Annotated in this window: 50 protein-coding genes (1 of these 50 running past the window's edge); 37 read left to right on the top strand and 13 right to left on the bottom strand. The window is 67.0% G+C overall.

The features are described 5' to 3' along the window. Nucleotides 1-391 carry the 3' portion of an MBL fold metallo-hydrolase gene (locus E1261_RS01090; RefSeq protein WP_202874237.1) on the top strand. It extends 560 nt beyond the left edge of the window, so the window shows 391 of its 951 coding nt (coding positions 561-951); the start codon falls outside the window, past its left edge; the stop codon is at nt 389-391. Between the two features lie 52 nt (nt 392-443). Here the strand turns inward: E1261_RS01090 and E1261_RS01085 are convergent, their stop codons facing one another. After that, nucleotides 444-824, bottom strand: a complete 381-nt coding sequence (locus E1261_RS01085) for a hypothetical protein (RefSeq protein WP_132400274.1) — start codon at nt 822-824, stop codon at nt 444-446. A gap of 108 nt (nt 825-932) precedes the next feature. Between E1261_RS01085 and E1261_RS01080 the strand changes: the two genes are divergently transcribed. Then, nucleotides 933-1,322, top strand: coding sequence for an ester cyclase (locus E1261_RS01080; protein WP_132400271.1), 390 nt, complete (start codon nt 933-935; stop codon nt 1,320-1,322). On the opposite strand, the gene E1261_RS01075 is transcribed toward E1261_RS01080, so the two are convergent. Further along, nucleotides 1,299-1,715 carry a hypothetical protein gene (locus E1261_RS01075; protein ID WP_132400268.1) on the bottom strand — a complete coding sequence of 139 codons (417 nt, stop codon included), beginning with the start codon at nt 1,713-1,715 and terminating at the stop codon, nt 1,299-1,301. The genes E1261_RS01080 and E1261_RS01075 overlap by 24 nt on opposite strands. Further along, nucleotides 1,712-2,434: an SDR family oxidoreductase gene (locus tag E1261_RS01070; protein WP_132400265.1), complete on the bottom strand. Its 723-nt coding sequence runs from the start codon at nt 2,432-2,434 to the stop codon at nt 1,712-1,714. Before E1261_RS01070 ends, E1261_RS01075 begins: the two co-directional genes overlap by 4 nt. A 341-nt stretch (nt 2,435-2,775) precedes the next feature. On the opposite strand from E1261_RS01070, the gene E1261_RS01065 reads away from it, so the two are divergent. From E1261_RS01065 to E1261_RS01035, 7 genes are all read left to right on the top strand, one after another. Then, on the top strand, nt 2,776-3,579 hold the full coding sequence (locus tag E1261_RS01065) for a methyltransferase domain-containing protein (RefSeq protein WP_165952297.1): 804 nt from the start codon (nt 2,776-2,778) through the stop codon (nt 3,577-3,579). A gap of 99 nt (nt 3,580-3,678) precedes the next feature. Further along, nucleotides 3,679-4,818 carry an NAD(P)/FAD-dependent oxidoreductase gene (locus tag E1261_RS01060; RefSeq protein WP_202874236.1) on the top strand — a complete coding sequence of 380 codons (1,140 nt, stop codon included), beginning with the start codon at nt 3,679-3,681 and terminating at the stop codon, nt 4,816-4,818. 24 nt (nt 4,819-4,842) lie between these two features. Next, nucleotides 4,843-6,054, top strand: a complete 1,212-nt coding sequence (locus E1261_RS01055) for a cytochrome P450 (protein ID WP_132400259.1) — start codon at nt 4,843-4,845, stop codon at nt 6,052-6,054. Nucleotides 6,055-6,075: 21 nt separating this feature from the next. Then, the gene (locus E1261_RS01050; protein WP_132400256.1) at nt 6,076-7,281 is read left to right on the top strand and encodes a cytochrome P450; all 1,206 of its coding nucleotides are present in this window, start codon (nt 6,076-6,078) and stop codon (nt 7,279-7,281) included. Nucleotides 7,282-7,307: 26 nt separating this feature from the next. Further along, nucleotides 7,308-7,502: a ferredoxin gene (locus E1261_RS01045; protein WP_132400253.1), complete on the top strand. Its 195-nt coding sequence runs from the start codon at nt 7,308-7,310 to the stop codon at nt 7,500-7,502. A 60-nt stretch (nt 7,503-7,562) separates the two neighbouring features. Beyond that, complete coding sequence (locus E1261_RS01040; RefSeq protein ID WP_165952296.1) at nt 7,563-8,843, top strand: FAD-dependent monooxygenase; 1,281 nt, start codon at nt 7,563-7,565, stop codon at nt 8,841-8,843. Next, a complete protein-coding gene (locus tag E1261_RS01035) occupies nt 8,812-9,516 on the top strand; it encodes a TetR/AcrR family transcriptional regulator (RefSeq protein ID WP_132400250.1) in 705 nt (234 codons plus the stop codon). The genes E1261_RS01040 and E1261_RS01035 overlap by 32 nt, the downstream gene beginning before the upstream one ends. A 13-nt stretch (nt 9,517-9,529) precedes the next feature. On the opposite strand, the gene E1261_RS01030 is transcribed toward E1261_RS01035, so the two are convergent. Beyond that, nucleotides 9,530-10,198 (bottom strand): FMN-dependent NADH-azoreductase, encoded by a 669-nt coding sequence (locus E1261_RS01030; protein WP_132400247.1) that lies wholly within the window; start codon nt 10,196-10,198, stop codon nt 9,530-9,532. Between the two features lie 194 nt (nt 10,199-10,392). Here E1261_RS01030 and E1261_RS01025 point away from each other — a divergent pair, with 194 nt between their 5' ends. Beyond that, nucleotides 10,393-12,645, top strand: a complete 2,253-nt coding sequence (locus tag E1261_RS01025) for an LLM class flavin-dependent oxidoreductase (protein WP_132400244.1) — start codon at nt 10,393-10,395, stop codon at nt 12,643-12,645. A 56-nt stretch (nt 12,646-12,701) separates the two neighbouring features. Here the strand turns inward: E1261_RS01025 and E1261_RS01020 are convergent, their stop codons facing one another. Continuing rightward, nucleotides 12,702-13,472 (bottom strand): NPP1 family protein, encoded by a 771-nt coding sequence (locus E1261_RS01020; RefSeq protein WP_132400241.1) that lies wholly within the window; start codon nt 13,470-13,472, stop codon nt 12,702-12,704. A 222-nt stretch (nt 13,473-13,694) separates the two neighbouring features. Here E1261_RS01020 and E1261_RS01015 point away from each other — a divergent pair, with 222 nt between their 5' ends. From E1261_RS01015 to E1261_RS01005, 3 genes are all read left to right on the top strand, one after another. After that, nucleotides 13,695-14,723 carry a methyltransferase gene (locus E1261_RS01015; protein WP_132400238.1) on the top strand — a complete coding sequence of 343 codons (1,029 nt, stop codon included), beginning with the start codon at nt 13,695-13,697 and terminating at the stop codon, nt 14,721-14,723. A 127-nt stretch (nt 14,724-14,850) separates the two neighbouring features. Beyond that, nucleotides 14,851-15,666, top strand: coding sequence for a helix-turn-helix domain-containing protein (locus E1261_RS01010; RefSeq protein WP_132400235.1), 816 nt, complete (start codon nt 14,851-14,853; stop codon nt 15,664-15,666). Between the two features lie 62 nt (nt 15,667-15,728). Next, the gene (locus E1261_RS01005; RefSeq protein ID WP_132400232.1) at nt 15,729-16,235 is read left to right on the top strand and encodes an MmyB family transcriptional regulator; all 507 of its coding nucleotides are present in this window, start codon (nt 15,729-15,731) and stop codon (nt 16,233-16,235) included. Nucleotides 16,236-16,240: 5 nt separating this feature from the next. On the opposite strand, the gene E1261_RS01000 is transcribed toward E1261_RS01005, so the two are convergent. After that, complete coding sequence (locus E1261_RS01000) at nt 16,241-17,137, bottom strand: alpha/beta fold hydrolase (RefSeq protein ID WP_202874235.1); 897 nt, start codon at nt 17,135-17,137, stop codon at nt 16,241-16,243. Between the two features lie 75 nt (nt 17,138-17,212). Further along, entirely contained in the window at nt 17,213-19,504 is a 2,292-nt protein-coding gene (locus E1261_RS00995) for a carbohydrate-binding protein (protein ID WP_132400226.1), read from the bottom strand. Nucleotides 19,505-19,620: 116 nt separating this feature from the next. Here E1261_RS00995 and E1261_RS00990 point away from each other — a divergent pair, with 116 nt between their 5' ends. The 9 genes from E1261_RS00990 (at nt 19,621) to E1261_RS00950 (ending at nt 29,472) form a co-directional block, all read left to right on the top strand. Next, entirely contained in the window at nt 19,621-20,274 is a 654-nt protein-coding gene (locus tag E1261_RS00990) for a GntR family transcriptional regulator (protein ID WP_165952295.1), read from the top strand. Between the two features lie 83 nt (nt 20,275-20,357). Next, complete coding sequence (locus E1261_RS00985) at nt 20,358-21,629, top strand: ABC transporter substrate-binding protein (protein ID WP_132400220.1); 1,272 nt, start codon at nt 20,358-20,360, stop codon at nt 21,627-21,629. After that, on the top strand, nt 21,619-22,515 hold the full coding sequence (locus E1261_RS00980; protein ID WP_132400217.1) for a carbohydrate ABC transporter permease: 897 nt from the start codon (nt 21,619-21,621) through the stop codon (nt 22,513-22,515). Before E1261_RS00985 ends, E1261_RS00980 begins: the two co-directional genes overlap by 11 nt. Further along, entirely contained in the window at nt 22,512-23,330 is an 819-nt protein-coding gene (locus E1261_RS00975) for a carbohydrate ABC transporter permease (protein ID WP_132400214.1), read from the top strand. The genes E1261_RS00980 and E1261_RS00975 overlap by 4 nt, the downstream gene beginning before the upstream one ends. Beyond that, nucleotides 23,327-25,264 (top strand): DUF8034 domain-containing protein, encoded by a 1,938-nt coding sequence (locus E1261_RS00970; protein WP_132400211.1) that lies wholly within the window; start codon nt 23,327-23,329, stop codon nt 25,262-25,264. The genes E1261_RS00975 and E1261_RS00970 overlap by 4 nt, the downstream gene beginning before the upstream one ends. Further along, the gene (locus E1261_RS00965) at nt 25,261-26,052 is read left to right on the top strand and encodes an RraA family protein (RefSeq protein ID WP_132400208.1); all 792 of its coding nucleotides are present in this window, start codon (nt 25,261-25,263) and stop codon (nt 26,050-26,052) included. Before E1261_RS00970 ends, E1261_RS00965 begins: the two co-directional genes overlap by 4 nt. Then, nucleotides 26,049-26,792 carry an SDR family oxidoreductase gene (locus E1261_RS00960; RefSeq protein WP_132400205.1) on the top strand — a complete coding sequence of 248 codons (744 nt, stop codon included), beginning with the start codon at nt 26,049-26,051 and terminating at the stop codon, nt 26,790-26,792. Before E1261_RS00965 ends, E1261_RS00960 begins: the two co-directional genes overlap by 4 nt. Nucleotides 26,793-26,870: 78 nt before the next feature. Further along, nucleotides 26,871-28,481: a thiamine pyrophosphate-binding protein gene (locus E1261_RS00955; RefSeq protein ID WP_132400202.1), complete on the top strand. Its 1,611-nt coding sequence runs from the start codon at nt 26,871-26,873 to the stop codon at nt 28,479-28,481. 88 nt (nt 28,482-28,569) lie between these two features. Continuing rightward, nucleotides 28,570-29,472, top strand: a complete 903-nt coding sequence (locus E1261_RS00950) for an MBL fold metallo-hydrolase (RefSeq protein WP_202874234.1) — start codon at nt 28,570-28,572, stop codon at nt 29,470-29,472. On the opposite strand, the gene E1261_RS00945 is transcribed toward E1261_RS00950, so the two are convergent. Next, nucleotides 29,466-30,215 carry a hypothetical protein gene (locus E1261_RS00945; protein ID WP_132400199.1) on the bottom strand — a complete coding sequence of 250 codons (750 nt, stop codon included), beginning with the start codon at nt 30,213-30,215 and terminating at the stop codon, nt 29,466-29,468. The genes E1261_RS00950 and E1261_RS00945 overlap by 7 nt on opposite strands. Before the next feature lie 159 nt (nt 30,216-30,374). On the opposite strand from E1261_RS00945, the gene E1261_RS00940 reads away from it, so the two are divergent. Continuing rightward, nucleotides 30,375-31,094, top strand: a complete 720-nt coding sequence (locus E1261_RS00940; protein ID WP_202874233.1) for an alpha/beta fold hydrolase — start codon at nt 30,375-30,377, stop codon at nt 31,092-31,094. Between the two features lie 50 nt (nt 31,095-31,144). Here E1261_RS00940 and E1261_RS00935 read toward each other — a convergent pair whose 3' ends face one another. Beyond that, nucleotides 31,145-31,429, bottom strand: coding sequence for a hypothetical protein (locus tag E1261_RS00935; RefSeq protein WP_132400193.1), 285 nt, complete (start codon nt 31,427-31,429; stop codon nt 31,145-31,147). A 181-nt stretch (nt 31,430-31,610) separates the two neighbouring features. Between E1261_RS00935 and E1261_RS00930 the strand changes: the two genes are divergently transcribed. The 5 genes from E1261_RS00930 (at nt 31,611) to E1261_RS00910 (ending at nt 36,200) form a co-directional block, all read left to right on the top strand. After that, nucleotides 31,611-33,071 (top strand): ketol-acid reductoisomerase, encoded by a 1,461-nt coding sequence (locus E1261_RS00930; protein ID WP_132400190.1) that lies wholly within the window; start codon nt 31,611-31,613, stop codon nt 33,069-33,071. 2 nt (nt 33,072-33,073) lie between these two features. Beyond that, nucleotides 33,074-33,697 carry a hemerythrin domain-containing protein gene (locus E1261_RS00925; protein WP_132400187.1) on the top strand — a complete coding sequence of 208 codons (624 nt, stop codon included), beginning with the start codon at nt 33,074-33,076 and terminating at the stop codon, nt 33,695-33,697. Nucleotides 33,698-33,740: 43 nt separating this feature from the next. Further along, nucleotides 33,741-34,469, top strand: a complete 729-nt coding sequence (locus E1261_RS00920) for a DUF427 domain-containing protein (protein WP_132400184.1) — start codon at nt 33,741-33,743, stop codon at nt 34,467-34,469. Between the two features lie 82 nt (nt 34,470-34,551). After that, on the top strand, nt 34,552-35,436 hold the full coding sequence (locus E1261_RS00915; RefSeq protein ID WP_238175935.1) for a sigma-70 family RNA polymerase sigma factor: 885 nt from the start codon (nt 34,552-34,554) through the stop codon (nt 35,434-35,436). Then, entirely contained in the window at nt 35,427-36,200 is a 774-nt protein-coding gene (locus E1261_RS00910; RefSeq protein ID WP_132400181.1) for an SDR family oxidoreductase, read from the top strand. The genes E1261_RS00915 and E1261_RS00910 overlap by 10 nt, the downstream gene beginning before the upstream one ends. A 1-nt stretch (nt 36,201) precedes the next feature. Here E1261_RS00910 and E1261_RS00905 read toward each other — a convergent pair whose 3' ends face one another. From E1261_RS00905 to E1261_RS00895, 3 genes are all read right to left on the bottom strand, one after another. Continuing rightward, on the bottom strand, nt 36,202-37,005 hold the full coding sequence (locus E1261_RS00905) for a helix-turn-helix domain-containing protein (protein WP_132400178.1): 804 nt from the start codon (nt 37,003-37,005) through the stop codon (nt 36,202-36,204). Between the two features lie 49 nt (nt 37,006-37,054). Beyond that, complete coding sequence (locus E1261_RS00900) at nt 37,055-37,474, bottom strand: hypothetical protein (RefSeq protein WP_132400175.1); 420 nt, start codon at nt 37,472-37,474, stop codon at nt 37,055-37,057. Between the two features lie 215 nt (nt 37,475-37,689). Further along, nucleotides 37,690-38,724 (bottom strand): hypothetical protein, encoded by a 1,035-nt coding sequence (locus E1261_RS00895; protein WP_132400172.1) that lies wholly within the window; start codon nt 38,722-38,724, stop codon nt 37,690-37,692. 161 nt (nt 38,725-38,885) lie between these two features. Between E1261_RS00895 and E1261_RS00890 the strand changes: the two genes are divergently transcribed. Continuing rightward, nucleotides 38,886-39,542 (top strand): TetR/AcrR family transcriptional regulator, encoded by a 657-nt coding sequence (locus tag E1261_RS00890; RefSeq protein ID WP_238175934.1) that lies wholly within the window; start codon nt 38,886-38,888, stop codon nt 39,540-39,542. Nucleotides 39,543-39,562: 20 nt separating this feature from the next. Here E1261_RS00890 and E1261_RS00885 read toward each other — a convergent pair whose 3' ends face one another. Next, nucleotides 39,563-40,207, bottom strand: coding sequence for a TetR/AcrR family transcriptional regulator (locus tag E1261_RS00885; protein WP_132400170.1), 645 nt, complete (start codon nt 40,205-40,207; stop codon nt 39,563-39,565). A 553-nt stretch (nt 40,208-40,760) separates the two neighbouring features. Here E1261_RS00885 and E1261_RS00880 point away from each other — a divergent pair. The 8 genes from E1261_RS00880 to E1261_RS00845 all read left to right on the top strand — a co-directional run bounded on the left by E1261_RS00880 (nt 40,761) and on the right by E1261_RS00845 (nt 57,338). Beyond that, the gene (locus E1261_RS00880) at nt 40,761-47,390 is read left to right on the top strand and encodes a type I polyketide synthase (protein WP_238175933.1); all 6,630 of its coding nucleotides are present in this window, start codon (nt 40,761-40,763) and stop codon (nt 47,388-47,390) included. Further along, entirely contained in the window at nt 47,387-51,805 is a 4,419-nt protein-coding gene (locus E1261_RS00875; RefSeq protein WP_132400164.1) for a beta-ketoacyl synthase N-terminal-like domain-containing protein, read from the top strand. Before E1261_RS00880 ends, E1261_RS00875 begins: the two co-directional genes overlap by 4 nt. Further along, the gene (locus E1261_RS00870) at nt 51,795-52,112 is read left to right on the top strand and encodes an acyl carrier protein (RefSeq protein ID WP_132400161.1); all 318 of its coding nucleotides are present in this window, start codon (nt 51,795-51,797) and stop codon (nt 52,110-52,112) included. The genes E1261_RS00875 and E1261_RS00870 overlap by 11 nt, the downstream gene beginning before the upstream one ends. Continuing rightward, nucleotides 52,105-52,899, top strand: a complete 795-nt coding sequence (locus E1261_RS00865) for an alpha/beta fold hydrolase (RefSeq protein WP_132400158.1) — start codon at nt 52,105-52,107, stop codon at nt 52,897-52,899. The genes E1261_RS00870 and E1261_RS00865 overlap by 8 nt, the downstream gene beginning before the upstream one ends. Further along, nucleotides 52,896-54,059, top strand: coding sequence for a glycosyltransferase (locus E1261_RS00860; protein ID WP_132400155.1), 1,164 nt, complete (start codon nt 52,896-52,898; stop codon nt 54,057-54,059). The genes E1261_RS00865 and E1261_RS00860 overlap by 4 nt, the downstream gene beginning before the upstream one ends. Nucleotides 54,060-54,067: 8 nt before the next feature. Then, a complete protein-coding gene (locus tag E1261_RS00855; RefSeq protein ID WP_202874232.1) occupies nt 54,068-55,705 on the top strand; it encodes a serine/threonine protein kinase in 1,638 nt (545 codons plus the stop codon). A 110-nt stretch (nt 55,706-55,815) separates the two neighbouring features. After that, nucleotides 55,816-56,424: a nuclear transport factor 2 family protein gene (locus E1261_RS00850; RefSeq protein ID WP_132400152.1), complete on the top strand. Its 609-nt coding sequence runs from the start codon at nt 55,816-55,818 to the stop codon at nt 56,422-56,424. A gap of 47 nt (nt 56,425-56,471) precedes the next feature. Further along, complete coding sequence (locus E1261_RS00845; RefSeq protein ID WP_132400149.1) at nt 56,472-57,338, top strand: LLM class flavin-dependent oxidoreductase; 867 nt, start codon at nt 56,472-56,474, stop codon at nt 57,336-57,338. Nucleotides 57,339-57,671 lie beyond the last annotated feature (333 nt).

The raw sequence follows: 57,671 nt of genomic DNA, 5'->3' as shown, positions 1-57,671 counted from the left end.
CAACGTCAACTCCGACGTTCCCGGCTCGATCGCCGCACCGGACAGGGCGCTCGACTTTCCCTGGAAGCACTTCATCGGCGGTCACCTCGGCCGGCTCGGCACCCGCGAAGACCTCGCTCTGCACCAGCAGTACCTGGCCGACATCGTCGCCAACGTCCGCATCGCCCTGGCCACAGTTGACCCGATGCCCTTCTACGCCAAGTACGGCAACAACACCTGGGCAGCAGTCAAGGGCTATCTCGACACCGCCTCCGCACAAGCCGCCGCTCCGGTGGTCGAGAAGTACGCCGGCGTCCTGGGCGCAGCCGATGTGTTCATCACCAGCACCGTCTTCGCCATCCTCGAATCCATGCGCCTCGACCTCGGCGAAGGTCTCTTCCTGCACCCGTAAGCAGATCCCGTACTTCGAGGCCCCCCGCGCAGCCTGGCTGCGCGGGGGTCGGCTATTTCGGCAACCACCACGAACCGCAGGCGTCGCCCCCCAGGGCATTCGGCCCACAGACCCGGAACCGGATCACCTTGCTGGTCAGCTCTTGCGAGTTGGAGCTGTCCGTCGGGGAGTAGATCTGACGCAGCTGGTCGTCCCCTTGCTGGTAATAGTCGGCATGTGCGCCCTTCCCCCCGACCCGGATCCAACTGCCGTTGATCGGGTACTGGTTGTCGACCTCAGCTTCGTACCGGTAGGCCGGATGAGTCACTTCATGGGCGATCCAGCAGACGTCAGCACAGTGCTTGAGCTCGCGAACGGGTGCCGCCTGGCTCACCGCGGCCACAGCTGCTCCAACGGCAACTGCCACCGTGCGGACGCGGCCAAGTCTCTTCATGCCGACCCTCCTCGTGAGCGCGTGCCGCAGATATATCGCACTCGAGCGGCACGATCCTGGGCATCCGACTCCTACCCGAAGCTCCGGAGGGTCACGCAGAGTAGGTAGATGCATCAGGAACTTCGTGACTTCTACCGGCTCTACCTGGAGATGGTGAACTCCCACGAATTCGCCCGGATCGGCGAGTTTTTTCACGACACGATCGATTTCAACGGCACGTCGCTCACTCGCGACGACATGGCCGCCTGGATGCGGGGAAACATCGCGGCTGTGCCGGACTTGTGGTTGACCGCCGACGAGCCAATCGTCGAGGGGAGCCGGCTGGCGGTACGCATCATCATCAGCGGCACGCCCCAGCAGGAGTGGCTCGGCCTCGCACCGAACGGAGCGACGGTCACCTTTAGTGAAACGGCCTTCTACGAGGTCGAGGAAGGCCGTTTCAGGAGCATCCGGAATTTGATGGACATGGATTCGCTACGCGCCCAACTGCTGGCCTGACGTCGTGAACGCCTTGCTGCGGGTCGCGATCAGGGCGGTCAGTGGCAGGAGCACGCTGAGGGAGAAGACGACCACCAGCTCGATCGACAGCCCGCGCTCGTGCGGGTGCAGATGTCCGAGGTGGAAGACGAGGTGGGTGAGCGCGTACGCCGTGTAGGCCAGCAGCGCGACTCTGGTCAGTAGAAGGTCGAAGGTGACGGCGGCCATCGTCAGCACGAGGCCGAGCCCGAGTTTCTCGCCACCGACGTCCTGCATCAGGTGCTCGCTGTACGGCGGCGTCCAGTCCAGGGTGGGGAGCGCGTAGAAGTTGGCCGGGAAGAACGTCATCCAGCCGGCCAGGATCAGATCGCCGACGCCGAACACCGCGAGGACGAGGCGCACATAGGCCCTCATGACTTCCCACCAAGATAGTCAGCGAACGTGATGTGCCCGTACGACGGTCCGTCGACGAGCGCAGCGCCGTCGTCGAAGGCGCGGAAAAGCTTGCCCGGGGCCCGTACCGGCAGCACCAGCCGCCGCGATCCGTGCGCAGCCTTCCAGGCCCGGGCGAGGTCCGTCACGGGCTGCCGCTCCGGTCCACCGATGTCCGGCACCCGACCAGCAGCCGGCCCGCCGGCGAGCTCGGTCAGCCGGACCGCGACATCCTGGACCGCGATCGGCTGCAGCGTGATCGACGGCGCCAGGATGAACGGGCCTTTCACACTGAAGAGACGGTCGAGCAGGCTGTGGAACTGGGTGGCCCGCAAGATCGTGTAGGCCTCCCGCTCCTCGACCAGCCGCTCGGCGGCGACCTTGTAGCGGTAGTAGGCCAGCGGAATCCGGTCAGCACCAGCGATCGACATGTAGACGATGTGCGTCGGCAGCGGCGTGACATCGAGCAGATTCTGGGTCTGCACAACGTCTTTCCGGCCCTGACCAGTGGCGAGATGGACGACGGTGTCGACGCCGGCGACCGCCGCATCGAGACCTTGCCCAGTCGTCAGATCACCGCTCACCAGGCCCTGCCCGGCCCGCCGGCTGAGGACCCGCACCGTGTGGCCGGCCGCACGAAGATGTTCGACCGTGGGCCGGCCAAGGGAGCCGGTGCCGCCAGTCACGAGGATGGTTGACATGTGCTGTCCTTTCGTCATCAGCCAGGACAGCACCAGCCCGCCATTTTGTGACAGCGCAACATTACATTTTCAGAACGGCTACAGGTGGGTGGCGTTGAACCAGTCCGGAGGGCAGGTACCGCACGGCCGGTAAGCGTCTGCTGTGGTTGGTGCTGATGGCAACAGGAGACCACCTGCGGCTACCGCGCCCACCACGGCGGCGAACAGGATTCTCTTCACAAGATTCATGACGAACTCCTCTCGGCTACGGATATCGAAAACACCGTAGGCACCTGGACGAGCTGCAGGGTATGAATCCGAGTCCTACGGAGGCTTGGGCACACCGGTGTTTCGTCGTACCCATGGAGCGCGCGACGATTCAGGTCGGCAGTTTCACACGCGCCGGGGAAGCGCACAGCGATGCTGCGGGTTTGGCGTTCGTCCTCGACCAGATGGCGCAGCGGCCCGCCGTACAGACCTTGAAGGCCTGGGCAGCTGAGCAGTTGGCGCCGATCACGGGAGAGACGGCGGTCGATGTCGGGTCGGGGACCGGCGAGGAGGTGGCCGCGTTCGCCGAGCTGGGGCTGCGCGCGATCGGGGTCGAGCCGAGCGCGGGACTGCGAGCCGAGGCGGTACGGCGATGGCCGGGCAGCCGGCTGCAGTTCGTGGACGGCGTCGCTGACCGGCTGCCGTTCGCCGACGACTCGGTCGACGTACTGCGCTGTGAACGTGTCCTCCAGCATGTCGAGGATCCGGCCGGAGCGGTGCGGGAGATGGCCCGGGTCCTCCGGCCCGGTGGCCGGATCGTGCTGATCGATACCGACTGGCAGACGTTGCTCGTCCATCCGGCCGATCCCGACGTTCTGCGGCGGATGGTCGATGCGGTCCGGTCCCAGTCGGCCACCCCGCACTCGGGCCGGCAACTGCGCGAGCAACTGGTCGGCGCCGGGCTCGAGATCACCGGGGAGACCGCTGCGACGTCGCTGGATCCGCAGGCGGATGCGCGCCAAGGGTTCGCGTCGCTGATGCGCGTCCAGGCGCAGCAGTCGGGCGCGATCACCGCGGCGGAGGGCGAAGCTTTCGCCACCCGCATCGCCGAGGCCGCGGACCGGGGTGCCTTCCACTTGTCGTTGACGATGTACGCCGTGAGCGCCGTCAAGGCCTGACAACCTAGGAGTCAAATTCCTAGGCTGACCGCGTCACAGCGGCGAGGTGGTGCGGGTCTACACAGTGTGAGTAGATCATCACTGAAAGTTTCGAGCGTATTGATCGTCGGTGCCTCGGCTGCCGGCCTGTCGACCGCGGAAGCCCTGCGCAGGCAGGGCTACCAGGACCCGATCACGATCCTCGGGGCCGAGGCGGACCCGCCGTACGATCGTCCGCCGTTGTCGAAGCAGTACCTGCGCGGCGACTGGGACGCCGACCGCACCAGGCTCCGGCCGGACTCGATGCTGGACGCGCTGGGTGCAAACTTCATCCTTGGCGACCCGGCGATCTCCCTCGACGTGGATCGCCGACTAGTCCGGAGCGCAGCCGGGCGCGAACTTGCGGCCGACGCCATCGTCATCGCCACCGGACTCCGACCGCGCGCCCTTCCCGACCAGGCCGGGCTGGCCGGTGTCCATGTCCTCCGCACCCTCGCCGATGCGGCCGCGCTGCGCGCCGACCTCAGCAACGCCCCCAAGGTGGTGGTGGTTGGCAACGGCGTACTCGGGGTGGAGCTCGCCGCCACTGCTCGTCAATTGGGGTGCGCCGTGACGCTGACAGGGCGACAAGCCGCTCCGATGGAGAGCCAGTTCGGGCCGATGGTCGCTGGACTGGTGGCACAACTGCACACGACTGAGGGCGTCGAGCTGCACTCGGGTACGGCGGTCACTGGCCTGACGCCAGCGGATGGGCGGGTGACCGGCGTACAGCTGGCCGGCGGCGACCACTTACCGGCCGAGGTCGTGATCGTTGCCATCGGCTCCGAACCTGTGACGGACTGGTTGGCCGGCAGCGGGTTGCGCCTCGACGACGGCGTCGTGTGCGACTCGCGATGCCGAGCGGCCGACGGCATCTACGCCGCCGGTGATGTCGCACGCTGGTACCACGATGGCCAGAGAGCCTTGCTCCGCTTGGAGAATCGGACGAACGCCACCGAGCAAGCCGCCTGCGTGGCAGCCAACATCGTCGGTGAATCACATTCCTACGTACCCGTTCCGTACTTCTGGTCCGATCAGTTCGTCACCAAGATCCAGGTCCACGGAATCCAGACGGCCGACGCCGAAGTGACCGTCGTCGAAGGCAACCCGGCCGACCACCGGTTCATCGCCCACTACCGCCGCGACGACCGGGTGATCGCCGTACTCGGCTGGAACATGCCCAAACAGATCCGCCTACACAAGCAGCAGTACCTGACGTAGCGCCACGACCCGAAAGGAAACGCGATGACAACAACCGATGCGGTGCCGGAATACCCGATGACCAGGGCCGAGGGCTGCCCGTTCGACCCGCCCCCGCAACTCACCCAGCTGCAGCGGGAGGCGCCGCTGGTCAAGGTCGGGATCTTCGGTAAGCCGGCCTGGATGGTCACCCGGTACGCCGATCAACGGCAGTTGCTGCCCGACAAGCGGATCAGCGCGGATGTGTTCCGGCCCGACTTTCCGGGCGCGACCCGGGAGCCGCTCCCGGAGAGCGAACGGCGCTCGGTCGGATTCGTTGTGATGGACGACCCCGAGCATGCCCGGTTGCGGCGGATGGTCAGCGCGCCGTTCGCGATCAAGCGGGTCGAGGCGATGCGCCCGCGGATCCAGGGCATCGCGGACCGGCTCATCGACCACCTGCTGGACGGACCCCGGCCGGTCGATCTGGTGACGGCATTCGCCCTGCCGATGGGGTTGCAGGTCATCTGTGAGCTGCTGGGGGTGCCGTACGAAGACCGGGACAGCTTCGAGCGGGACAGCAATCAGCTGGCCAATACCAGCCTTCCGATGGAGGTCCGGGTCCAGGCCCGGATCAGAATCGGCAAGTACCTGGACAAGCTGGTCGGCGACAAGCTCGCCCGTCCCGGTGACGACCTGTTGTCCGGTTTGACCGCGCAGATCCGCGCCGGCGAGCTGACCCGCTGGGACGCTGCCGGAATCGGCGTCCTCCTGCTGTCCGCCGGACACGAGACGGCCAGCAACATGATTGCCCTCAGCACCTTGGCGCTGCTCGAGAATCCCGACCAGCTCAAGCTGCTGCGCGACTCCGACGACCCAGCCGTCGTAGCCGGCGCGGTCGAGGAACTGCTGCGCTACCTGACGATCAACCATCATTCCCGCCGGCGCCAGGTCATCGAGGACTTCGAGTACGACGGCCAACTGCTCAAGGCCGGCGAGGGCATCCTGTTCCCCAGCGACATCGCCAACCGGGATCCGAGCGTGTTCGAAGAGCCGGACCGACTCGACCTGACCCGGGACGCGAGCCGGCACATCACGTTCAGCGTGGGCCCACATGCATGCCTGGGGCAACCCTTGGCGCGGGTGGAGCTGCAGGTCGTCTTCAGCACGCTCTACCGCCGGATCCCGACCCTGCGGCGCGCGGTGCCACTGGACGAGCTCAGTTTCAAACAGGACGTCGCCACATACGGCGTCCACTCGCTCCCGGTGACCTGGTAGCCAATCTCTGAAAGGACTGCGATGAGCACCGACCATGTGCCCGAATATCCGATGCCCCGGGCGGCGGGGTGCCCGTTCGATCCGCCGCCACTGCTGAAACAGCTGCAGGAAGAAGCTCCGCTGACACCGATCTCGGTCTTCGGCAAACCGGCCTGGATGATCACCCGGTACGCCGGTCAGCGGCTGCTCGCCGATCCGCGGCTCAGCTCCGATGTCTCCCGGCCGAACTTCCAGGGCTCCAGTCCGCAACTACTGCCGCAGGACGATCGGTTCGGGGCCGGGTTCATCGCGCTGGACGACCCCGAACATTCCCGGATGCGGCGGATGGTGACGGCGCCGTTCACCGTCAAGCGCGTCGAGGCGCTCCGCCCGAAAGTGCAGAGCATCGTCGACCGGCTGATCGACGACCTGCTCGCCGGGCCGAACCCGGCCGATCTGATGGCGGCGCTGGCCCTACCCATCCCCTCCTTGGTGATCTGCGAATTGCTCGGCGTCCCGTACGAGAACCACGACTTCTTCCAGCAGAACAGCCTGTCCCTGCTCGACACCACGGCCGGCCCGGCTGACCAGCTGAAGGCCCACTCCAACCTCGGCAGCTTCCTCGACGAGCTGATCGGTCAGAAGATCACCAACCCCGGCGAGGACCTCCTGACGGACCTCGCCGAGCAGGTCCGGGCCGGGAACCTCAGCCGCAGCGAGGCGGCCGGAAACGGACTGCTGATGCTGGTCGCCGGCCACGAGACAACCGCGAACATGATTGCCCTCGGCACCCTGGCGCTGCTCGAGCACCCGGACCAGTTCGAGCTGCTGAAGAAGACCGACGATCCGTCCGCCGTCGGGGGCGCCGTCGAGGAGCTCCTGCGCTACCTGAACATCGCCCACAAGGGCCGCTGGCGCCAGGTCGTCGAGGACATCGAGTTCGAAGGTCACACGCTGAAGGCCGGCGACAACGTGGTCTTCGCCAACAACATCGCGAACCGGGATCCCGCGGTGTTCGCGGATCCGGACACCCTCGACCTGACCCGGGACGCACGCCAGCACGTCGCGTTCGGCTTCGGCCCGCATGCATGCCTCGGGCAACCACTGGCGCGGATGGAGCTCAAGGTCGTCTACCACACGCTCTACCACCGGATCCCGACCTTGCGGCTGGCAGTGCCGCTGGAGGAGATCCCGTTCAAGCATGACGCCACCGTGTACGGCGTCGCCTCGCTGCCCGTCACCTGGTAACCCCACCACAACGAATCGAGGACATCATGAAGATCATCGTCGACCAGGACAAGTGCGTAGCTTCCGGGCAATGCGTCAGCAGCGCGCCAGACGTCTTCGACCAGCGCGAGGACGACGGCATCGTCGTACTGCTCAACGACAACCCACCGGCCGGACTGGCCGACGACGTCCGCCAGGCCGCCGCGCTCTGCCCGGCCCTGGTGATCACCATCGTCGAGTAGGAGTCAAATTCCTACTCACGGAACTGACCACTTGACCAATCGGGTCAGTATGATCGAAGTATGGATCAGACGACAGCGAGGCGAGTCCTCGTAGTGGGTATGGGAATCAGTGGAATGGCGACCGCCCGGCGGCTGCGGCTGGCGGGATGGGAGCCGGTGATCATCGAGCGCTCGCCGGCCAGGCGACTGGGCGGGTACTTCGTCGCCCTGTTCGGGGCCGGGCGGCTGGCAGCCGAGCGGCTGGGGCTGCTCGATCACATGCATGACCGGAAGTCCCTGAAACAAGGCGTCGACATCGACCGCAGCGGCAAGCAGCGACCAGGGCTGAACTACGCGGACCTGCCGGGGCAGCCCTGGCTGCTGCTGCGCAGCGATGTGGAGCAGGCCGCGTTCACGGCGCTGCCCGAGGACGTGGAAGTGCGGTACGCGACCGTGCCGACCGCTATCACGCAGGACGCCGACGGCGTCGACGTGACTCTCCTGAACAAGGCAACCGGGGACTCCAGCACCGAGCGCTTCGACCTGGTCGTCGGAGCCGACGGACTCCGCTCGACGGTCCGCTCCCTCGTGTTCGGGCCGCACGAGCGCTTCGTCAGCCGGATGGGATACATGATCGCGGCCTACGAGTACGCCGGTACGCCGTCCGGCCTGAAGGCGGGCGTCGGAGCGACCTTCCTGGAGCCGAATCGCTCGATGTGGGTCTATGCCTTCGCCGACCACGACCCGACCATCCTGCTGACCTACCGAACGAAGGACGTGGATGCCGAGTTGTCCCGGCCGGCGATCGAGAGCATCCGCGCCGCGTTCGGCGAGCGGCCCCCGGCGGTACTCGAGGACATCCTGGACAACCTCGAGGCCAGCAAGAACGTCTTGTTCGACTCGGCGGAGCAGGTGCGGATGGACTCATGGCACCAAGGCAGGGTGGTTCTGCTCGGCGACTCCGCGTGGTGCGTGACGCTGTACGCCGGCATGGGGGTTTCCGCGGCGCTCGCGGGCGCCGACCTGCTCGGTACCATGCTCGAACAGCGCCCCGACGACCTCGAGACCGTCCTCACCGACTGGGAGCGCGGCCTGCGGCCGTACACGTCGTTCTACCAGACCAACGCCTTCGAGGACCGCGGCTTCTTCGTCGCGGACAACTGGCTGCAGATCCTCCTGCGGCGGGCGCTTCCCGTCATCGGGAAGACCCGGCTCGGACAGCGCCTGCTCGATAAGATGTTCCACGTCGACGGCGTCATCAAGTACAAGAGTGCGGACATCCTGGACGAGGTTCTGGGTGGTTCACCTCACCAGCGCAAGGAGTCACAGGTTGCCCAGCACGCCCGGCACTCTGCCGCCTAAGGCGGCGCGGCTGCTCGCTGCCGCGGGAGAACTACTACTGGCCCGCGGCAGCAAGGGCGTGACGATCGCGGAGGTGGCCCGCAAGGGACACACCGGCAAGGGAACGGTCTACCTGTACTGGAAGACCAAGGAAGACCTGCTGCTGGATCTCATGTGCCGCGACTTCCTTGACCTGGCCGGCGAGTTGACCGACCTGCTCGCCGGCGACCATGAGCTCATCCGGCCATCCCGGTTGTGTCCCACCCTGCTCGACCTGGCCCGGGCGCATCCGTACGTCGATGCCCTGCGCAGCAACGACGCCGAGCTGCTCGGCGTACTGACGACCGACGATCGCTCGGCCACACTGCTGGACGCACTCGGACCGGACGCCCTGGTGCGCCGGATCCTGCCGATCTGGCGAACGCACCTGCTGGCCAGGACGGACTGGACGGTCGCGGACCAGACGATGGCGGTCAACTACCTCTTCTCGGGAGTCATGACCTCGACGAGCGACGCACCCCTGGAAGAGGTTCGCGCGGCCAACCGCGTGGCGGCTGCCGCGTTCACCGCGCTCCTCGGCCCCGAGGAGGCAGGCCCCAAAGAACTACGCGCTGCCGCCGAAGGCGCCCTGGGGGCCTTGGCGGAGCAGCGCGTCACCGTCACGAACCTGCTGTCGCAGCCAGTCCCAGTGTGACGTCGTACAGCTGTCAGACAGCTTTGCCGGTCAGTTCCTTGGCGACCGCGAGACCGTGCTCCTCAGCTGTGGCGTGAGCACCGGACTCGGATTCCTTGGACAAGTCGACCAGCTCTTCCATGCCCGGGGTGACCGGGGCCAGGGTGAGCTCGGCAGCCGCGATCCGGAGGTTCATCCCGAACATGTCACCGAAGATGCGCTCCAGGTACGGCGTGGCGTGGTCCCAGCCGTGCTTCGGCGTACCGACCTGGTAGCCGCCGCCGCGCGCGATGGTGATGATGGCCGGGCGGCCCTGCAGCGGGTTCGCTGCCCCGAGCAGTTCGTCGTCGAAGACCAGTAGGTCCACCCAGACCTTCACGTGCTGGGCGATGCCGTAGTTGTACATCGGAACCGCGAGCAGCAACGCGTCGGCGCTCTTGATCTCGTCCGCGAGCTCGGCGACCAGCGCCTCGGCATCGGTCAAGAGGTCGCGTTCGGCCGCAGTGGCGGGCTCCTCGCCGTACTTCGCCCTGGCCAGCGCCGGCCAAGCAGTGGCCGGTAGCGGGTCGCGGCCGAGGTCGCGGCGGACCACCACACCGTCCGGGTGCTCGGCCTTCCAGGCCGCTTCAGCACTGTCGGCGAGCGCCCGGCTGACCGATCCGTTCAGGCGCACGCTGGCGTCGACGCGGAGCAAGGTCGTCATAGTCGTTCTCTCCCTGAGACTGTTTCAAGATCTTCTGTTCCGAAGATCATCTGCAGCCGGAACGTATTCGCCAGGGCCAGCGGGACGGTAGGAGTTCCACACCCACGCAGATGTCCGGGAATGCGTCATCATGGAGATGGGTTGAAATTTCTATAATCTGACTTGCAGATTATCTACTTCCGGAAGGAAATGAAGTGACCGACTACGGGCATGAGCTGCTGGTCGGGGCGTTTCTGACGCCCTCGGCGGGTGACGCGGATCGGGTCGTGGGCCTGGCGGAGATCGCGGACTCGGCGGGCCTGGACGTGGTGACGTTCCAGGATCACCCGTACAACCCGGGGTTTCTGGACACCTGGACCTTGATGAGCTGGATCGCCGCCCGGACGCAGCGGATCAAGGTCGCCGGGAACGTACTCAACCTGCCGCTCCGTCCGCCCGCCGTACTGGCGAAGGCATCGGCCAGCCTGGATCTGCTGTCCCACGGACGATTCGAGCTGGGCATCGGAGCCGGCGGATTCCCGGACGCCGTGCACGGAATGGGCGGCGGCGGGATGAAGACGCCGGGCGAGCGGCTGGAGGCACTGTCCGAGGCGATCGACATCATGCGCGGTCTGTGGGACGTCGACACCCGCGGGGCTTTCCGGTTCGAAGGGAAGCACTACCAGGTCCCGGGAACGAAGCGCGGGCCGCGGCCGGCGCACGACATCTCGGTGTGGCTCGGAGCCTACAAACCGCGGATCCTCGAGCTGACGGGACGCAAGGGCGACGGCTGGTTGCCGACCCTGGAGTACCTGGAGCCGGGCGCGCACATCACCGGTAACACCGCCATCGACGAGGCCGCGGTTGCAGCCGGTCGCGATCCGCGCGAGATCATCCGGATGCTCAACCTGATGCCCCCAGGGCCGGACTCGTTCCTCAAGGGCGGCCCGGAGAGCTGGGCGGAGCAGATCCTGCCGCTCGTGCTCGAGCACGGCTTCAGTGCGTTCTTCCTGATCGGCGAAGACGCGCGCGCACTCCAGGTCCTCGGCCAGGAGGTTGCCCCGCAACTGCGCGAGCTCGTCGAGAAGGAGCGGAGGGTCGAACGAACTCCGGCCGCACTGGCAGCGCGAGTGCCTGGGATCGACTACGACGCGCTGCCCGTGGAGTTACACGCGAAGGCGGTCGAGCCGGGCGATTCGTCGTACGACAAAGTGCGGCACACCTTTGCCCGCAAGGGATCCCCGGGCCTTGTCATCCAAGCGGGAACCGTCGACGAGGTCCGCTCCGCGCTGGCGTACGCACGCAGCCAGGATGTCTCGATCTCGGTCCGCAGCGGCGGCCACGGCTTCAGCGGACGCTCGACCAACGACGGCGGGATCGTCATCGACCTCGGCAAGATGAACGCCGTCGAGGTCCTCGACCGGGAACGCCGGCTCGTCCGCGTCGAACCCGGCGCGCGCTGGGGCCAGGTCGCCGCCGCGCTCGAGCCGCACGGGCTCGTGATCAGCTCCGGCGACTTCGGCGGGGTCGGCGTCGGCGGGTTGGCGACGACCGCCGGCCTGGGCTACCTCGCCCGCAGCTACGGTCTGACCATCGACCACATCCGGGCGGTCGAGATCGTGTTGGCCGACGGATCGTTCCACCGGATCGACGCCGAGCACGAGCCAGACCTGTTCTGGGCGGTGCGTGGTGCCGGCGGGAACTTCGGCATCGTCACCGCCTTCGAGATCGAGGCGACCGAGTTGCACGACGTCGTCCACGCAACCTTGTACGTCGATGCCTCGGAGACCGCCGCGGTGATGGAGCGCTGGGGCCGGCTGGTGGAGGACGCACCGCGCGAGCTGACCAGCTTCATGGCGCTGTTCCCAGCACGCCGCGGACAGCCGCCGATCGCGCAGATCATTCTGGTGTACGCGGGTGACGATGTGACGTTGGCGCAGGAAGCACTGGCGCCGTTCGTCTCGGTGGGTCCGGTTCTCGAGCAGGAAGCCGAGCTGACGCCGTACGCGTCGGTGATCCAGTTGCCCGACTACCGGCACGACGGCAACGGTCCGAGGCACAACCGCAGTGGTCTGCTGGATCACCTGACACCGGAGAGCTCCGCGATCATCGAGAAGATGATCAAGTCCGGCAAGATCCTGATGATGCAGTTCCGCTCGGCCGGTGGCGCGGTCAACGACGTACCGGTCGAGGCGACGGCGTACGCACACCGCAAGCAGAACTTCTCCGTCGTCAGCGTCACCTTCCCCGACTGGACGTCGTACCAGGACCAGCTGTGGAGCGAGCTCTACCCACACCTCGACGGCATGTACCTGAGCTTCGAAACCACCACCGACCCGGAGCGCCTGCTCGACGCCTTCCCCGCCCCGACCCTGTGCCGCCTCCGCGCCCTGAAAACCAAGTACGACCCAGACAGCATCTTCGACAAGAACTTCGACCTCACCAAAGCCGACCTACTCCCGCAGTGACGTCACAACGAACTTCCCTGTGCTGTCTGTAGCGACAGCACAGGGAAGTGCTGTGATCAGGCCCAGGGATTGAAGGGGATGCCGCCGGGTTTCGTGGCGGCGAGGAGTCTGCGGAAGCGGTCGTCCTTGTCGGTGATCTTGATGGTGGCGTTGCCGAAGTTGGCGGGATACATCAAGGCGTAGCGCAGGCCTTGGCTGGGCCAGCCGTCCCAGCCGACCAGCGGCGGGTAGCGCCAGTTGTGGTAGTGGTTCTCCGGCGGCTCGTCAGCGTTGTTGGCGATCCGGAAGTAGTGCGTGAAGCCTCCGTCCTTGTGGTACACGACTTTCGGGTGGGTGTTCTCGAAGCGAACCTGGGACCGCGGGTAGGTCGCCTGACTGTCGTGCCTGGTGATGGACACGTACTCGGCGCGGTCGGTCGACTGATTCACCCACGAGACAACGTGTTCCCAGTCGTGCCGATGCCCGCCGGCGCCGCTTCCGGTGTTGGCCTGGTCCTTCTCGAAGTAGCTGGCATAGACGATCGCGCACCAGCCGTTGTTGCACTTGGACCGTGCGTACGTCTGGGCGTTGTCGAGGTCGGACCGGTCGTGGCAATTGCCGTTCACAGCTCCGCCGGGTTTGAGACCGGGGTTGAGAGTTCCGTCGGCACCGATCGCGGGTACGGCGTAACACCCGTCGTTGTCGTAGTCGTAGGCAGGCGAGAACGTCTGCTCGTAACCGTTGGCGTTCTGCGGCAGTCGTGGCGGTGGCGCCGCGTACGCCGTCACCGCCGTACCGACCATCAGGGTCGCCGCCGCGATGACGACGCCGGCCAATCTCTTCTTCATAGTTGCTCCTTCGGCAGGGAAATAACGTGCCGAAGCGTCGCAGCGGGACCCCGGCCCAACCAGGGAGGCAAACTCCCTGGCAGCCACCCCCCAGCGCGACGGCGCCGGCTGCCTGCGCAAAGTTCACTCGGCCGTTGACTCGCGTTGTGCTGACGACGCCAGGAGCGACACTCCTACTCGGATCACGACCTCCGCCCATAGCCTCGGAGCCGAGGAGGGCAGATGACCACACCACCGCTCGGAGACCTGCTGCTGGAGCTCATCGGCGGCCACATGAAGTCGGGCATCGTGCGTGCGACGGCCGAGCTCGGCGTCGTCGACGTGTTCGGTGCCGAAGCGCGGCCCGCGAAGGAGGTCGCCGGCGAACTCGGGCTCCCGGTGGACAGCATCCGGCGGCTGCTCCGGGCGCTGACGGTGCTCGGGCTGTTCGTCGAACCGGAGGACGACCACTTCGCCGTACTGCCCGAGGGGGAATTGCTCCGGCGCGACCATCCCGCGTCGTACCGGACGCTCGCAGAGCTGTACACGGACCCGCTGATCACCCGCCCTTGGGAGAAGCTGGCGACCGGTCTCCGGACCGGGCAGCCGACCTTCGAATCCATCTTCGGTCTGCCGCTCTTCGAGCGGCTGGCCGCCGAGCCGACGATGTCCGCGTTCTTCAACGCGACGATGAGCGAAGCGACCCACCGGGTCGCGGCGACCGCGCCTGCGGCCTACGACTTCGGCCGGTTCAACGCCGTCCTCGACATCGGCGGCGGCGACGGCACCTTGCTGACCGCGATCCTGGCCGCGAATCCGGGTCTGCGCGGCACCGTCCTGGACTCGGCCGAGGGCGCTGCGCAGGCACCCGCCCGGTACGCCGAAGCCGGGCTGACCGACCGGGCCTCCGTGCTGACCGGCGACTTCTTCGCGGGGATCCCGGAGGGCTACGACCTGCACGTGATCAAGAGCATCCTGCACGACTGGCCGGACGACCGCTGCGAACTGATCCTCAGCCACAGCCGCGCCACCATCCCGGCCGACGGCCGCCTCCTGATCGTCGAGATGCTCCTGCCCGAGCGTGCCGAACGCAACGTCGCCCGCAGCGTCTACTTCAGCGACCTCACCATGCTGCTGAACCTCGGCGCGCGCGAGCGCACCCGCGCCGACTTCGAGACCCTCTTCCAGCGGGCCGGCTACGAACTCACCACCGCCCACGCCCTCCCAGCCGAAACCCAGGGCGTCTGGCTGCTCGAAGGCAGGCCCGTTTGAGACGGCGGCGTCACAGATCGTGACGGCATCCTGTCTAAGCAGGTATGAACGCGACCATCCCGCCGTACCTCGATGCCTTGTACTCGCTCGACCCCGCACGTAACCCGGACGCGGTGGAGCACTGCCGATGAGAGAACACAACCATCTAGGGGAATTCATCAAGGCCCGGCGCGATCTGCTGCGGCCCGCCGATGTCGGGCTGGCCGGACCGCCGAGTCTGCGCACCACCGGTCTGCGCCGCGAGGATCTGGCGACGCTGGCCGGCATCAGCGCCGACTACCTGTCGCGACTCGAGCAGGGGCGGGAGCGCAACCCGTCGCATCGAGTCATCAAGGCCTTGGCCGAAGTGCTGCACCTGGACGCCGAGGCGACCGAACACCTGCACCGCCTCGCGCACCCGCAGTTGGCCGTCGACAGATCCTTGTCCGAGGAGGTCAATCCGGACCTCAGCCGAATGTTGGCAGCCTGGCCGGACACCCCGGCCATGATCCTCGGCTCCGGACTGGACGTTCTGAGCGCCAGCCCGCTGGCAGCCGCCCTCTACGCACCGGCCGGGCCACGACCGAATCTGCTGTTGTTCACCTTCCTGAACCCCGCGGCTCGGGAGTTCTACGTCGACTGGGAAATCGTCGCCACCAAAGCCGTCGCCGGCTTGCACGCGGTCTCCTCCACTCCGTGCGAGGCGTCGGCGCGACGGCGCGCGCTGGTGGCGAGGCTCTGCGACGAGAGCCCCGACTTCGCGCAGATGTGGGTCAAACACGAGGTACGTCAACCGAAGTACGACGTGGTGCGGCTCCGACACCCTGTTGTGGGCCGGCTCGATCTGGCCTACCAGACGCTGACAGTGAACGCCGCACCCTGGCAGCTGCTGCACGTCTACCAGGCCGCGACCGGAAGTGCTGCGGAGGAAGCGCTCCGTCAGCTCGCGTCCCTCGCCGACTGACAAGTCCGGGGTAGGAGTTGAGTTCCTACCTCGGCCAATCGGTCGCGCCCTAGGTTGGGCCAATGAGGGAACTGAATGTGATCGACGCACCAGTTCAGCCAGAGCTGCTGCAGCTCATGCATTCCTGGCGCTACCACCCGGCGGTCGTCCTGGATCCGCAGCTCGAGGTCCTCGCCATGAACCTGACCGCCGAGCGGCTGTACGGTCGCGTCGCCCACGAGACGAATCTCGCGCGCTTCGTGTTCGGCAACCCGGCAGCCCGGGACTTCCTCCCGGACTGGCCGCAGATCGCCCGCGCGACCATCGCCGGACTTCGTGCGACCGCCACCAACAACCCGCGCAGCGCACCGCTCAGAATCCTGGTTGCCGAGTTGAGCGCGACCAGCACCGAGTTCCGCTCGCTGTGGTCTCACAGCAAGCAGGACCCGCGGGCATCCGGAGTGATCCGGCTGCGGCATCCGGAAGTCGGCGTACTGCGTCTCAACTTCCAGGTGTTCGGCGTCGACGACCTCACCGGCCAGCAACTCGTCGTCTTCCAGCACGCGGGGACCCCCGGCCTGGCCCGCTGAGATCCTCAGCCGAAGAAGTCGGTGAGCGCCCGCGCCACTGCCTCCGGTTGCTCGATCGGCAGGAAGTGGCCGGTGCCGTCGATCATGGCCACCTGGACATCCGTACCCAACTGTGGCCAGGCCTGCTGGACGCCCGCGAAGTTCGCCGGTGAGGCAAGACCGAGCATCGGCACCGTCACCTTGTCGTAGGCCTTGAAATCCGCGACGTCCTGATCGAAGGCCTGGAACCAGCCGTTCCCGGCCCGGATCGCCTCGGCGTTGTCGTAGGCACGCGCATACGCCAACCGATCCTGTACGTCGACCTTGCCCCGGTCGACGAGATGCGTATCGAAGACGTGGTCCACGACGAACTGCATCCGCCCCGCGAGCAGCTGCTCAGGCAGGCCACGGAGCTGGTTGAGGGGGAACCACCACAGGTTCGGGGCGCCGTCGTACGGAAGCAGTTTCAGGTCGTACAGACTGGAGTCCGGATGGCCGACTTCCATGATGGCCAGCTTGCTGATCGCCTCGGGATGATTGATCGCGTAGCTGAAGGCGACCATCGAGCCGATGTCGTGCCCGGCGATGTTGGCCTTCGAGTAGCCCAGGTGCCGGACGAGCTCGAAGATGTCGCGCGCCATGGTCTTCTTGTCGTAGCCGGTAGCCGGCTTACCCGACAGGTTCATCCCGCGCAGATCGACCGCGATCACGCGGTACCGCTCGGCCAGCAGGGGCATGACGTGGCGGAACTCGCGCCACGTCACCGGCCAGCCGGGTAACAGCAGAAGCGGTTCGCCCTGGCCGCCGGCGACGTAGTGCAGCGTGGTCCCGTTCACCTCGGCAAAAGCACTGGTGAAGTCGCCCGCGAGCCCCCAAGCCAGCACAGCGTCATCCAGTACGGATGGACTCTCGCCTACTGCCACACAGATCACTTCCACTTCGTCGACGGCCAGTACTCAGCTAAGACCGGCCTGGCCGCCGACTTGTGACAGTTCTGGTCAGCGCGTTGGCGTGGCGAACGCGAACCAGTCGAGGTTGCCGATGCCAGGTCCGTCGGAGGCCGCGACCAGGTAGACGTCGTGCACACCCTTGGTGGTCGTGATCGGGATCGAGTGCGTGCGGTAGGTGTCGAATCCACCGGTGGACAGCATCGACATCGTGCCGATGACCGGCCCGTCGACGGCGTCGAGCCGGATCTGGAACTTCTTCCCCGCGTATGCCGGGTCCGAGCCGATGCTCGCCACGAAGAGGTTGCGTCCGGCCCCGAAATCGACCGAGCGGTAACCGACCGAGTCACCACCGTCGAAGTTGCCCATCACCGTGCCGGTCCCGGCGTAGTGGCGGGCGACACCGTTCCCCGTCGAGTACCGCTCCGCCTCGACCTTGGTCTGGGTCAGGGCCGAACCACCGGTCCACGGCTTCACGCCGTACGGATAAGCCCCCGCGTGCTTGGCCGGGGATCCGGGCTGCAGGCTGTAGTCGTTGCGCAGCGGGTCCGTGAACAACGGGTCGACCGCGTACGGCACGTTGCCCGACGCAACAACCCCGGTCTTCGGCGCCACGTCACCGATGTTGTCGCGGACCTCCATGTCCGAGTACGCCGACGAGAACATCGTGATCGCGTTGCCGTCGGTCCCGGACGTGTTGCTGTAGGCCCGGTTGCCCTTCGACCCGTCGCCGTTGAACAGGGCGACGCCGTACGTGGTGCTGCCGTACGCGACGTTGTGATGCAGTGTCACGTTGAAAGTGCTGTTGTCGGCATAGATCCCCGGAGCGAACGAGGCACCGAACGGGTTCGGGTCGTGCAGCAGGTTGTGGTGCATGTCCGTGCCGGCCATGTCCACGAAGCAGCAGATGTAGATGGCGCCGTTGTCGTTGACGAGGTAGCTGTAGTCGGACAGGTCGTTGTAGCTGATGTCGGACCCGGAAACCTTCCGGCCGGCGACCTTGTTGTCGATGTTCACACTGCTGCGGCCCGTCGCGCGGACGGTATTGTTCCGGATCACGGCGTTGGAACCGACCAGGTTGATCCCGGCGGCGTACGTCCCGAGGTAGTCGGTGTTCGTGATGGTGTTGTTGACGGCCGAGTTGTGGGAGCCGAGCAACGCGATCCCGTTGCCGGAACTCCAGTTCAGGTAGCTGTTCTTGACGGTGTTGTACTTCCCGTCGAGAACGATGCCGGACGTCGTCTCCCCCGCAGTGAGGAAGCCACAGTTGTCGTAGTCCTCGACCATGTTGGGGTCCTTGGTCACGTCCAGGTACGCCGACAGGTACGACCCGACCGTGCCGTCGATCGTGTTGTGGGTCGACGTTGCCGACGTCCGGATCGAGGTCGCGTGCACACCGATCCCGCGCAGCGTCAGGTACGAGCGACCGGACAGGTCGACACCCCAGTTCCGCTGCTTCGCCTCGATCGTGTGCTGCGCGGCCGGGGCGCCGTCGGGCGTCCAGACATACAGTTTCTGCGTGTCCTTGGTGTAGAACCACGTGTTCGGGCTGCCCAGCTCCGACAGCTTCCCGCTGAGTGAGAACGGCGTTCCCTCACCAGAGTTCAGGCTGATGCAGTTCGGCAGCGATGATGCCTCGAGCGAGCCGGGCGAATAGCTCGTGACCGGTCCGGTCTCGGTGACGAACCAGTTCCGCACCGTGAAGCGGGCGCCGATCCAGTAACCGGCCGGCTGGGTCAGCTGGTTGGACGTGATGCTGGTGACGGTTCCGGTCTGGGCCTTGGCCATCTTCGGGTTCATCGGGTTGGTCCCTGGATGCGGCCACTGCGCCTCGACACTCAGCCCGCGGTCCATGAACACCTGGTTGCCCGGCAAGCTCGGGTCCAGTGTCACGTTCGCCTGGTAGATGTGACCGCCGCGGACCGCGTCACCGAACGGCGACGCCGACAGGAAGCGGTCGGCGGCGGCGAGCTCCGCCAGGTCAGCGTCCGAAGTCTTCGTCCAGGCGGTCACCAGGTCCGTGCCCTCGACGACGACGTCCGCGCCTGGAGCTGCGGCGTACGTGATCGGAGCCGTCGCCGTACCGCTGCGGGCCGGTACGACGGACTCCCGATAGGTGCCGGACGCGATCAGGCAGGTGTCACCGGCCTGCATCACCTCCGCGCACCGCTGGATGTGCTGGTACGGCGAGCCCGCGGATCCGGAGGCGGTATCGGATCCGCCGGGGCTGACGTAGTAGGTCCGGTGGCTCGTGCTGCCTGCCTGGACGCCGACCGTACCGGTCAGGCTGAGCGCTAAGGCGGAGGTAGCGGCGATCCCCGCGCGGAACAGGGTCAGGATCATCTCAATCCAATCGCTAATCGATTATTGATTGGAAGGTAGACTGCTCCGGGTACGGCGTCAATGGTCGCGATAGCCGATAATCGGTGATCGCTCACAGACGAAACAGGGGTAGCGCGGTGGCTTTCGAGGATGCATCCGTCACACAGGAACTGCTGTCGGACAAGGTGTACGGACTGGTCCGCAAGGGCATCCTGGACGGCAGCCAGGCGCCGGGCAGCCGGCTGGTCGAGTCGGAGATCGCGCGCACCCTGGGCGTCAGCCAGGCACCGGTGCGGGACGCCATCAAACGGCTGGTCCACGAGGGCATGGTGATCTCGCTCCCGCGCCGCGGCAACTACGTCACCGAGCTGTCCACCGAGGAATTCACCATCGGCCGCGAGCTGCGCGCCGCGGTCGAGCAGATCGGCGCCGAAACCGTGGCGCGACTGGAGGGCGTCGACACGTCCCGGCTGCGCACGGTCGCGGAGCAGATGGTGGTCGCGGCGGCCGCCGAAGACCGCGCCGAGCTGCGGCTGCTGGATATGCAGTTCCACCGGACAGCGGTCGAGCTGGCGGCCAGCCCACTGCTGGTCCGGGTCTGGTCGATCATGGAGCCGAGCCTGATCAGCCAGCACGTCATCGGAGATCCGGCCTTCACCGGCGACTGGGACGCGGTCGCTCAGGATCACGTCCGGCTGGTGGATCTGCTCGACGCCGGTGACGCTCCGGTCGCCGGCCAGGCCTTCTTCGTGCACGCCGTCGGGCAAGGCAAGTTCCCGCCCAAGGCCTGATCAGCCCTGGTTGACGGGAACCCCGGCCCGTCTTACCGTGATCGTCAATCGATAGTCGATTATCAATTCCTTGGAGGAGGATCGTGACCACTACGCGCCGACGCTTCCGCGTCATTTCGGCGACCGGCCTGGCCCTGACCGCGCTGCTCGCGGCGTCGGCCTGCGGTGGCGAGAGCCAGGACGAGGCCGACGGTAAGAAGACACTGCGGATGCTGGTAAATGTGACACCGGCGCTTCCGGTGACCTTCTACGAGGACCTGGTGGCCCCGTTCGAGCAGGCCCATCCCGGCGTCGACGTCAAGATCGAAGCACCGACCGCAGCCACCGGGAACGTCCAGGAGACCCTGACCCAGCAGCTGGCCGCCGGTACCGAACCGGACCTGCTCGGCGGCCAGACCACCGCGGCCGAGGCCAAGGTGATGGCAACCCTTCCGAACGAGCCGTGGGTCACCGACACCCCGTTCGCGAAGGAGCTGCAGATCGACAGCCGGCAGTGGACGGTCGGCGCCTCCTTCCAGGCTCAGAGCCTGGTGTTCTACAACAAGGATGCCTTCCAGAAGGCCGGCATCGCCGCTCCCCCGGCGACGGTCGACGAGTTCACCGCCGTACTGAAGAAGATCAAGCAGGCCGGTGGGTACACACCGCTGGAGACCGCCGGTGAGTGGGTAACCGCGGCACAGTTCCAGCAGTTGGCCAACGCGGTGGTGATGCAGAACGAGCCGAACTGGTACTCCAAGCGCACCAAGGGCGAGGTCACCTTCGCGAACAGCGACTACAAGCGGTATGTCGAGGTCTACAAGTCGTGGATCGACGACGGGCTGGTGTCCAAGAACGCGAACGGCGTCAAGTACAACGACTCGCTGGTCGACTTCACGTCCGGCAAGGCGGCGACGTACGTGATGGGCAACTGGGCGGTGCCGACGATCGACCAGGCCAAGCCGAAGTTCGGGGTCGGCGTCTTCGCGGCGCCGTCGTTCGACGGCAAGCCGGTCCCGCAGGTCGGTGGGGCGGGCGACCTGTACAGCGTGCTGAATTCGTCCAAGCACAAGGCGGAGGCGTTCGAGCTGGTGAAGTACCTGGTCAGCGACAAGGCCGCCGTACAGAAACAGCTTGTTGCGGAGGGCAACTTCCGGACCGGCTTCAGCTACCAGGCCTCGCCGTTGACCCAGGAGGTCCAGAAGATCGTCGACGCCGCGCCGGGGGCGGTCGTCGCCGGTGACGGTTTCGGTGACAACACCGCGCCGAGCGGCTGGTCGGCCGAGCTCACCAAGATCCTGCAGAAGCTGTACCTCGGCGACTCCGCCGAGCAGGCGATCGCAGCAATGGACAAGTGGTGGACCGGGAATGCCCGCTGACCGACCACGCAAACGCCTGGGGCCTGCGGCCGGGGACATCGCGATGCTCGCCCCGGCGCTGGCTCTGGTGCTGGTGTTCATCCTGGTCCCGATCGGGATCGCCGGCTACCTGAGCCTGACCGACTGGGACGGGTTCACGCCGCGCCCGGAGTTCATCGGGTGGGAGAACTACCGCCGGATCTTCGACGACGAGCCGCTGGTCCAAGCGGCCGTCGTGACGCTGGTCATCGCGGTCGTCGGGACACTGTTCGCCAACGCACTCGGTCTCGGACTGGCACTGCTGGTCGATGGTCCAGGCCGCTTCAAAGCGGTCGCTCGCGGCGCCCTCTTCTACCCGTACATCATCGGCGCGGTGATCATCGGCTTCCTCTGGTCGGCGATCCTCGGCAGCAACGGTGCCGTCAACTCGGTGCTGCATGCGCTCGGCGGCACCGGCATCCCGTTCCTGGCCGAACCCACCTGGGCGATCATCAGCCTGGTGCTGGTGATCATCTGGGCGAACTTCGGCGTCACGATGGTCCTCTACCTCGCCGGGCTGCAGACGCTGCCCGGCGAGCTGATGGAGGCCGCACTGATCGACGGTGCGAACGCGTGGCAGACGTTCTGGCGGGTCAAGTTCGCATTGCTGGCACCCGTGGTCACCATCAATCTCGTGCTGACGATGATCTCGCTGCTCCGCACCTACGAGCTCGTCCTCGCACTGACCGCGGGCGGACCCGCCGGGACCACGCAGACCATCACGTACTACATCCTGACCATCTCCTTCGCGAACGGGAAGCTAGGGTACGGCGCCGCCCAGGCCGTCCTGCTGATGGTCGTCATCCTGGTCGTCACCGTTGCCCTGACGGCGATGCGCCGCAGGGCCGAGAGGGACGTCGCCGCATGAAGGTTCTCCGCACCGGCATCCTCACGATCGCGGGCGTCATCATGCTCGCACCGCTCTACCTGCTGGTCGTGAACAGCTTCAAATCCCAGCAGGACATCATGGAGCGGCCGTTCAGCTTCCTGGTCGACCTCTCCCCCAGTTACCTGTGGGACGCGCTGACCGCGCCGACGTACAACGTAGTCCGCGGCTATCTGGTGACCGCAGGCTTCGTCATCGGGGTCGGACTGCTCTGCCTGATCGTCACGATTCCGGCCGCGTACGTCGTTGCCCGCGGCCTCCGTCGGGCCCATCGGGTGGCACTGATGATCATGCTGGCCGGACTGTTCATTCCCAGTCAGGTCCTGGTGATCCCGGTCGTCTACGTGCTCCGCTCGATCAACCTGATGGGGACCGTGCCGGGCTTCCTGTTGTTCGAGACGACACTGACGATCCCGGTGTCGGTGTTCCTGTTCACCGGCTTCATCCAGACGATCCCCGTCCAGCTGGACGAGGCCGCCCGGATCGACGGTGCGAGCCGGCTCCGGATCCTGCTCCAGGTGATCGTGCCGCTGATGCGGCCGGCGATCGCGACGGTCGTCGTACTGAACGCGGTCAGCGTCTGGGCGGACTTCGTGAACCCGCAGATCATCCTCGGCCCGGCCTCCGGGATCTACACCGTCACGACCGGGGTCTACGCCGCGATCGGGCAGTTCACCACGAACTTCTCCGCGGTCTATCCGAACCTGCTGCTCGCGATCGCCCCGGTGTTCGTGTTCTTCGTCTTCATGCAGCGGCACATCATCAGCGGACTGACCTCGGGGGCGCTCAAGGGATGACCACAATCACGGGGAGTACGCCGGTCGTCCAGCCACCGGAGTGGGCCGTCCTGCAGCGGCATCTGATGGCCACGATCGAGGCCGCGTGGCGGGAGTTCGAGGCCAAGTACACCGGGCTGGACGGGCGGCTGCGCTACCACGGGCAGATGTTCGGCCGGGACGGTGTGGACGACTTCTACGAACCGTTCTTCAACTGGCCGACGTTCTATCTGCTGGGTGGTTCGGACGACATCCTGACGGCGGCCAAGCGGCACTGGGAGGGCGTCACCCGGCAGCTCACCGAGCGCGGCTTCCTGATCGACGAGTACGAACGCGGTTACGACTGGTTCCATCAGGGTGAGTCGCTGGTCTTCTTCTATGCCTTGTGTGCCGCGGATCCGGCCGATCCGGTCTTCCGTGAACGGGCGCTGCGCTTCGCCAGGCTCTACCTGCCGGGATCGCCGACCGGCAACTACGATCCCGGCCACCGCATCATCGTTGCCCCGCACAACGGTTCGGGCGGCCCGCGCCCCGGGGTCGGCGAGGAGTGGGAGAGCTACCCGGCCACCCAACTCGGGATGAAGCCGTACGGCCTGCCGCTCGACGACGTCCCCGGAATCCGGGTCTGGGACGACCTCGCCGTACCGGCGAACGCCGACCGCATGGGTCAGGCGATGCAGGAGCGGATGGGCGTCGGCGACACCGCCGTGAACCTGGCCGCCACCTCGCTGGCCGCCAATGCCTGGCTCTACGACAACGCCACCGAGTTCCGGGACTGGATCATCGAGTACGTCGACGCGTGGCGAGCGCGCGCGGAGGCCAACGACGGCCTGATTCCGGACAACGTGGGCCCTGCCGGCAAGGTCGGTGAGTTGCACTCGGGCGACTGGTACGGCGGCCACTACGGCTGGGCGTGGCCGCACGGACTGCACTCCGTCGGTTCGGCGGCCCTGATCGCTGCCACCAACGACTTCCTGGTCCGCGGTGACGAGTCGATCTGGAACCTCGCCCGCGTGCCGCTCGACACCGTGCTCGCACAGGCCCGGCGACGGCGCTTCGATCCGAAGTCCTCGACCCTCGGGCACTGGTGGGAGACACACCTGGGCGAGGACATCCAGTACGAAATCGAACTGGTGCCGTACCGGCATTCGACCGGCGGCTGGTTCGACTGGCATCCGGTGCCGATCCACTTCCTCTTCTGGCTCTGGTGGAACAGCGGCAGCGACGGCGACCGATCGAGGCTGGAGCAAGCTCTCGCCCGAGCCGGCTACCGCTGGCGCCGCGTCCAGCAGTTCCGCGACAAGGAGGAAGCCGGCCACGAGGCCGCTTGGTTCGCCTGGTTGCGCGGTGAGTATCCAGACCAGCCTCGGCAGAGCTTGCTGATGGCACTCGGCCAGGTCTCGCAACGGCTCGCGCTGATCCGGCAGGACGACACGCTCAGCCAGGGCGACGACATCCACTGGTGGCAGCAGGTCAACCCGGTCGCGACCGAGATCCTGTCGCAGCAGATCCTCGGTGCACCGACCACCCTCTACAACGGCGGGCTACCGGTCGCCCGGCTGCGGTACTGGGACCACGAGCGTGAGCGGCCCGGTCTGCCGGAGGGTGTCGCGGCTCTGGTCCGGGACCTGTCCGACGAGGCCATCACCTTCACGCTGGTCAACCTCGATCCGGTGCGCACCCGAAGGGTCGTCGTACAGGCGGGTGGCTGGGGTGAGGACCGCATCGACCAGGTCACGTTCGACACGTTGGGCGACGGCTGGCCCGGGCCGGTGCACGGCCGCTCCGACATCACCGAACCGGCGGTCGAGCGGCAGCAAGTCCCGGTCGGCGCGAACCAGCTCGTGATCAAGCTCCCACCGCTCACCCAGATCACACCGACGTTCCGCCTGACCCGGCGCGCGTACCCGGCCAGGCACCAGACCTACTCGACCATCTCGGAAGGCCTTCGATGACAACGCCCCAGAATCGATCCATCGTCGAACTGCCCGTTCGTGGCAAGGAATTCCGGCGTGCGCCCCGCGAACTCGTCGACGGTATGGGCAGCATCTCCGCCGCGACCTCGGCGGCGCTGCTCCACAAACTGGGCATCCGGCGCTCGTGGATCAACGGCCCCGCGCCACTGGTCGCTGATCAGCCGGCGATCGCGGGATCCGCGCTGACGTTGCAGTTCATGCCGCAACGCGAGGACATCGCCAGTGGCGCGGAGCAGGAAACCATTGAGCGCACCACCGCGCTGTGGGCCGTCCTGGAGTCGGTGCAACCAGGCGACGTACTCGTGATCCAGGCCTACGGCAGCTCCTACACCGGCTGCCTCGGCGACATGCTCGTGCGGTACTTCAAGAAGCGCGGCGGCGCGGGGATCGTCGTCGACGGCCGGATCCGCGACGCGCGGCGGGTGCGGCAGCTCGGCGTACCGATCTGGTGCACAGGCACAACCCCCAACTACGCCTCGCAATCCGAGCTGTTTCCGTGGGCGTACGACGTACCGGTGGCGGTCGGCGGCGCGCTCTGCCTGCCCGGCGACATCGTCGTCGCCGATGACGACGGAGCCGTCGTAGTACCCGTCGGCCAGGCGGATGCCCTGGTGCGTGAGGCCAGTGCCCACGAGGAATGGGAGCGGTTCAGCCGCGCGCGGCTCGACGAGGGCGCTCGTCTGTCCGACTACTACCCACTGGGCGACAACAGCCGCACCGCATTCGAGGAGTGGTCCAGATCTCAGGCGAAAGGAAGCAGACGATGAAGATTGCCGTCATCGGCGGTAGCGGACTGATCGGGTCCAAGCTTGTTCCCCACTTGGCCGGGCCGGGACACGAGGTGACCGTCGCATCCCGCCGGACCGGTGTGGATACCCTCACTGGTGCCGGCTTGAAGGAAGTCTTGGCCGATGCCGACATCGCGGTCGATGTGACGAACTCACCGTCATTCGCCGATGACGACGTACTGGAGTTCTTTCGCACGTCGACCGGAAACCTCGTCAGCGCTGCGCAGGCTGCCGGTGTGCAGCACTATGTCGCGCTGTCCGTGGTTGGCTGCGACCGGATGGCCGACCTCGGGTACATGCGGGCCAAGGTCGCCCAGGAGACGCTGATTCGTGAGTCCGGTCTGCCGTACTCGATCGTGCGTGCCACGCAGTTCTTCGAGTTCGCCGGCGGTATCGCCGACGCTGCCACCGTCGATGGTGAGGTGCGCGCTGCACCGGCTGGTGTCCAGCCGATTGCTGCCGATGACGTCGCCACCGCCGTCGCACGCAGAGTGCTGGGATCGCCGATCAACGACTTCGTCGAGCACGCAGGCCCGGAGGTGCTCACCTTTGCCAGTTGGATCCGTGCGTTCCTGAGCGCACGCTCCGACGTACGGCGGGTCGTCGTCGACTCCAAGGCACAACTGTTCGGGGCTGTGCCCCGCGCCGACATGTTCCTGCCGAGCCCCGGCGCGACGCTGGCCCCCACCACGCTCGCCGCCTGGCTGACCGCGGGCTGACCAACCTGGGTGTGCGACTCCTACGGGCCAGCCGCTCCTTCGTCGGAAGGTGGGAGTGGGCGGTCGAAAGGAGTTGTCATGCCAGCGGTCCACGCTGCCGTTGCTCAAGCGCTCGCTGAGTACGGCGTCGACGTCATGTTCGGTCTGATCGGTGATGCGAACATGTTCATCGCGCAGAGCTTCGTCGTCGAGCAGAAGCGCCGGTACGTCGGCGCCGTGCACGAGGCCGGCGCGATGTTCATGGCCTACGGCTACGCCAGCGTCACCGGCGATCTGGCGGTGGTCACGGTGACCCAAGGGCCGGCGCTGACCAACACGATCACCGGCCTGGTCGAGGGCGTGCGGGGCCGGCTGCCGATGCTGGTCATCGCGGGCGACACACCAGTTGCCAGCCGCAACCATCCGCAGGACGTCGACCACCGCGACTTCGTGCTGCCGACCGGCGCGGGCTACGAGCAGGCCCGGACTCCCGGCAGCGTCCTCGACGACCTCGCGATTGCGATCCGTCGCGCCATGCTCGAGCGTCGTCCGGTGGTGCTGAACATCCCGTCCGATTTTCAGTTCCAGGAGATCGCGTACCGCCCGGTCCCGCTCCGGCTGGCGGCGTACCAGCCGTTGCAGCCGGACTCCGTCGCAGTCGCCGGTGCAGTTGACCTGCTCGCCGGGGTACGTCGTCCCGTGTTGCTGGCGGGGCGAGGCGCTATTCCGGCCCGCTCGGAGCTCATCCGGTTGGCTGAGCGTCTCGGGGCGCCGGTGACAACGACGCTCAAGGCGCGGGACCTGTTCCGGGGCGATCCGTTCGACCTGGGGATCACCGGCGGCCTCGCCACGCCAGTCGCCGTACAGACTCTCGCGGAGGCCGACTGCCTGCTGGTCTTCGGGGCAGGCCTCAACGACTTCACTACAGGCCACGGCAAGCTGCTCGAAGGCAAACGCATCATCCACGTCGAGGCGAGCCCAGACCACCTCGGCCCGTACGACGCCGTCGTGGCCGGCGATCCGGCCGCAGTCGCCCGGGCGATCCTGCGCCGACTCGACGTCCGGCAGATCGCAACCTCCGGCTTCCGCTCGGATCAGCTGGCTGAACGGATCGCGGCGGCCGCGATGGACAGTACGGCGGTCGAATCCGTCCCCGGAACGGTGGACGCGGCCAGCGCACTCCGCTTCCTCGACGCGGTCCTGCCGACGGATCGCGTCGTGGTCTCCGACGGCGGCCGGTTCATGATGACGTCGTTGCCGTTGCTCCGCGTCGCGCATCCAAGCGCGTTCGTGCTGCCGCAGAACTTCGGGTCGATCGGCACCGGCATGGGCGCTGCCATCGGTGCCGCGTACGCCGAGCCGCGGCGGCCCGTCGTACTGGTCGTTGGGGACGGCGGCTTCCTGCACGGAGGCTTGGCCGAGTTCAGCACGGCCGTCCGGGAACGTCTCGATGTGATCGTTGTCGTGTGCAACGACGGTGGTTACGGCGCCGAGCACATCCAGTTCCGCGACCGGGCGCTCGATCCGGCGATCTCATTGTTCGACTGGCCGGATCTGGCGGACGTTGCCCAGGCTCTCGGCGGTGCAGCCGTCACCGTCCGTGGGCTCCCCGACCTCGCGAAGGCGACCGTTGCGATCGAGCAGCGCGAGCGGCCGTTGCTGATCGATCTCCGGCTCGATGTCATGGTCGACACTCGCATCCAGCACTGAGCGCCGTGACAAAGCGTAAATCCGCTGTCACAAAGTGCACCGGCGTCTTGTCTTCCTGGAAACCGCACGACTGCCAGAGGAGACGAACGTGAACTGGAACAGCAACACAGCAATGCATGACGAACTGGTGCCGTCACGCTATGCGGTGAAGGTCGGCGAGATCGACGTGATGGTGATCAGCGACGGAGTTCTGCCGATCACCGCCACCACGATGGCGACCAACGTCGCGGCGCCGGACCTGGCGGCGTGGCTCAAGGACGAGTTCCTGCCGCCGGAAATTCTCGACTGGCCGCTCAACGTGGCCGTGGTCCGGAGCGGGGACCGCACTGTCCTGATCGACTCCGGCCTGGGGACGGAGTTCCCGGGATTCCCACGGGCCGGACAGTTGGCTCTCCGGCTCGAGGCGGCCGGGATCGCGCCGAAGTCCGTCACCGACGTGGTGCTGACGCACCTGCACATGGACCACATCGGCGGGCTGCTCGTCGACGGACTCCGCGGCCGGCTGCATGCCGACGTACAGGTCCATCTGGCCTCGGCCGAGGCCGAGTTCTGGCAGGCACCTGACTTTTCGAAGACGGTGATGCCGGCGCCGATCCCGGAGGTGTTGCAGTCGACGGCGACGCGGTTCCTGGATATGTACTCCGACCAGCTGCGGCCGTTCGAGACCGAGTACGAAGTTGCGCCGGGCGTGCTGATTCGCCGTACAGGTGGTCACACGCCGGGGCACAGCGTCGTGCGGGTGGAGTCCGGCGGTGAGCGGCTCACGTTTGCCGGCGACGCGGTCTTCCAGCCTGGGTTCGAGTACCCCAACTGGTACAACGGGTTCGAGCACGACCCCGAGGAGTCTGCCCGGGTCCGGATCAAGCTGCTCGAGGAGCTGGCGGCCAGCGGCGATCAGCTGGTAGCGACCCACCTGCCGTTCCCGTCGGTCTGCCACGTAGCCAAGGCCGGTAACGCGTTCCGCTTCGTACCGACCGTCTGGGACTACTGAGCCAACGCGCACCAGTTCCAGTCCGAGCGAACGTAGGCAGGTTCGAAACCGAGCCGGAGGAGATTGTTGAGGGACGGCGCCATCCGATCCGGCCCGGGCGCCGCCGTCCCCGCGACCAGCAGGCGGCAGCCCATCGACCGGGCTGCCGCCATCACCGCGGCCGCGACGGCCGATTCGGCCCGCCTTCGCCGGCGCCCTTGCAGTGACGTCGTGGTGGTGAGCAACCCGTCGTCACCGAGAACGAACAGGTTGCCAAGAGCAATCATTTCGTCGTTCTCCCAGGCAGCGAAGGACCGGAAGTCCGCGTGTTCGACGGCGGGGGCCACCTCTGCCACCCGGAGCGTCGTTTCCGGTACCTCAACCTGAGTCCGGTCGATCCGTGCGATCAGCTTGAGGTCCTCGGCACCGATGACGAGGCCGTACCTGGCCGCGATCGACCGCCAGTTCATCGGGAGGAGATCAGGAGCGAACTGCAGGGTGGCGTCGGAAACAACTTCCTCGGTGTAGATGCCCAGCAAGCGCTCGACCAACGACTCGGTCACCGAGGTGAACCCGAGCGCCCTGTTCCCCCAGCCGTTCAGGTCCTTCCGCATCGAGACGACGACACCGTCCTCGATGCGATGGGTCGTGATCCCCAGCAGCTCCTTCACCGGATCCACGGACCGGAAGAGGAATTCGGCCTCCAGCTGCTCGACCAGGGCGACCACCGGATCACGATCGACCCATGAATATCCCATCGTCATAGGTCGCATGCTCACGGACCCGATCCGGCCCAGGGTATGAAAACCATTCCTACTTTCCTTTCAGTGCTGTGCTGCAGAGTTGATGGAAGCTCTCGATCCGGAGGCAACGGGGCGGTTGCGTCCGGATCGAGGGGCCAAACGTCACGAAGGGGAGCTCCTGTGCCGGCTGTTCTGATCCACGGTGTTCCCGACACCCACCGGCTGTGGGACGCCGTACGGCGGAATCTGTCCCGCCAGGACGTCCAGGCGTGGGACCTGCCCGGCTTCGGCGCTCCGCTCGCCGACGGCTTCGGCGCGACCAAGGAGGAGTACGTCGACTGGCTGATCCAGCGCCTGGAATCGATCGGCGAACCAGTTGATCTGGTGGGCCACGACTGGGGATGCATCCTCACTGCCCGCGTTGCGTCTCTGCGACCCGACCTGGTCAAGACCTGGGCCGGAGGCAACGGACCGATCAACGGCGGCTACCACTGGCATGCCCTCGCGGAGATCTGGCAGGACCCGGACCAGGGCCGGCAGTTCATGGCCGACTCGACCCCGGCCTCACTCACCGAACTGGTGGCCGGCTTCGACATCCCGGCCGAACTGGCAGCCGAAACAGCCAGTCGGGTGGACGAGGTGATGAAGGACTGCATCCTCAAGCTGTACCGATCGGCAGTGACCGTGGGCGCCGAGTGGGAACCTGGGCTGGCGAACGTGCAAGCGCCGAGCGTGGTCTTCTGGGGAGCGCTCGATCCGGCCTGCCAGATCGAGTTCGGTCACCGCCTCGGCGAATCACTGCGGGCCGCCGATGTCGTCGAGCTCGACTGCAACCACTGGACGGTGCTGCAGAAACCTGCCGAGGTCGCGGCTCTCCTTGAGGCGCACTGGAGCAACTAGCGGCCGGCCAGGTTCGGAGGTGTCGAACCTGGCCGGCCGGCTTAGGTCGATCAGGGGTACTGGCCGACGACGGTCGACGGGATGATCTCCGGTGCGCCGTCCATCAGGCCCGCCTGCTGGAACTCCTTGAAGGCGCTCAGCGACTGCAGCAGCGCGCCGTTGCCCGAGGAGATGTGCAGGAACTGCCCGTCCGGCAACTCGATGGACTGGTAGGTCAGTCCTTCCGGCTGCTCGGCTGCCAGCTGAGCGAACAGCGCCTCGACCTTGGCGCGGTTCTCCGCCGCCGCCCCCGGCTTCGTGCCGTACCGCACGACATTCACTTTTTCGCCTGCCACAACGACTCCTTGAACTGTGGGCCTCCGGTGGGATCCGGCGGCCGTCGCAGAGAAGACAAGGCCGAGGGCGGCATTCGTGACGGCGACTCTGACCGGGAGTGCGACTCCTATCGTCCGGCCGCCAACGGGCGTTTGAATGTCTTCGGCCTGCCCACATATCCCCTGCCAGCAAGGAACTCCGATGCTCGACTTCGAAACCAAGATCTTCGACAAGGAAACTCTGACGATCGGCGACCGGACCGAGTCGATCGTGCGCGGTGGCCGGCACCTGTTCGACCGGCTGCCGGCCGCCTTCGAGGGTATCCATCAGCTCGGCGTCATCGGCTGGGGGCCGCAAGGTTCGGCGCAGGCGCAGAACCTGCGCGACTCGCTCGGCAGCGCGGTCCGGAGGGTGACCGTCGGGCTGCGCACCGATTCGGCGTCCTGGCACGCGGCGATCGACGCCGGCTTCACGCCCGAGGACGGCACCCTCGGTGAGATGTACGACGTCATCCGCGGATCCGACATGGTGGTCCTGCTGATCTCGGACGGCGCGATGGCCGAGTCGTACCAGGACATCTTCGCCGCACTGCAGCCCGGAACCACGCTCGGTCTGTCGCACGGCTTCCTGCTCGGTCACCTCGAGCTGATGGGCGACCGGTTCCCCGACGACATCGATGTGGTCGCGGTCTGCCCCAAGGGCATGGGCGCTTCGGTTCGTGCGCTGTACCTGCAGGGCAAGGAGGTGAACGGCGCCGGCATCAACGCCAGCTTCGCCGTACACCAGAACGTCACCGGCCGGGCCGTCGAGCGCGTGCTGGGCTGGTCGGTCGCCCTCGGAGCGCCGTACACGTTCCAGACCACTCTCCGGTCGGAGTACCTGTCGGACCTGTCCGGCGAACGCGGCATCCTGGCCGGCGGTCTGCATGGCATCGTCGAGAGCCTCTACCGGCACTTCGGTGACCTGGGCCTGAGTGATGAGGATGCCTTCCGGCACTCCGCGGAGTCGCTGACCGGGCCGATCTCGCGCGTGATCTCACAGGAGGGGATGATCGGCGTCTACAAGCGCTTGAGCGCAGCCGGCCAACGGCGATTCGCTGAGGGCTACTCCGCCAGCTATCCGCTCGGCTTCGAGCTCATCCACGAGATCTACGACGAGATCCAGTCGGGCAACGAACTGCGCAGCGTGGTCCTGGCCAACCGGCGGCTCGCTCGGTTCCCGCTGGGCAAGATCGACCAGGCCGGCATGTGGCGCGTCGGTGAACAGGTCCGCGCCGAGCGCGTCGCGGAGCAGATCCCGCTGGATCCCTTCACCGCCGGCGTGTTCATCGGCGTGATGATGGCCCAGATCGACGCCCTGATCGAGTACGGACACCCGTACTCCGAGATCGCCAACGAATCGGTGATCGAGGCCGTCGACTCGCTCAATCCCTACATGCACGCCCGCGGGATCGCCTACCTCGTCGACAACTGCTCGATCACCGCCCGGATCGGCGCTCGCAAATGGGCACCCCGCTTCGACTATGCCCTGACCCAGCGCGCGTACCCCGCTCTCGGCGACGTGGACCCGGCCCTGATCGCGGACTTCGAGCAGCACGTGATCCACGACGTACTCCGCGTGTGTGCCGAGCTGCGGCCGTCGGTCGACATCTTCGTCGAGTAGTGATGCCGTCGGACAAAGCTGATGTCCGCGACGCCCGGGCTCTGCACACACTGTTGTGTGCAGAGCTCAGTGTCGCGGCCGGCCTGGTGTTGTCCATCAGGCCGAGAGTGCGGTCCCGGGCGCGGGTCGTATGTGGCCACCTGGACCTGATGGAACGGCTCTTGGAGCTACACCTCGAGGCGACGGAGTTGCTGCTCTGGCCGAAGCTCTTGGCCCGCGCCGGGCTCGACCTGTCAGAGCTGGACGAGTTGCGCGACCAGATCGGTGTGCTCCGGCACCGTGCAGAAGGTCTGCAGTCCTGGTGGCGATCGGATGGCGACTTCGAGGCAGCCGCCCGACTGGCCGGCGTACTGGCCAAACTCGCGGCCGTGTGGTCGTCGTACGTCGATCTCGAGGAACGGCGAGTGCTGCCGTTCGTCTCGGATTTCATCAGCGACGCGGAGTGGCGCGAGATCCGCGAATACACCGTGGGTGGGCTGCCGTGGCGGCGGCTGCCCGTCATCCTCGGGATGCTGGAACCGGACGTGCCGCTGACTGATCGGTCGCCGATTTCCCGCTGGCTGCTGCAGCGGCTGCGCACGTCGTACCGGAAGAAGGTGTACCGGGACTTCTCAGACAGGGAGTAAAACTCCTAGGCAGTCCCCGTGGCCACCGGCTGGAATGTCGGGTATGAACGACTTCCCCCCGATGATCGTGCCGGTGGATCACACCGCGCCGGTCCCGCGCCGGATCCGGGCCATGCTCGCGAATCGCTGTGTCGTGGACACCACCAATGCGCTCTACCTGTGGGAGTGGCGCGGCTACCCGGCGTACTACATCCCGGTCTCGGACATCGCCGACGGGCTGCTGCGAGACACCGGGCAGGTGGAGCAGCAGCCTCGCGGCCTGGCCCGGATCCACGAAGCCGGCCACGGACAAGCGCGCCGGTACGACGACGGCCTGGTGCCTGGGCACGTCACCTTCGACTGGGAGTCGATGGACACCTGGTTCGAGGAGGACGACCAGGTCTGGGTGCACCCGCGGAGCCCGTACCACCGGGTCGACCCGATGCGCTCGTCGCGGCACGTCAAGGTGGAGCTGGACGGCGTCGTACTGGCTGAGTCCGACGCGACGGTGACCGTGTTCGAAACGGGGCTGCCGACTCGGTACTACTTCCCTCGGCATGCAGTGAACTTCGAGCACCTGACCCCGAGCCCGACTCGAACGCAGTGTCCCTACAAGGGCCGCACAGGCGAGTACTGGTCAGTGGGCGATCGAGCCGACCTCGCGTGGTCGTACGACTTCCCGACGGTGGCGCTGCGCCCCGTGATGGGGCTGGTCGCCTTCCTGAACGAGGAGGTCGATCTGACCATCGACGGTGTGCGCCTGGACCGCGTGATCACGCACTTCTCTCGCTGAATCTCGCCTTGTCACGAACCGGCGGGCTGGCCTGTCTAACTGTTGACGGGGACCAGCCGGGTCTGCGCTAGTCGGAAAGGTCATGATGGAGGACGCTGCGCTGCACGAGGCGACCGAGATCTTCACCCAGGTTCGGCCGCAGCTGTTCGGGATCGCGTACCGCATGCTGGGCAGTGTCAGTGACGCCGAGGACCTGCTCCAAGAGGTCTGGCTGCGCTGGCAGGCTGTTGATCGTACGACGGTGATGAACCCGGCGGCGTACCTGTCGACAGCCACCGCGAGGCTGGCGATCAACGCCACTAAGACGGCCTACGCGCGGCACGAGACCTACATCGGCCCGTGGCTGCCCGAACCGGTCGACACCTCGGCCGATCCACAGCTGGGCGCGGAGCGTGGTGCTGCGCTGGAGTTCGCCGTACTGATGTTGATGGAGAAGCTCTCACCGCACGAGCGCGCGGCGTACGTGCTTCGGGAGGCTTTCGCGTATCCGTATCGGCAGATTGCCGAGATCGTCCAGACCACTGAGGTCACCGCTCGCCAGTGGGTCAGCCGTGCGCGCAAGCGGCTGGCTGCGGACCGGCGAACTCCGGTGGCGCCGTCCGAACAGCGGCGGCTGCTCGACGGCTTCCTGGCCGCCGCCCAGGCCGGTGACCTCGCCGGTCTGGAAGAGCTGCTCGCCGACGAGGTGATCAGCTACTCCGACAGCGGCGGTACCTCCAGCAACGCATCCCGCGTTCCCCTGTACGGCGCCGCAACCGTCGCGGCGGCGGTCGTCGGCTTCGCGGCCAAGGTCTGGCACGATGTCTCCGCAGAGCCCGTGACTGTCAACGGCCAGCACGCGCTACGCCTCCGCCAGGACGGCGAAGTCTTCGCCCTCCTCACTGTTGATGCCTCGGACAACGGCATCACCCAAGTCCTCTGGCAGGTCAACCCCGCCAAGATCAAAGGAGCAGGTTCGTGGATCTGAAGATTGCCGGACGGACTGCGGTGGTCTGCGCGTCCACCTCCGGCTTGGGCGAGGGCGTAGCCAGGGCACTCGCCGCGGAAGGCGCGAACGTCGTGGTCACCGGGCGCCGCGCGGAGCTGGCCAAGTCGATCGCCGCACAGTTGCCCTCGGCAATCGGTATCGGCGTGGACATGATGAGCGAGGGCGGTCCCGAACAGATCATCCAGGCCGCTGTGGATGCTTTCGGATCGGTGGACATCCTTGTTCTCAACGGTCCTGGGCCGAAGCCGGCTACCGCCTTGGACGTGACGACGGAAGACATCGGTACGGCGGTCGCCTCGGTGGTCCGGCCACAGCAGCGGCTGGTGTCCTTGGTGCTGGACGGGATGCGCGAACGTGGCTGGGGCAGGATCCTGGCCATGTCGGCCACGAACATCGTGGAACCGCTGCCCGCGCTGGCGTTGTCCAACATCGGCCGCCCCGCGCTCGCCGGTTACCTCAAGGCCCTCGCCACCCAGGTCGCACCGGATGGCGTCACCGTGAACCTCCTGCTGGCTGGCGGTTTCCGCACCGCCCGGCGAGACGCCGTCGAAGCGACCAAGGCCGCTCGCACCGGCCGGCCCGCGGCCGACATCCAGGCCGAGGAGGCCGCCGAGGTCCCGATGCGCCGGTTCGGTGTCGTCCACGAGTTCGCTGACGTGGCGGCCTTCCTCTGCAGCGACCTCTCGTCGTACATGACCGGAACGGCTGTCCGCTGCGACGGCGGATTGGTTCACAGCCTCTGACCTAGAGGTTGGCGAGTTCGCGCAATCTCTTCTCGGTAAGGCTTCCGGGCTCGGCCTGATAGACCTTGAGCAGCTGCCCGGGAGCCTCGTTCACCCGCAGCGTGTGGTAGACCAACTCGAGCTCGCCGACCTCCGGGTGCCGGATGCGCATCGTCTCGTACTTCGTTTGCCGCACCTCGTACTTGGCCCACATCCGCGCGAAGTCGGCGCTCTCGGCACACAGCCTCTCCACGATCGCCTCCCGCCGCGCCGAGTTGCCGCCCAGACTGGCAGCACCCGCATGCAGCGCCGCCACACCCCGGCGCGCGATGACCTCCCAGTCGACGAAGAACTCCTTCGCCTGCGGGTCAAGAAAGACGAACAGCAGCGCGTTGCGCGTCCCCGCCGAAGCGTAAAGAGCCGCGCCCAGCGGATTAGCGACCAGGATGTCCAGCTCCGACCCAACAACCATGGCCGGCGTATCCCGCCACGCCCCCAGCATCCGCTCGAGCTCCGGGCTCACCTCCTCACCCCCGAACGCATCACACGCCAGCGGCGGATGAGCCAGCCGATGCAGGTGCTCCGTAGCCTCCGCATCCAGCCGCAGAACCTCAGCCAACGCCTTGATCACCCGATGCGAAGGATTCCGCTCCCGCCCCTGCTCCAACCGCGACAGGTAATCAGCACTGATCCCCGCCAGCGTCGCCAGATCCTCCCGCCGCAACCCACTGGCCCGCACACTCCGCGGCCCAGCCAACCCAACATCCGCCGGACTCAACAAATCCCGCCGAGCCCTGATGAACTCCCCCAGCCGGTTCTGTCCCATACCCTGTAAGACAACATCCTTCTGCGACCTGTGACACGTTTACTTGTTGCTAGCTGCCAGCCAACATCCGGTCCTGCGTCCTGCTCAGGACCAGCACGAGCAGTGGCAGGAGAACGGTCAGGCCGAGCGTGATGGCAAGGCCGGTCGCACTGCCGGTCGACAGATGCTCCAGATGCATCAGGTGAAAGACCGTGTGCGGCACCGCGAACACCAGATAGGCCACCATGGTCAGCCGCACGATCGACAAGGTCATCGTGGCGAGCGTGTAGAACAGCACGACCGCGAACCCCAGGTTCATCAGACCGTAGTCACGCATCAGATGCTCGTTGTACGGCGGCAGCATCGCAGTCCACCCCGTATCGAGAAACGGCAACGGACCGTCCTCATAGAACGACATCGGCCAGATCGAGCCCCAAACACCGACCATGGCCGTCTGAACTGCCAGCAACGCAACCAGCGCGCGAGTCATCGGCGCCTCTCCTTGTCAGGTTGTGATGTTCCACCGCCCGGATCATCCGACAAGGCCACAGGTCTTGAGTAGGAGTAGAACACCCGCCCTGACCCAGAACTCGTACTCGTTGACTACACCCACATGATCGGTCTGCTCGCCTTTCCGGTCGCGGGCCTGACCTCCCCGAGCTGAATCACCCGGCGTTCTCGGTGCGTCGTGAACCTCGTCCGGAGTCAGGTGCCGCGAATCACGAAGGGCTTGGTCGTCCCGGGGACCTTGTTGTAGCACCCTGACCCTGGCAGGTAGACGCGATAGGAGATGTTCCCCTTGTACGACGGTTGCGCGTTGAGGGTGAACCGGTCGCTGTCACGTACTTTGCCGGAACCGACCTCGCGCCACGCAGTTGCGCCGTACAGACGCTGGAGAACGACCTGGCAACCGGAACCGTAAGCGACAGCGCCGTTCACCGGGACGATCGTTCCGACCGGGGCACTGGTTCTCGACGGGGCCGCCGAGACGGCGGCGGGGCGCCAGATGGGAGTCTCGAGGCGGCTTATCCATCCCGGATTCCCTGGGATGGATAAGCAGGTGGTGACGTCGCCGACGGGTTGGCGGTCGTGGGGCAGGACGACATTGCCGCTGGTATCGCTCAAAACCTTGGTCTCTTCACGCTTCTCCAGACAGCGCTCTTCCTCACCGACCAAAGCTTTGAGCCGGGTGCCGTACGGCTTACCTGTCTGCGAGTCGGTGATGGTGTACCGCACCGACCAGGGCTTGTCGTACGGCACCACCTTCGGCGTCACCAGCGACGTGACCTTCGGGACATGGACGCCGTCCACCACCAGCTTCGGCGGATCCGCCACCGGCGCCGGGTCGTAGGTGCCAGTACCGGCGACGAACTCGAGCGCGTCCACCATCGCGGCCTCGACGGTTCCGCTCGCGGTGGACGGGACGTTCGCCGTACCCCGCCATACGCCTGGCGTACCGTCGCCCTCGACCAGCGCCAGTTCCATCGAGGAAAACTCGGTCAAGGGACCCGTGCCGCTGATCCGCTTGAACTGCACATACAACGACGCCCTGTCCTCGTAAGAGCCCTCTACGCTGACCGTGACGGGCACCGTGTTGAGCGAAGAGACGGCAACGCTTCCCCGGCTCAAGGTGACCTTCAACGCTGGACGATCAGCGGCCTGCGCAGCCGGCGCAACGCCGACCGACACTCCCAGGAACGGCACGGCAAGAACCGGCGCCAGAATTCGTCGCATCTGCATGCAGCCGATTCTGTCAATGAGTCTGGGGACCGGTCCCCAGACTCTCACCCAAGGCATAGGCGTGGCTGGTGCGTACCAGGCCCCACACCAACTGCTTGATCGAGGCAGTATCTTTCCGTTGACCGGGGCGGCAACTCCGCCCTGGGGTCGAGAGGAGGCTCGTGACTGACGCGACCAAGGCCGTCATGCCTGAGCGCGGCACAGCGACACGTGAGCGAATCCTCGCGACCGCTGAACGGCTGTTCGCCGAGTACGGCGTCCTGTCGGTGTCCAACCGGCAGATCAGCCAGGCCGCCGGCCAAGGCAACAACGCCGCGGTCAGCTACCACTTCGGGAGCAGGACCGCGCTGATACAGGCGATCGTGCGCAGGCACACCGAGCAGATCGAGCAACTACGCCTCCAGAGGCTGGCGGACGCCGACTCCTTCACCAGCCTTCGGGACTGGGTGGATTGCCTCGTTCGGCCATACCTCGCCTATCTCGACTCACTCGGCAGCCCGACGTGGTTCGCGCGGTTCAGCGCGCAGCTGATGACCGATCCGGAACTGCGCGACATCATGATCACGGAGTCCCTGACCTCCCCCACACTGCTGGTGATCCTCGACGGACAGAACCGGCACCTCGCCGAGCTACCACTCGCCGTACGGGAAGAGCGCTGGGGCATGGTTCACCAACTGCTGGTGCACGTGTGGGCCGAGCGGGAACGCGCTCTCGCCGAAGGAACCCCCACACCGCGATCCAGTTGGGACGACGCAGCGACCGGCCTGATCGACGCCGTCGTCGGCCTGTTGACGGCACCGGTCTCCCCCGGCGTCTAGCGACCGGCCCGTCGGCCTGATCACCGGCTGCCGGCGTCCGGCAGGAATCCCTCGGCGACCAGACGCAGCGTCTCCTGCACGATGCTGAGCTGCTCGCGATACTCCTCGCCGTGCCAGGCATACTCCTCGGCCGTGATCCGGACAGCGGCCACGATCATCGCCGCCTGGACCCGGACTTCCAGTCTGAGCGAACCCGAGCCGGTCCGGTTTGCGATCGCGATCGCGATCCTCCCCTCCAGATCGCTGGTCGCCTGCAGCCACACCCGGCGCAGAGCCGGCTCCTCGCGGGTCAGCCCGACGATCCCGACGACCTCCGCGACATCGAGATCGGTCCCGGAAAGTTCGGCCAGGGCGCCACCCAGTGCCTCCAGCAGGGTTTCGCCGACGGGCCGGCGCTCGAAGGCGTCGGCCGTGCGATTGAGCGACCGGAGCAGGACCGGCGCGACAGCCTCCTCCTTGGTGGAGAAGTAGTGCCAGAAGGTACGGCGGGAGATCCCGGCCGCCGCCGCGATGTCGTCCACCGAGGTGTTGGCCGGCCCACGCTCGATGAACAACCGAGAAGCTTCCACAGCGATCTCGACGCGGGTCTGCTCCCGCCGCCGCGCGGTCAGCCGTGGACGTCCACGGACGGCTGGCGTCTCCTCATCCTGGGGCGCAGAGTGCATATATTGCACTATACGCGAGTAAAGGCCTAGAGTCGGCGTCGACGGCCGGCCGACGGTGGGTTCGACCCATCGACGCCAGGGCGTCGATCTCACCTGCCGTCCGGCGGGCGCAGGTCATTGCACTTTACCGACGTACCAGTCGGGGCCGCTGGCAACGACCAGCTGCGATGCGCACCACGGGAGCACCTTGCTTTGACGATCTAAAACACGTGACTTAATAGACTTTCGATGGAAATTTGCGCAGCACCGTGGCTACGCTCCTGTTCAGCAGGAGCAAGCCAATCCCTTGCCGAGTTAACGTCTGGGCAATCTGGCACGCCCCGAGTTCGCGCGACATATCTCGGGGCATATGTCAGCGAAGTTACGTTCGCTCGATCCTTGATACTCCCGGTGAGATCGATTGACGGATCGGTGATCAAACGCTTAGGTAAGTCATCGCTGTTCATTCGCCCGGTCAGTGGGAGCACAGATGCGTGCCGCAAATTCGTCCCAAGATTCTTTAGTTGCTGTCGACAAAGACTTTGGTCCTGCCGTAGCGGACCTCGTCCTCGCCATGACCCCGTTCTCCCGGCCGTCCGCCAGGTTCGTCGTCGCCGCGCTGCGCGCCGGCTGTCTCGGCGTCCTCGATCTCACCAGCTCCGACCGGAAGGCGCGCGAAGAGCTTGCCCTGGTCAACGAGTGGACGAGCACGTCATTCGGCGTCCGGCTGGCCGGGTCAGCCTTCACCGCTGCGGACCTGCCTGCCGGCGTGGGCACAGTCCTGCTGGCGGATTGGTCGGCGGCCGGCCCTGCGCCGGCCGACTTCCCCGGACGCCGGGTGCTGGTCGAGGTCACCGATGCCGACGAGGCCAAGCGCGCGGCCCACGCGGGCGCCCACGGTCTGATTGCCCGAGGCAACGAGGCCGGCGGCAGGGTTGGCGAGCTGAGCACCTTCGTGCTGCTGCAGCGTCTGCTCGCCGACGAACAGATCGCCCTACCGATCTGGGCCTGCGGCGGCATCGGACCACGCACTGCGGCGGCCGCTGTCGCGGGTGGCGCGGCCGGCGTCGTCCTCGATACCCAGTTGGCCTTGCTCGCCGAGGCCGATCTGCCAGTGGAGATCACCAGTGCCATCAGTGCACTCGACGGCTCCGAGACCACGCTCATCGATGGACGACGCGTACTGTCGCGGCCCGGCGTCGCGCTCGACGGGCCGCCACTGCCGGTCGGCCAGGATGTCTTCCTGGCCGCGCGATTCCAGGCCGCCTGGAGCACGGTCGGCGCTGCTGTACGTGGCGTGCGGGACGCCGTACTGGCCATCGTTGACGCCGCCGAACCGGCGGGGCTGTCGGGGATACCGGTGGTTCAGGGCCCGATGACCAGGGTCAGCGATCAGCCGAATTTCGCAGCGGCAGTGTCCGGCGAGGGTGGCCTGCCGTTCATCGCCTTGGCTCTGTCCGGGCCGGAACAGACACGCGCACTACTGGAAGCGACCAGGGACGCGCTGGCCGGCGCACCCTGGGGCGTCGGCGTGCTCGGCTTCGCAGCCGAGGAGGTCAAGGCAGCCCAGATGGACGTGATCCGTGCGGTCAGACCGTCGCACGCGATCATCGCGGGCGGAAAGCCGGCCCAAGCCGCCGCCCTCGAAGAAGTCGGCATCTCGGCCTTCCTGCACGTCCCCTCCCCCGGCCTGCTCAAGCAGTTCCTCCGGTCCGGCGCCCGCAAGTTCGTCTTCGAGGGCGCGGAGTGTGGCGGGCACGTCGGCCCCCGCAACAGCTTCCCGCTGTGGGAGGCGCAGATCGGGGTCATCGAGGACTTCCTTGCCACCAGCAAGGATGCCGCCGACCTTCAGTTGTTGTTCGCCGGTGGCGTGCACGACGAACGCTCGGCCGCCATGGTCGCGGCGATGGCGGCCCCGCTGACGGCTGCCGGTTCCGCCGTCGGCGTGCTGATGGGGACGGCATACCTGCTCACCTCCGAAGCCGTCGAAGCCGGCGCCGTACTTCCCCTCTTCCAGCAACAGGTTCTCGCCGCCGAGCGCACCGACCTGCTCGAGACCGCGCCGGGACATGCAACCAGGTGCGTCAGCAGCCCGTTCACCGACGAGTACGCCGCCATCAAGCGGGATCTGCAGGCTCGTGACGTGCCGAGCCGAGAGGTCTGGGAGCAACTCGAGCAGCTCAATGTCGGCAGGCTCCGTCTCGCCAGCAAGGGCATCGAGCGCGTCGGCGACGAGCTCCGCACGGTGGATGAGACGCAAGCGCGGGCCGAAGGCATGTTCATGGCCGGCGAAGTCGCCGTACTGCGGTCGACCAGCACCACGATCGCCGACCTGCACAGGTCGGTCAGCGTCGGCGCGGACGAGTTCCTTGCGGACCGGGCGACCGAGCTACGGCGGGACCTGGGTCTGGACGCCACTCCCGAGACGACCGGGCCGGCTCCGCTGGACATCGCCATCGTCGGGATGTCCTGCATGTTCCCGCAGGCTCCGGACCTCGCGGCCTTCTGGACGAACATCCTGTCCGGCACGGACTCGGTCACCGAGGTCCCGGCACAGCGCTGGGACCAGTCCGTGTACTACGCACCGGACGGCGACGGGGACCGCACGCCATCGCGCTGGGGCGGCTTCCTGCCGGAGATCCCGTTCGACCCGCTGCGCTACGGGATCCCGCCCACCTCATTGGCCAGCATCGAGCCGGTCCAGCTCCTCGCACTCGAGGCCGCACACCGGGCGCTCGTCGATGCAGGCTACGAGTCCCGGGACTTCGACAGGTCAAGGACCTCGGTCGTCTTCGGCGCGGAGGCCGGCAGCGACCTGTCCAACGCGACAACTCTGCGGACCGTGCTCCCGGCGTACTTCGGTGAAGTACCGGAGAGTCTGGACAGGCAACTGCCGACGCTCACCGAGGACAGCTTCCCCGGCCTGCTGGCCAACGTCATCGCCGGTCGTGTCGCCAACCGACTCGATCTGGGCGGTGCGAACTACACCGTCGACGCCGCGTGTGCGTCGTCCCTGACAGCGGTCGACGTTGCCTGCAAGGAACTGACGACCGGTACCAGCGACCTCGTTCTGTGCGGGGGCGCCGATCTGCACAACGGCATCAACGACTACCTCCTCTTCGCGTCGGTGCACGCACTTTCGCCGACGGGCCGCTCGGCCACGTTCGACGAGTCGGCCGACGGGATCGCACTGGGCGAAGGCGTCGCCTGCGTGGCACTGAAGCGGCTCGCAGACGCCGAGCGCGATGGCGATCGGGTCTACGCCGTCATCAAGGGAGTCGGCAGTGCGAGCGACGGCCGATCGCTCGGCCTGACCGCACCCCGGCCGGAGGGGCAGCGCAGCGCTCTCGAGCGCGCCTACCTCAATGCCGGTGTTTCACCGGCCGAGGTCGGGCTGCTGGAGGCACATGGCACCGGCACGGTCGTCGGCGACCGTACCGAGCTGACGACGCTGACCAAGGTGTTCACCGAGGCCGGCGCACAGGCGGGCAACTGCGCCCTCGGCTCGGTGAAGTCGCAGATCGGCCACACCAAGTGTGCCGCCGGACTTGCGGGCCTGATCAAGGCCGCACTCGCGCTGCACACCGGCGTCAAACCGCCGACGCTGCACCTCCAGAAGCCGAACCCTGCTTGGGATGCGCAGACCAGCCCTTTCGTCTTCCACAGTTCAGCCATCCCCTGGGCGGCATCGCCGGCCGACCGGGTCGCGGGAGTGAGTGCCTTCGGCTTCGGCGGCACCAACTTCCATGTCGTCCTCAGCGCGTACGACGCGGCGCCGCCACCGGAGCAGACGTTGGACCAGTGGCCGGTCGAGTTGTTCGCCTTCCGCACGGTGAAGCACGCCGAAGAACTGCTCACGCTCGCCGAGGCAGACAGTGGCGACAACCAGCCGTGGCGGTTGCGGGATCTCGCCCTCAGCGCATCCCGTCGCTACGATCTCGCCGCTGCCCGTACGGCGGGGACGCAGATCGCGCTGCTCGCCGGCGATACCGGCGAACTGATCACCCTGCTCCGGCGTGCCATCAGCGGAGAGCACGCGCCCGATGCCGGGATCTGGCGCGGTGAGTCCAGCGAAACCCCAGGCGACGTCGCGCTGCTCTTTCCTGGCCAGGGAAGCCAGCGCCACGGCATGTTCGCAGACCTCTTCGTCGCGTTCCCCGAGCTGCAGCGCTATCTGCGGATGGGTGACCCGACGACGGCCGCGGCGCTCTTCCCACCCCTGTCGTTCGACGAACACGGCCGGGCAGATCAGGTCGCCCGAATCACCGACACCCGGGTGGCCCAGCCGGCGCTCGGCATCGTGGGACTGGCGGCGCATCACCTGCTCCGCCGATCAGGCATCCGCCCATCGATGATGGCCGGGCACAGCTACGGTGAGCTGGTCGCGCTCACGGCCGCGGGCGCGCTGAGCCCCGAAGCACTACTGAGGTGCAGCAGTGCCCGGGCCGAAGCCATCCTCGGTGCGACAGGTTCGGGCGATCCCGGGACGATGGCCGCAGTCGCTGCCGATGCCCCACAGGTGGCCAAAGCGTTGTCGGCGGCCGGGCTGGACGGCGCTGTGGTCATCGCCAACCGCAACTCTGCCAAGCAGACCGTGATCTCAGGCACGACCGAAGGCGTGGAGCGCGCGGTTGAGCAGTTGCGCACCGCCGGTGTCGGCGCCAAGCGAATCCCCGTGGCGTGCGCCTTCCACAGTCCGCTGGTCGCGGCGGCCGGAGACGAGTTCGCCGGGGTACTCGACTCAGTCACCGTCTCGGCTCCGGAGGTGCCGGTGTGGTCGAACCGAACCGCCGGCGTCTACCCCTCGCACCCTTCGGAGATCCGCGCGGAGCTCGCGGCCCAGATCGGCGCGCCGGTCGGTTTCGTCGACCAGATCGAGGCCATGTACGGCGCGGGCGCGCGGGTGTTCGTCGAAGCCGGCCCTGGATCGGTGCTGACCAGACTGGTCGGCTCGATCCTCGGTGACCGCGCACACCAAACGGTCGCCCTGGAAGGCAAACGACGTACCGGATTGCCCGGCTTCCTGGCGGCACTCGCCCAGCTGGCCGTTTCCGGGGTGGACGTCCGCACGAGCTGGCTGTTCCACGGTCGGGACGCGGTCGACGCCGTACACGCGGCCCGCCCCAAGCGAGCTGGGTGGACCGTCGACGGGCACCTGGTCCGCACAGCAGCCGGCCTCATCCCGGCCGGTGCCCTCCACCCCGCTCATCGAGTTCAGGTCCCCACCGCCTTGGAGCCCGCAATGCCGAACGACAACCCCGGACCGGATCCCCTGATCGCGGACTTCCTCCGCACCAGCCGCGACATGATCGCGGCCCAACGCGACGTCATGCTCGGCTATCTCGGCGCGACCTCCGCCGAGCGCCCGGTGACCACCGTCACCGTCCAGGCGATCGAGCCGGCGCCGATCGTGATGACCACGCCGGTCCTGTCCGAGCCCTCCATGACCGATGTGGCCGTGACCGAGCCCGTGCTGAACGATTCTGTCCTGGATGAGTCGGCTGTGCGTTCCATGGTGCTGACGGTGATCGCGGAGCGCACCGGCTACCCGGTGGACATGATCGATCCGGACCTCGATCTGGAGGCGGACCTGAGTGTCGACTCGATCAAGCGGGCGGAGATCGCGGGAGAGCTCGCGACCCGCCTGGGGCTTCCCGCGGACGGCGATCTCGAGGAACTGTCCCAGGCCCGCACCGCCGCCGGCATCACCGATCTGATCCTCGGCACCCAGCGCCCCGCCGAGGACGAAACCGTCGTGGCTGAACTCGAGTCGGCCACGATCGTCGCGCCGAAGCGATTCGTGCACCAGGAGTTCGACCTGCCGGCCGCGTCAGCGCCGCACGACCTGGCCGGCCGCCGGTTCCTGCTGATCGGCGAAGGCGAACTGGCTGCCGTGCTGGCCGGCAAACTGACTGCCCTCGGCGCGCAGCCGACCATTGTTCCCGCTGCCGACATGCCGTCGATCGACAACCTCGACGGCGCCTTCTATCTCGACGGCGATGCCTCGCCGTTGTTGCCGGACGCCTTCCCGACGTTCCAAGCCGTCCTCGCCGCCTCGCCCCGCTGGCTGATCGCAGCCGGCCCGGCCCTCGGCCTGCGCGGATTCTTCCGCACCGTGTCGCGGGAGTATCCCGAGCTCATCGCCAGAGTGGTCGAACCTGGCACCGGCACAACTCCGGAGACGATCGCCGATGGCCTGATCGCTGAGCTGTCCGCGGTGGACCGCGAACCTGTCGTCTTGCGGACCGGCGATGCCAGGCGCGGCCTCCGACTGCAGGAGACAGGACTGGGCCTGCTCGGTAGCACCGGCGCCGGGCCGGCCGCAGATGGCGCCGCTGAGGCATCCGCGATCGGGCTGGACCGCAACTCGGTGGTCCTGCTGGTCGGCGGGGCCAAAGGCATCGGAGCACGTTTCGCGGCCACTCTGGCGGCCGCCAGCCGTTGCCGCATCGAGCTCTTCGGCCGTACGGCGCTGCCGTCGGAGCCGGAAGAGCCGGACACCGCCGCGGCCACCAGCGAAGGCGAAGTCCGATCGGCCCTGATCGCCCGCGGGATGCGGGTACCCGCCGAGATCGAGCGGACGATCGCCGGCATCATGTCCGTCCGCGAGATCCGCGCAACGATCAGCCAAGTCAGCGAACTGGGCAGCCAGGTCCGGTACCGCTCGGTCGACATGCTCGACAGCGAAGCGATCCGGAGCGCCGTCAAGGAGATCGACGCCGAGCACGGCCGGCTGGACGGCATCATCTATGCGGCCGGCGTGATCGAGGACAAGCTGATCGCCGACAAGACGACGGCTTCCTTCTCCACTGTGTACCGGACCAAGGTCGACGGCGCCCAGACCCTGCTCGCCGCCACCGAGGAGTTGCAGGCCGGACCGCGGTTCGCCGTACTGTTCGGCAGCATCGCGGCGGCTTTGGGCAGCCGCGGCCAGATCGACTATGCCAGCGCCAACGATGCCCTCGAGCAGCTGGGTCGCCGTTGGTCCAAGCCGGGCGGCCGGCGCGGGATCACCATCCATTGGGGGCCGTGGGCACCGACCGGCACGAACAACGGAATGGTGACCCCCGAGCTGATGCGGTCCTACGCCGCCCGCGGCATCGAGCTCATCGACCCCGACGAGGGCACCCCGGCACTGCTCCGTGAACTTGCCTGGGGCAACGAGTCCACCGCCGCGGTGGTTTACAGCGGATCGGGCTGGTGACGAGTTCCGCGCCGGTCGCGATCGTCGGGATGTCGGTACTCCTTCCCGGCGCGCCGGACCTCGCGACGTACTGGCGAAACCTGGTCCAGGGTGCCGACGCGATCACCGACGTCCCGGCCGGCCGCTGGGACGGTGCGTACTACGAGCCGGCCGGTGGGGATCGCCGGGCCGACCGGATCTACTGCAGGCGTGGCGGCTTCGTCGACGCCGAGGTGGATGCCACCGGCTTCGGGATCATGCCGAACTCCGTACCCGGGACCGAACCCGATCAGCTGATCGCCCTGCACGTCGCGGACCAGGCGATCAAGGATGCCGGTGGAGACCAACGGCTTCCGATCGACCGGCAGCGGATCGGAGTGATCCTCGGCCGCGGCGGCTACCTCACTCCGGGGCTGGTGCGTCTCGACCAGCGGGTCCGGACGGCGAGCCAACTGGTCCGCACGCTGGGCGAACTGATGCCCGAGCTCGGCGCCGGCCGGCTCGAGGAAGTCCGGCAGGCGTTCACGGACCAGCTGGGACCGGAGGCACCGGAGTCCGCGATCGGATTGGTCCCGAACCTCGCCGCGTCCCGGCTCGCGAACCGCCTCGACCTCCGGGGCCCGGCGTACACAGTGGATGCCGCGTGCGCGTCCTCGCTGGTGGCTGTGGATCATGCGGTTCGCGAGCTCGACAGCGGCCGCTGCGACGTCGTACTGGCCGGCGGTGTGCACCATTGCCACGACATCACCTTGTGGAGCGTGTTCAACCAGCTTGGCGCGCTCTCGCCGACCGAACGCATCCGGCCGTTCCACCGGGACGCGGACGGTGTGCTGATCGGAGAAGGCACCGGCGTGGTGGTGCTGAAGCGGCTGGCCGACGCCGAACGAGACGGCGACCGGATCTACGCCGTGATCACCGGAACCGGAGTCGCCAGCGACGGCCGGACCTCGAGCCTGCTGAACCCCGACAGCGGCGGACAGGTTCGTGCCCTGCGCCAGGCGTGGCAGGCCGCCGGGGTCGACCCGGCAGCCACCGGATCCATCGGACTGCTCGAAGCCCATGGAACCGCGACTCCGGCAGGTGACACGGCCGAGCTGGCGACGATCGCCGAGGTGTTCGGAGCAAGCCCGGACGGTCGACCGGCTGTGATCGGCTCGGTGAAGTCGATGATCGGGCACACCATGCCCGCCGCCGGCGTCGCGGGGTTGGTCAAGGCCGCGCTCGCTGTCTACCACCGCGTGCTGCCGCCCACCTTGCATTGCGACGATCCCCATCCAGCACTGTCCCGAACCCGCTTCGAGACCATCGACACCGCACGGCGATGGGAGACCTCTGCCGACCAGCCGATTCGCCGGGCGGCGGTCAACGCGTTCGGCTTCGGCGGCATCAACTCACATGTCGTGCTCGAACAGGCCAGTGGCACGGCTCCAGCGCGAGCGACCGTTCGAGAGCCGGAAAGGGTACTAAGACTGGCAGCGGCCAGCCCTTCCGAACTCGCAGCACTGCTGGACACCGACGATTCGGCAGTCCTCGCCGCGAGCCTGGAAGAAACAGCCCGTACGCCGGGCCGCAGCCGGCTGGGCATCGTGGACCCGACCGGCAAACGCTTGGCGCTGGCCAGGAAGGCGGTCGCCAAGGGACGGGCCTGGCGCGGTCGCAACGACATCTGGTTCGCCCCGGACCCGTTGCTGGGTCCAGGTGGCGGCAAGCTCGCATTCGTCTTTCCGGGACTCGAAGCCGAGTTCACACCCCAGGTCGACGAACTGGCGGCGCACTTCGGCCTGCCTTGGCCCGAGTCGATGGCAACCATTGAGGTCGGAGACGTCGGCCGGCACGGCACAGGCGTCCTTCAGCTCGGCCGACTGCTCGATGCCGCGCTGCGCAAACTCGGTGTGACGCCAGATGCGTTGGCGGGTCACAGCGTGGGTGAGTGGACCGCGATGGCCTGCGGCGGTATCCACGCCGAGGAAGAAGTCGATCAGCTCCTGGCAGCGTTCGACCCCGACGCGCTGCGGGTGCCTGGTCTTGCCTTCGCCGTGATCGGTGCGCCCGCGGCTCGAGTACTTGATGTCCTCGAAGGGCAGCAGGAGGTTGTCCTTTCCCACGACAACGCTCCGAACCAGTCGATGATCTGCGGACCATCCGTTGCCGTGGACAACCTTGTCCACCGGTTCCGGGCCGACGGCGTGATCGCTCAGGTACTCCCGTTCCAGTCCGGCTTCCATACTCCGATGCTGGCGCCGTACCTGGGTCCGATCCAAGCGGCCGCAGAGAGCTACCCGCTGCATCCGCAGAAGTTGCCGATCTGGTCGGCGACTACCGCGAGCGAGTACCCAGCGGCGCGAGACGAAGTCCGAGAACTGTTCGTCCGGCACCTACTAGAGCCGGTGCGCTTCCGCCCAATGATCGAGGCGATGTACGCGGCGGGGTTCCGCGCGTTCCTGCAACTCGGCACAGGTCAGCTGGGTTCACTGATCTCGGACACACTGCGCGGCCAGGACCACCTGGTCATCGCCACACAGACTGCCCAGCGCGACGGACTCGCCCAGCTCCACCGGGTGATGACTGGACTCTGGGCCGACGGGGCCGAGCCGGAAGTCACTACCCTCCCCGTGACTCCGGCTCGGTCTCCCGTACCTGCAAGACCTGCGGTGCGACTCGACCTCGGCGGTGCGCTGATCTCCCTCGACCAGGGCGACCGGCGCCGGCTCAGTGCGATGCTCACGGCAACGAGGCCGTCCTCCTTCGACGGTACGTCGACCCTGGACGACCTCGGCACGAGTTCTCCGCTGGCGGCCGAGCTTTCGGCGCTGATGAAGGAGACCGCGGGTGTCGCCGCCGAACTCGTCGCGGCGGGCGCACCGGCCCGCCGACGGCTGCCGGCACAACCGCCCACCGCCGTACCCCGCGTACTGCGCGTATCGGTGGCCACGATGCCCTACCTGCTCGACCACTGCTTCTTCGAGCAGAAACCGGGCTGGCCTGACGACGCAGACCGCTGGCCGGTAGTACCAGCAACCACGGTGATCAGTCATCTGATGGATTTCGCCGAGCGCTCGTCGCCAGGCAACCACGCCGTGGCTGTGCACGACGTACGGTTGAACAAGTGGATCACCGCGATCCCCGACGTCGACGTACCGGTCGAGCTGCAGTCTGATGGGGCGGGGCGGGTGGCAGTGTCACTCGGCGACTACTCCCGAGCCGTCGTCGAGCTCGCACCGGCGTACTCCTTGGATGTCCCTGCGCGTTGGCAGTTCGCAGCCGAGGAGGAACACCGGCCCGCGCTGACGGCGGCCGAACTGTACACCGAGCGCTGGATGTTCCACGGCCCTCAGTTCCAAGGGGTTACGGAGCTCAGCGCGATCGGGAGCGCGCACGTTCGCGGCGTACTGACGACGCCGGCCGCTCCGGGTGCTCTGCTGGACAATGTCGGTCAGGTGCTCGGGTACTGGATCATGTCGCGACTGCCGGACCGCACGACTGTCTTCCCGGTCGGCATGGGCCGAATCAGGTTCTTCGGGCCACATCCCCCGCCAGGCCGGCAAGTGGAGTGCCTCGTCAAGATCACCTCGGTCACCGACACCACGCTCGAAGCCGACATGCAGCTGGTCGTGGGCGGACGGGTGTGGGCCGAGTTCGAAGGCTGGCGGGATCGGCGTTTCGACAGCAACCCCAGGATCCGTTCGGTCGATCAACACCCCGGCCGGAACACGCTTTCGGACCTGCAGCCGGGCGGCTGGACCATCGTCCACGAGCAGTGGCCCGATCTCGCCACCCGCGAGCTGATCATGCGCAACCAGTTGGGCGGCGTCGAGCGGCAGCAGTACGCCGACCAGCCACCAGCCGGCCGGCGCCAATGGCTGCTCGGCCGGATCGCAGCGAAGGACGCCGCGCGACGATGGATGTGGAACTCGGTTGCCGACGACATCTATCCCGCCGAGATCCAGGTCCACAACGACGCAGTTGGCCGGCCTCATCTGCAGGGTGTCCACGGCCGAACGCTGCCCGACCTCACCGTTTCGATCTCCCACAGTGGCCAGATCGGCGTCGCCATCGCGCGGCCCGGCCCGTGCGGGATCGACGTGGAAGAGATCACCGACCGTCCTCGCAGTACCTACGAATTCGCCCTCGGCCCAGATGAACGTGCCCTGTTGTCAGCATGCGTGACCTCCAGTGGGGAGAGCGAGGCGGTGTGGTTCGCGAGGTTCTGGACCGCGAAGGAGGCCGTCGCCAAGTCACTCGGGACCGGTCTGCTCGGCGCACCCCAGAAGTTCAAGGTGATCGACGCCGCGCCGAACCGGCTGATCGTTGCCGTCGGCGGCCGGGATCACCTGGCGCGCTGCACCTTCGTCACCAACCCGCCGGGACGCGGCGACCGGCGGTACGTCGTTGCCTGGACGGCCGAACACGAGCAGGAGTTGGGGAATGAGTACTGATACGACGCTGGACGCGACTGTCGTCCTGGCGGACATCTCGGCAATGCTGCGTGCGTTGCTCGACGAGTACGGCCTCGACGATGTCGAGATCACCCGGGCAACGAAATTCCACGACGATCTGGAACTGGAGAGCATCGACCTGGTCGGCCTGTCCGGGCGGCTCCGCGATCACTACGGCGACAAGATCAACTTCGCGTCCTTCATCGCGGACAAGGAACTGGAAGAGATCATCGCGGTGACGGTCGGCGAACTCGTCGACTTCGTCATCGACTCGTTGCACCAGACCGAGGAGCTCCAGCGTGGCTAAGATCCGCGTCGGAGAACTCGACGTCCACGTGCAGAGACTCTCACTGGCAGATCCGCCCGCCGGGAGCGAGGCACCGATCGTCGTCCTCATCCACGGCATCCTGTACGACAGCCTCGCCAGCTACTACTTCACCCTCGGGCCTACCTTCGCCGAGGAAGGGATGGACGTGATCATGTACGACCTGCGCGGGCATGGTCGCACCACCCGGCCGGCGACGCGCTACCGGCTCGAAGACCACGTCGAGGATCTCCGGCTGCTCCTGGAGAAGTTGGAGATCACCCGGCCTGTGCACTTGGTCGGCAACTCGTACGGCGGCAGCATCGCCTTCGGTCTCGCCGCGGCCCACCCCGACCGCGTCGCGAGCATCACCGCGATCGAAGCGGAGCCGCCGGTACCGGCCTGGAGACATCGGTTGGGTGAGGGGCTGTTGCAGGCCAAACCCTGGTTGGCCACGGACGAGGCTCTCGCTGTGATCGCCGAGGCGCGCGGTGGACACACAGCACGGCTATCCCTAGCCGCCGGGAAATTGTTGCAAGCGACAACGATCGCCGAGGACGTCCTGCTCAGCCGGACGATCGACGACGACCTGGCCGCGCTGCAGTGTCCGGTGCTGGCCTTCTTCGGCGACGAATCCGTGCTGATGGAACAGGTCGACCATCTCCGGTCCACACTCGCGGACTGCCACATCGTGGTCCTGCCCGGGCAAGGGCACTCGGTCCTGATCGAGCGGGCAGCCGAGATCTCACCGGTCATCCTCGACTGGGTGCGTGAAGGGCAAGCAGCTTGAGCCGATTCCTGTTCGTCGTACCGCCGCTGGTCGGGCACATCAATCCGACCATCGGGCTGGGTGCCGAGCTTGCTGCCCGGGGACATCAGGTTGCCTGGGTCGGACACAATGACCTCATCCGCCAACTTGCGGGGCCGACGGTGACCATTCTCCCCTGCACCGCGGCGACCGCAGATCTGCCGGACCGGCCCGCCGACCTCAAAGGACCGGCCGCACTACGGTTTCTGTGGGAGCAAGTCCTGATCCCACTGGCGGACGCGATGGCCGCCGGTGTCCGAAACGCGATCAAGACCTTCGAGCCAGATCTGGTGATCGCCGACCAGCAGGCGATCGCGGGCGGACTGGTAGCCGACGAGCTCGGTCTCGCCTGGGTCACCTCGGCGACCACGTCGGCCGAGCTCACGAACCCGCTGGCCAGCATGCCCAAGGTAGCGGCCTGGCTCGACGAGCTCCTGCACGCAGTACGGGCCAGGATCGCCGGTGGGCGCGGCGTTGCTGATCCGCGGTTCTCGCCGTACGGCGTGCTGGCCTTCACCACCCGTGAGTTGCTCGGACCGGTCGAGCTCCCGCATGAACGGGTGTGGCTGATCGGCCCATCGATCAGTACGCGCCCCTCGAGCTCCGACTTTCCGTGGGAGTGGATCGAGCCTGGTAGGCCCGCCGTACTCGTCTCGTTGGGGACAGCCAACGGGCCCGCTGGGGCACGGTTTCTGTCCACTGCTGTGGACGCCTTGTCCAGCTTGGAAGGGGAGCCACGGGCGATCGTCGTGGATCCAGCGGGCTGGCTCGATACGCCAACACCCGAGCACATTCTCGTGCGGAGCAACGTTCCGCAGCTGGAGTTGCTGCCACACCTCGACGCGGTCGTCTGCCATGCCGGACACAACACCGTCTGCGAGTCGCTGTGGCACGGGGTCCCGCTGGTCGTAGCACCTATCCGCGACGACCAGCCGATCATCGCCGGGCAAGTGGTCGACGCGGGCGCCGGCGTACGCGTCCGCTTCGGCCGTGTCACCGCCGCCCAGCTGACCAAGGCAGTCGAATCCGTCCTAGCCCCAGACGGCGGGTTCCGGCGCGAAGCACAGCGGATCGGCAAATCCTTCCAGGCAGCAGGCGGAATCCACACCGCCGCCAATCACCTGGAAGGCCTAGCAGAGTGACACACCGGATGGCCGGCGACAGTCTGCAGCCGCTCCAGCCGAGCGACCCGAAGCGGGTCGGTCGGTACTGGTTGCTGGCGCGACTCGGGGCCGGCGGGATGGGTCGGGTCTACCTGGCCCGCTCGCACGGCGGGCGTACGGTCGCGGTCAAAGTGGTCCGCCCGGACCTCGCCGGGGATCCGCAGTTTCGGCGACGGTTCAAGGTGGAGGTCGCGGCGGCGCGTCTCGTCGGGGGCTTTCACACGGCGCAGGTAGTGGATGCCGACACCGAAGCCGATCCGCCATGGTTCGTGACGGAGTACATCGCCGGTCCCTCCTTGCAGCAAGCGGTCGACGACCATGGCCCGCTACCGGCGCGCTCGGTCGCGGCGCTCGGCGCGGGTCTGGCCGAAGGGCTGACTGCGATCCACAACCACGTGATCCACCGGGACCTCAAGCCCAGCAACGTACTGCTCGCTACGGACGGCCCTCGGATCATCGACTTCGGCGTCGCCCGCGCGATGGACGCCACCGCCCAGACCACGCGCGCCGGCCTGATCGGCACCCCCGGCTTCATGTCGCCCGAGCAGTACCGCGGTCGCGAGGTCGAGCCGGCCAGCGACGTGTTCTGCCTGGCGGCTGTGCTCGTTTTCGCCGCCACCGGCCGGCCTCCGTTCGGCACCGGGCCGGGCGAAGCCCTCGGCTACCGCGTCGTCAACGAGGAACCGGACCTGACCAGCGTACCGGCATCGCTGCTCCCGCTGATCAAAGCCGGACTGGAGAAGGACCCGAACGATCGGCCCAGTGTCGCTGAGTTTCTCGACCGCTGTGCCACGTTGGCCGAAGGTGAGGCACTAGCGCTGCCGCCGCCCGTCGCCACCCTGATCACCACCCGGGTGGCCGAGACTGCGGCCCTGATCGCCGCACCGGATGCCGCCAAGCCGAAGCCCGTCGAGAATCCAGACACGCCTCGCGTCACATCGCGGGCGCCGTCGAGCAACAGGGCAGCGACGGTCCAGCTGCTGATCGCGCTGCTCGCGTTCCTCGCGCTGGTCGGCTGGGCCATCTTCAACAACAACCGGAAGGAGACCAGGTCATCAGATACCAGTGCCGGCGGCCGGGTGACGGCCACCGCGATGTCAACCAGCAGCCGGCCGACCGCGATACCCACCCCGACGCGACCGACCCCGACCACCGATCCCACTCGCAAGGCGTTCGAGAAGATCGCGGCGGGCGACTGTCTGGACGCGTACATGGACCCTTACAAGCTCGCTGAGTGGAGCCGAGACATGCCAACCGCCGTCGACTGCGACCGCACGGACGCCTACATGCGGGTAACCGTGGTAGGTGACAGCGCAACCAGGTGCCGAACCAAGGCTCGCGATGCGGGGACGTGGTGGCACTATCCCGGTGGCGGTGAGGTGATCTACCTCTGTATAGAGCGTCAACTCCGCGTGGGCGAATGCATCCTGGGCTACAAGGGCAGCAAGGACAGCGTCGAAACCTCCGCCCACGGCCTGATGACCTCGTGGGGTTGCGACAAGACCACCGTCCCCAAGGGCTTCGACTACATACTCCAGGTCACCGCGCTCACCAAAAACGCTTGCCCCAGCGGCTCGCGTTCCTGGGAGTTCCGTGGCGGAAAACTCTGCGCCCGCATTGTCTGACGATCTCGGTGCCGGAGTTCCGCTAGGGTTCGACCAAGCCACGATGGCGTCACCGGGGAGGGAGACGCCATCGCCAGAAAATCAACAGAGACAAGGAAAAGGACACAGACATGAGAATCCGTACCCTCCCAGCCGCTCTCCTGATCGGCACGCTGGTAGTTGCTGCAGGCATCGTTCAGCTCACCACGTCGCGCCACGCGGACGCCCAGACCCAGGCCCAGGCAGCGGTGAAACCCGGCGCGTATGACGTCGCCGCGCTCAACGACATTGAGTCGATCAAGCAGCTCAAGGCGCGTTACTGCCGTTTGCTGGACACCAAGCAGTGGGCTGCCTGGCGCCAGGTGTTCACCGACGACTTCGTCAGCGACACCTCCCAAGCGCATGGCAAGGTCATCCACGGCGGCGACGAGTTCGTCGCGTTCGTCAAGCAGCAGCTCGGCCAGCCGTCACAGACCACCGTGCACCAGGTGCAGATGCCGGAGATCACGTTGACCTCGGCAACTACTGCGACCGGGATCTGGGCGCTCGAAGACACCGTCGACCTCACCCCGGTGATCGGCATGCACGGAGCCGGGCACTACCACGAGACCTACGTGAAGATCGACGGCAAGTGGCGGATCAAGAGCTCGAAGCTGACCCGGCTCCGCGAGGAGCTCATCACCCCCGTCACGACCATCCCCGACCTGAAGAAGATCCTGGCAAAGCCGAAGCAGGGCTGACCACTCAGGCGAAGTCGTCGGCCGCGGCTCGTGTTTAGGTAGCAGGTATGAACACAAGACTCGGATTGGCGTTCCCACCCAGCCTGCCCCCGGAGCGGATCCGGCCCGTGCTCGAGGCGGCCGTCGAGGCCGGACTCGACGAGGTCTGGTTCTCCGAAGACTGTTTCAAGTCCGGCGGCGTCTCTGCCGTCGCCTCGGCCCTGGCCTGGACCGAAGGCACGGGCCTCGCAGTCGGTGCCGGGCTGCTTCCCGTGCCGCTGCGTAACGTGGCGGCCACCGCCATGGAAGCGGCCACCCTCGAGCGGCTGCATCCCGGGCGCTTCCGGCTCTGTATCGGCCACGGGGTCCAGCCGTGGATGCAGATGACAGGGGCTGCGGTCGGCTCGCCGCTCACCTTGCTACGGGAGTACGCCGTCGCGTTGCGCGGCCTGCTCGCCGGCGAGCGGGTCACCGCGGACGGTAGGTGCGTCCGGCTCGACGGGGTCGAGCTCGACCATCCGCCGAAGCAGCCACTTCCGGTCCACGTGGGTGCCGCAGGGCCCAGAACGCTTCGGCTGGCCGGCGAGGTGGGTGATGGCACCGCGCTCGCTCTGGGATTCGACTCCGACGGCATCCTCAAGGCCTGCGCGACCACCAGAGAGACCGGCGGGGCAAGGCATCCGGTCTCGGCACCGGTCATGATCGCCACCGGCGACCGCGCCAGGCAGCGCCTGGACTCAGAGCCGGCGGCGTACGGCATGCAGCCGGGCCTCGGGGTGGCCGGCGGACCGGATGACCTGGCCGAGGCGTTCGGACAGCTCGGTCGCGGCGGGCTCAACTCGGTGATCGCGCAACCCACCGGTGACGACCCTGATCTCGACGGGCTGGTGCGGATGCTCGGGAGAGACGTGCGCCCAACCCTGGCAGCGGCCTGACCTACGGCGATGCCTTGTCGTGGTCAGGTTTTGCGGCACTCCGGGTGGGTTTCACCAACTACGGCAAGGGAACTGGAAGCAGGCGGTGGCCGGGGTCACGGCTTGATTTCTGGAAGGGTCCGTCGAGTCAGCCCCGGCCACCTCTGCGACATCGGGCAACTGGGAGATCTAGCCACGCGATGCGATTCGAATGGACTTCCGGGCAGTGGGCACAGGCAGAGCATCGCTGATGTGAAGGAGGCACGATGCTTGCCATGGTCATCGATCCCGAGGTCATTCCGCCGACGCCCACGCCACCGGATCCCGAGCGGCCGACGCCACCCCACCCAGAAC

The sequence above is a fragment of the Kribbella albertanoniae genome, from assembly GCF_004348455.1.
In the GTDB taxonomy this organism is placed as follows: domain Bacteria; phylum Actinomycetota; class Actinomycetes; order Propionibacteriales; family Kribbellaceae; genus Kribbella; species Kribbella albertanoniae.
This window is presented reverse-complemented; position numbering and strand designations above follow the sequence as displayed.

What these genes read in the sequence shown, in the direction of transcription:
- E1261_RS01085 (WP_132400274.1), bottom strand. Translation starts at nt 824, where the DNA reads ATGAAGAGACTTGGCCGCGTCCGCACGGTGGCAGTTGCCGTTGGAGCA.
- E1261_RS01080 (WP_132400271.1), top strand. Translation starts at nt 933, where the DNA reads ATGCATCAGGAACTTCGTGACTTCTACCGGCTCTACCTGGAGATGGTG.
- E1261_RS01075 (WP_132400268.1), bottom strand. Translation starts at nt 1,715, where the DNA reads ATGAGGGCCTATGTGCGCCTCGTCCTCGCGGTGTTCGGCGTCGGCGAT.
- E1261_RS01070 (WP_132400265.1), bottom strand. Translation starts at nt 2,434, where the DNA reads ATGTCAACCATCCTCGTGACTGGCGGCACCGGCTCCCTTGGCCGGCCC.
- E1261_RS01065 (WP_165952297.1), top strand. Translation starts at nt 2,776, where the DNA reads ATGGAGCGCGCGACGATTCAGGTCGGCAGTTTCACACGCGCCGGGGAA.
- E1261_RS01055 (WP_132400259.1), top strand. Translation starts at nt 4,843, where the DNA reads ATGACAACAACCGATGCGGTGCCGGAATACCCGATGACCAGGGCCGAG.
- E1261_RS01050 (WP_132400256.1), top strand. Translation starts at nt 6,076, where the DNA reads ATGAGCACCGACCATGTGCCCGAATATCCGATGCCCCGGGCGGCGGGG.
- E1261_RS01045 (WP_132400253.1), top strand. Translation starts at nt 7,308, where the DNA reads ATGAAGATCATCGTCGACCAGGACAAGTGCGTAGCTTCCGGGCAATGC.
- E1261_RS01040 (WP_165952296.1), top strand. Translation starts at nt 7,563, where the DNA reads ATGGATCAGACGACAGCGAGGCGAGTCCTCGTAGTGGGTATGGGAATC.
- E1261_RS01030 (WP_132400247.1), bottom strand. Translation starts at nt 10,198, where the DNA reads ATGACGACCTTGCTCCGCGTCGACGCCAGCGTGCGCCTGAACGGATCG.
- E1261_RS01020 (WP_132400241.1), bottom strand. Translation starts at nt 13,472, where the DNA reads ATGAAGAAGAGATTGGCCGGCGTCGTCATCGCGGCGGCGACCCTGATG.
- E1261_RS01015 (WP_132400238.1), top strand. Translation starts at nt 13,695, where the DNA reads ATGACCACACCACCGCTCGGAGACCTGCTGCTGGAGCTCATCGGCGGC.
- E1261_RS01010 (WP_132400235.1), top strand. Translation starts at nt 14,851, where the DNA reads ATGAGAGAACACAACCATCTAGGGGAATTCATCAAGGCCCGGCGCGAT.
- E1261_RS01005 (WP_132400232.1), top strand. Translation starts at nt 15,729, where the DNA reads ATGAGGGAACTGAATGTGATCGACGCACCAGTTCAGCCAGAGCTGCTG.
- E1261_RS00995 (WP_132400226.1), bottom strand. Translation starts at nt 19,504, where the DNA reads ATGATCCTGACCCTGTTCCGCGCGGGGATCGCCGCTACCTCCGCCTTA.
- E1261_RS00980 (WP_132400217.1), top strand. Translation starts at nt 21,619, where the DNA reads ATGCCCGCTGACCGACCACGCAAACGCCTGGGGCCTGCGGCCGGGGAC.
- E1261_RS00975 (WP_132400214.1), top strand. Translation starts at nt 22,512, where the DNA reads ATGAAGGTTCTCCGCACCGGCATCCTCACGATCGCGGGCGTCATCATG.
- E1261_RS00970 (WP_132400211.1), top strand. Translation starts at nt 23,327, where the DNA reads ATGACCACAATCACGGGGAGTACGCCGGTCGTCCAGCCACCGGAGTGG.
- E1261_RS00965 (WP_132400208.1), top strand. Translation starts at nt 25,261, where the DNA reads ATGACAACGCCCCAGAATCGATCCATCGTCGAACTGCCCGTTCGTGGC.
- E1261_RS00960 (WP_132400205.1), top strand. Translation starts at nt 26,049, where the DNA reads ATGAAGATTGCCGTCATCGGCGGTAGCGGACTGATCGGGTCCAAGCTT.
- E1261_RS00955 (WP_132400202.1), top strand. Translation starts at nt 26,871, where the DNA reads ATGCCAGCGGTCCACGCTGCCGTTGCTCAAGCGCTCGCTGAGTACGGC.
- E1261_RS00945 (WP_132400199.1), bottom strand. Translation starts at nt 30,215, where the DNA reads ATGACGATGGGATATTCATGGGTCGATCGTGATCCGGTGGTCGCCCTG.
- E1261_RS00930 (WP_132400190.1), top strand. Translation starts at nt 31,611, where the DNA reads ATGCTCGACTTCGAAACCAAGATCTTCGACAAGGAAACTCTGACGATC.
- E1261_RS00925 (WP_132400187.1), top strand. Translation starts at nt 33,074, where the DNA reads ATGCCGTCGGACAAAGCTGATGTCCGCGACGCCCGGGCTCTGCACACA.
- E1261_RS00920 (WP_132400184.1), top strand. Translation starts at nt 33,741, where the DNA reads ATGAACGACTTCCCCCCGATGATCGTGCCGGTGGATCACACCGCGCCG.
- E1261_RS00915 (WP_238175935.1), top strand. Translation starts at nt 34,552, where the DNA reads ATGATGGAGGACGCTGCGCTGCACGAGGCGACCGAGATCTTCACCCAG.
- E1261_RS00905 (WP_132400178.1), bottom strand. Translation starts at nt 37,005, where the DNA reads ATGGGACAGAACCGGCTGGGGGAGTTCATCAGGGCTCGGCGGGATTTG.
- E1261_RS00900 (WP_132400175.1), bottom strand. Translation starts at nt 37,474, where the DNA reads ATGACTCGCGCGCTGGTTGCGTTGCTGGCAGTTCAGACGGCCATGGTC.
- E1261_RS00895 (WP_132400172.1), bottom strand. Translation starts at nt 38,724, where the DNA reads ATGCAGATGCGACGAATTCTGGCGCCGGTTCTTGCCGTGCCGTTCCTG.
- E1261_RS00885 (WP_132400170.1), bottom strand. Translation starts at nt 40,207, where the DNA reads ATGCACTCTGCGCCCCAGGATGAGGAGACGCCAGCCGTCCGTGGACGT.
- E1261_RS00880 (WP_238175933.1), top strand. Translation starts at nt 40,761, where the DNA reads ATGACCCCGTTCTCCCGGCCGTCCGCCAGGTTCGTCGTCGCCGCGCTG.
- E1261_RS00870 (WP_132400161.1), top strand. Translation starts at nt 51,795, where the DNA reads ATGAGTACTGATACGACGCTGGACGCGACTGTCGTCCTGGCGGACATC.
- E1261_RS00855 (WP_202874232.1), top strand. Translation starts at nt 54,068, where the DNA reads ATGGCCGGCGACAGTCTGCAGCCGCTCCAGCCGAGCGACCCGAAGCGG.
- E1261_RS00850 (WP_132400152.1), top strand. Translation starts at nt 55,816, where the DNA reads ATGAGAATCCGTACCCTCCCAGCCGCTCTCCTGATCGGCACGCTGGTA.
- E1261_RS00845 (WP_132400149.1), top strand. Translation starts at nt 56,472, where the DNA reads ATGAACACAAGACTCGGATTGGCGTTCCCACCCAGCCTGCCCCCGGAG.